Below are 57,671 nucleotides of genomic sequence, written 5' to 3'. Positions count from 1 at the left end.
GGATTGTACTGGTCCTTCAGATCAATATCAGCCATTTTGCCTTTTACATTCCACCAGAAAGCACTCCATCCGCCTCTCAGTTCTTTAATGATCTCGTAGACATTCTTACCGGTTGCTCTGTTCATGAGCTTGGCAAAAACCTGGCCTTCCGTCGTGGTAAGATCTCTCAGTTGCTTTTCATACTGATCAGCAAGCATATTCTGTCTGTCTTTGACAAATTTCCTTTTGGCTTTACTGTCCATATCATTCATATCGGCTTGAATATCTCTGTACTGCTGGAGTGCAGTGACAAACAGCGGATAAACTCTGTTCAGCTTTTTATTCAGGAAATAGTAGTAATTTTTATCCAGTTGGTTATTAAACCTCGGTTTATTCACCAAAACCAGCTCATCCAGCACCACCACCGGCTCGCCGTTAATTTCATAAACCTTCATCTTCTGACGTTCGTCATAATAATATTTATTACCGAACTCATCTACTTTCAATGATTCCGCAGGATATTGATTGAGGGGTTTCGCAACAATAGAATCCTTCTGACCAAAAACACTGACTCCAAAAAAGAAGATAAAAAGACAGACAATCTTACTAAAATTCATTATTTTTACACTTATAATAACAAAAATTAAACGCAAAAATCATTCCTTTTTATGAAATTTGAAAAGAAATCTGTAAAATTTTTAGAAAAATATTTAAACACCTCTTCTCCAACCGGTTACGAACATAAAGGTCAGGAAATCTGGATGGACTACATCAGACCGTATGTAGATACAATAGAAGTGGATCATTATGGAACTTGCTATGGGATAATCAATCCCGAGGCTGAATTTAAAGTAGTGATTGAAGCACATGCTGATGAGATCTCCTGGTACGTGAACTACATTACAGATGACGGATTGATCTATGTTATCCGAAACGGAGGCTCAGATCAGACCATCGCGCCTTCTAAAGTGGTACACATTCATGGTGAAAACGGAATTGTAAAAGGGGTATTCGGATGGCCTGCTATCCATACCCGAACCAATCAGAATGAACCTACTCCTAAAATTGAAAATATCTTTATCGACTGTGGGGCCATTTCCAAGAAAGAAGTGGAGGAAATGGGAATCTATGTAGGATGTATGATCACCTACCCTGACGAATTCTTTGAAATGAATGACCGTTATTTTGTCTGCAGAGCACTGGACAACAGAATCGGAGGTTTCATGATTGCGGAAGTGGCCAGACTATTAAAGGAAAACAAAAAATCGATTCCTTTTGGACTGTATATCACCAATTCAGTACAGGAAGAAGTAGGATTGTATGGCGCTGACATGATCGCAGATACCATTAAGCCCAATATTGCTATCGTAACAGATGTTACCCACGATACCACTACCCCAATGATTGAGAAGAAAAAAGAAGGTGACCAAAAGTGTGGTGACGGACCTGTTGTTTTCTTTGCGCCAAGTATTCATCATACCATCAGGGAGCTCATCATCGATACTGCAAAATCAAAGAAAATCCCCTTCCAGAGAGCGGCCGCCAGCAGAGCTACAGGAACCGATACTGATGCTTTTGCCCATTCGAATGGCGGAGTACCAAGTGCCCTAATTTCTTTACCTTTGCGCTATATGCATACAACGGTAGAAATGGTATCCAAAGAAGATGTCGGCAACGTAATCAAACTGATCTACGAAACCCTTCTGAAGATTAAGCCGGAGATGAAATTGAAGTATCATTAAGAGACGAAAAGACACAAGATACAAGAACCAAGATATAAGATGTGAATGGGCAGCTATTCAAATGTCTCCTACCTTTAAAAAGTCTTGATTCTTGATTCTTGGTTCGTGATTCTAAATATCTAATATAAAAGTAAAAATGAAAACGAAGCTTATTGCTCCTTCCCTTTTATCCGCAGACTTCGGGAATCTGCAAAGAGACATTGAAATGCTGAACAACTCCCAGGCAGACTGGTTCCACATTGATGTGATGGATGGGAGATTCGTTCCCAACATTTCATTTGGTTTTCCTGTGATGAAGACCGTTCAGCAGCATGCTAAAAAATTCGTAGACGTTCATTTGATGATCGTAGAACCGGATCACTATGTGGATGAATTCATCAATCACGGGGCAGACCTTATTTCTGTACATTATGAAGCTTGTACGCACCTTCACAGAACGATCCACCATATCCAGAGCAGAGGAGCAAAAGCTGGCGTAGTTTTGAATCCTTCCACTCCTGTATTGATGCTTGAGGATATCATCGCTGATGTAGATCTTGTACTTTTAATGAGTGTAAATCCAGGATTTGGAGGGCAGAAATTCATTGAAAACACCTACAAAAAGATTGCAGAGACTAAAGATCTTATTCTGAGCAACAATTCAACGGCACTGATCGAAATAGATGGTGGTGTCAATCTTGAAAATGCTTCAAAGCTATTCGAAGCAGGTGCAGATGTTCTTGTTGCCGGAAATGCAGTGTTCTCTGCAGAAAGCCCGGAAAGAACGATTGAATTACTGAAAATATAAAAAGTTAACAATTATTTACAGACTAAAGGCAGCCTATCGGACTGCCTTTAAATTTTTTACAAAAACTACTCTACCTGCTGAAAATTGAAACTCAGATCACCTCCATTGTAGTCCAGCGAAATATTCGTGGGAAAAACCTGCGATGAAGTGCTCAACCAACGGTATTCCAGAAATTTAATATTTCCTGCGGTGATGGGGTATACCGCATTGCTGTTATCAGGTTTGGTCTTTTTATACCAGTCATTCGAATTCATTGTAATCATGTACTTTTTGTCTTTCTCCAGAGGTAATTCTGCAATAGCCTTTGTGAAAAGAGTGTTGGAAGCGGATACATTCATCATTTCTGTCCTCAGCACTGTTTTAGAGGTATAATCCCATATTGTTACTTTTAAATTGGGATTCAGGTCAGGCAACCTGATCGTAATTGCATTGATCTTTCCTTTTACATTCGGTGAAAATACGAGACCAAATTCATAATTTCCTGAATTGATAAAATTAGTGGTCATCGTAAACCCTGCATTTTCATGATATTTAGCTAATGGATTTTCTTCTGCATATACGACAGGCTGAGGAACGGGCTCATCCTCCTCTTTACTGCAGCTTGTGATTAAGAATGCTGAACTCAAGACTACTGCCATACAAAGACTTTTAAGAGATCGGGATCTCACTTTGGAAATAACTTCTAAATGTTTCATTGGTTTTAATTTTAATCATTAATGGCACAAAGATTAAAATAACGGAGAGGTGATGCACCAGGAAAAACACTGTTTTACGATGAGGTATTGCCCTGTTTTTAATGATCCGGCATAATAAAAAAAGAGAAAAAGGCAGCTCCTAAGGGCTGCCTTTCTTCTTGCGGAATTTGAGCTTATGTGGTTATTAGTTTTTTGTTATAAGACTTAATGCTTAAGATTCCTTGTGTTATTACTGACGTAAAATTGCAAATAAAAACACATACGGCGCATCCGTAGAAATACGGAATCTCCATTAAGTATTTCTACTTAATTCCGGAAATCATTACGGCAATTCCTTACGCCAGATACAGGCACAAACCACCAAAACAATACTGATGACCGAGAATACCGTTCTGATCGTATTTAAAAGGTTCCATCTGTTTTCAAAACTTTCACGCATCTGCTTGATAGCTTCTACTGTTGAACTGCTGATATCAAACTTATCCAGCATATCATTTAAAGGAACATTTCCCACAATGGTAACTCCAAATACACCGATCAGATAAGCAGCAGAAGCCAATACAAGAAATATAAAAACAGATGGCTCGCCACGAAGCAGAAAAGTAGTTACAGGAAGCAACACGGCAGTTCCCATAAAGCTCATAAAGAATACGGGATTAAGGATCTCCCGGTTAATGCTCTGCATAGATTTCAGATATTCAGGGTCAGAAAGTTTTCCTAATCCAAGTACAACAGAGCATGAATAGGCATAGAAAAGCCCGGCGATCAAAGCCGTAAGTACGGCAGTAATGAGTAAAAATACCGTTGTCATTTTCATATAGTGTGATTGATTATATAAAGCAAAAAAATCCTAGTAAGGATTCCATTTTTTGATGATTTGCTGTGCGGTTATGATCATTTCTTCATCCCAGTTCTCCGGTTTGAAATACTGAAACCCTTCATCCTTAACTTTTGCGACATCACTTTCATCAAATAACATCTTTGTCAATCTTGTCTGTTCATTATAGAATACCAGATCTTCTAAAGGTTTTGAATCCTCTTCAATCCTTCTTTTCCAGACTTTCTTCCCTTCAGATCGATCTTCAGAATTACTGATCATTTCTTTCACCCGATTAAAATCAGCAAAAAAGGAAAGTTTGTCCGATTCAGCACTTAATGTATGCCCAAGCCTTTCGATAATGACATACTCAAGGTTTTGACATTGGGATAAAACTTCAGGTAACAGATCTAATATTTCATCGGGAATCCGGTCATCATGAGTGTCCCTCCGGATTGGTTTCTTTGCATAAGCACTTTCCTGCCAGCTTCCTCCGGAAAGGTGGATTTCTTTCACTTTCTCCAGTGGATACAATTGTATAATTTCCTGCATCCCAACTTCAAAATTGCATGACTGACAGTAAATATTATGGAGATCTAAAATAAGAAAACCATTGATATCTTCTACGAGTTGATCCAGAAACACCCCCTGCTCTTTCACATCATCCATGGAAAATGAAAAAGCAAGATTTTCTACTCCAACCGGGACCTCCACAGCATCCTGAAGTCTTTTAAGTCTATCTTTCCCAATCTGAAGAGTTTTGGAATGCATCGGGACCGGTAAAGGAACGCCCTGATGAAAATTTTCAGTATTCATAAAACCGAAATGTTCCGTGATATGATTGTATTTTCTTTGACTGCATTCTTTTTTCAATTTTTCAAGCCAGACTTCCTGTCTTGCGGTCCATCTGGCATCAAAAAGGGAATAATAAACGCCATGTCCCAAAAGACGGCTATTTTGTGCATAAAAATCCAGTAATCCGGAGAGCCATTCCGGCTCATTTACATCATAGAAGGTGTCAAAAGACCATTCCAAAACATCCACAGAATTATTCTGCAGAAGAGGAAGTATTGCGGAAACAAAATCGGCTTCCGGCATCATTGCCAATCCCAGAAAAGGTCTTCTCATAACCTATCCCATTCCACAAGCCGGGCAACCACCACCCGATCTGAAAATCGTATCTTTTTTAGGGACAAACTTAGTATCGGCAGTCTTCACAGACTTAGGAGATTCGGCTTTTTTACTTTTACTGATCGGCTTCTTTACTTTTTTAACAGGCTTTGTAGTCTGCGCCGATACACTTACAGCCAATAAACTGGCCATTACTAATGCTGGAATTTTCATATTCTTTTTTTTAATGAACTTACAATAAGTATTCCATTCATAATTATGCTAAAAATACAACAATTTCTGAGAGAAAATTTTAAAATATAAAGTTCTGGTTGATATTTTAATACGAAAGCTTAGAATCACTCTAATTATTCTAAAATATAATATCCTTTATTTATATTTAGCGTCAAATTATAAGAAGCATGAAGAACAGATTAATCAAAGCTATTTTCTTAGGATTGATAGCATCATCATATACCATTAATGCACAGACCGGATCATCAGACAACAGCAAAATGGAATGGTTTAAAAATGCTAAACTTGGTATTTTCATCCACTGGGGCATTTACTCTGTAGACGGAATCTCTGAATCCTGGTCGTTCTTCAACAATTATATTAACCATGAGAATTATATGAAACAGCTGAACGGATTTTCAGCTTCCCGATATGATCCCGATGAATGGACTGACCTGATCAAAAAGTCCGGTGCTCAGTATGCGGTAATAACCACCAAACATCATGACGGCGTTTCACTCTGGAACTCAAAAGCCGAAAAAGCAGTAACGATACCTACTCATTCTTTAGCAAAAAAGGATGTTTTAACTCCTTTTGTGAGCAGTCTTAAAAAATCAGGACTGAAAACAGGACTTTACTTTTCTCTTCCGGACTGGAGCCACCCTTATTATGATATTCATACACGAACAAAAAAACGATATGAAATTAAAAATGATCCGACGCGATGGGAACGGTATATTAATTATTATCAAACCCAGCTCAGCGAGCTTTCTTCGCAATATCATCCGGACCTGTTATGGTTTGACGGGGATTGGGAACATTCTTCCGAGGAATGGAAAGCTCCGCAAACTTTAGATATTTTAAAGAAATATAATCCCGGAATCATTATCAATTCAAGGCTAAACAACCACGGAGATTACGATACTCCGGAACAGGGAATTCCTGTGGTAAGTCCACAAAGCCAATATTGGGAACTCTGCTATACGATGAACGATTCGTGGGGATATCAGCCTGATGATCATCATTATAAAACGCCCAATATGATCGTGAGAACTTTGGCAGATGTGATCAGCATGGGAGGCAACTTACTTCTGGACATAGGGCCAAAACCCGATGGTACCATTCCTGAAAAACAGGTTGAGATTTTAAAAAATCTGGGAAGATGGACCTCAAAAAACAAAGAAGCTATCTATGGAACCACCCGAGGTCTTTCATTTGAAAATTTTAAAGGGAAATCTTCTGTTTCGGGAACAAAAAAATCTATATTTCTGTATCTTGATGAAGCTAAGGATTTCGTGAAGGTATATGGTTTGGCTAATAAACCGGATGCGGTAAAAATTGTCGGTGATCATAATGCTAAGGTTCGTTTCAACTTAGGAAATGACGGCACCGTGACTATTGATTTATCTAAGGTCTCATTTGATCAGGATGTTACCACAGTGGAGCTTGCCTTCAAAAATACCCCTGTTCTACTGGAAAATTTTAAAAAAGACCCAAAAGTTCTCAGAACTATTCTTGAAAACAAAAGTACACGAATGGCAGCCTATGATATAGCAGACCTTCTTCACAGCGGAAATAATGTTCTGAATGGCTCGGGCCTTACCAGCGACGGCCAGGAAATGAAGATTCCCCAAACCGCCAAAACCAATCCTGAAACCCTGCAATGGATCAGCAAACACGCGGAAGCATTATACGAAACCGGAAAAGGATTACCTGAAGGACATTATCCGGGAATGAGTGCACTGTCAAAAGACAGACAAACCGTCTATCTTTTTGTAGAAGGAATTCCTACAGGCCCGGTTGCTTTAAAAGGAATAAAAAATAATATTTCAAGAATCAGAATAGTGGGTGAAGGATCTATTATCAGCCATTCTATTTATAACAAACTGTACTGGAGCGATACGCCTGGAATTATCTATATAGATGTTCCCAAGGAAAGGCTTGACAAAAATATGACCGTAATTGCTGTATTACTTGATCATCCTGTAGAATTATACAGGGAAAAGGTTGGGGCCATAGAAAACAACCTATAAAATATTATTTCAAGACATTTTGGCACAAAAAAACCAGAGAAAATTCTCTGGTTTTATATTTTTAAAGATATTTTCTTAGAAAATCTCTCTTCCTGAAAAATGGAACTGAGCTTCGATAAGAGCGTTCTCGTCAGAATCTGAACCGTGAACCGCATTTTCTCCGATGCTTCTTGCAAACATTTTTCTGATTGTACCTTCCGCTGCTTCTGCAGGATTTGTAGCACCGATCAATGTTCTGAAGTCTTCAACTGCATTGTCTTTTTCTAAAACAGCAGCTACGATAGGACCTGAACTCATGAATTCTACCAATTCTCCATAAAATGGTCTTTCAGCATGTACTTCATAGAATTTTTTAGCATCAGCTACAGTAAGCTGAGTTAATTTTAAAGCTTTGATCTTAAAACCTCCTTCAGCGATCTTACCTAATATAGCACCGATATGTCCGTCTGCTACTGCATCAGGCTTAATCATAGTGAATGTAATGTTAGACATAAATGTATATTTTTTTAATGGCGCAAAATTACAAAAAATATCTTTGATTTTTATTTTAATTTTTTTTTAACATAAAAATAACTTTTATTAACAATGGCGTAAAAATTTTTGGCACAGAAATTGTTAATTCTATTACGATTCTCATGTTTAATTTGAGTTTTCATGGTTATTAGTTTTTACCCAGCTTCGGCTGGGTTTTTTATTTGTAAAAAAACGACCAATAAATTATGAATTTGATAATATTTCAAACCCATTAAAATCATATTAATACGCTATTGCTTCTAATTCAATCAATGAAATAAAATTATTTTTTCAATATTTTTTCAATTTTAATTTTTGAGAATAACGGGTGTGACCAAAAAAATCTTATCTGGCAGAAAATACGAAGACAAAAAGTGGAGTTATTGTAGTGTGAAACTATTTTTGTGATTAAAAATCCGGATTTTTTTTAAAATATTTTTTTTTCAGAAGCAATTTCAGATATTGGATTTTTAGGGAAAGAAATAATAAAATTTTTAATTTGGAGAATACTGCTCATCTTTAAATTTCCTGGCAAAAATTCTTAGAAGAATAGTTTGAATTACATAAGAAAAAATTTTTTTCCAAACTAAGGACAGGAAAACACCTCAGATTAATGATTTTAATCCGGCAACATGAATAAAGTCTGATTTTAAAATTGGAATATTCTTATTGTTTGGCAGCTTCTTCAGCCTCTTCCATCAATTTTATATAGTTTGCATAGCGGGAATACTGAATCTCTCCAGTTTCAAGAGCGTCAAGAACGGCACATTTAGGTTCATTAATATGAAGACAGTTGTGAAATTTACATTCTTCCCTTTTTTTGAAAATCTCAGGGAAATAATGCTGTACCTCTTCTTTTTCAATGTCAATCATGGCAAACTCACGTACCCCTGGGGTATCGATAACATTCCCCCCAAAATCCCAGAAGTGCATCTGCGCAAAAGTTGTCGTATGTTTTCCTTTGAGGTGGGAGTCTGAAATTTCAGAAGTTTTTAAATTTAAGCCGGGCTGTAACGCATTCACCAATGTAGATTTCCCACATCCTGAATGTCCAAAAAACACAGAGGTTTTATCCTTAAGAAGATCCTGAAGCTGGTCAAAGTTCAGTTTGGAATAGGATGAAGTTTCTAAAGTCTCATACCCTATTTCCTGATAAAGGAATTCGATATCCTTAACCAATTCTATTTCTTCTTCGTTCAGAACATCAATTTTATTGAATAAGAGCAAAGGCTTAATATTATACGCTTCACAACAAGCCAGAAATCTGTCCAGGAATCCGAGTGAAGTTTCCGGATGTTTAAGGGTAAAGATGAAGCAAGCCAGATCTATATTAGAGGCAATGATATGGGCTTCTTTTGAAAGGTTAACGGATTTTCTGATCAGGTAATTGGTACGTGGTTCTATTTTGGTGATCCAGGCCACATCATCCTGCTCTAACTGAAATTCCACAAAATCTCCTACAGCAAGCGGATTGGTAAGTCTTGTCTTGATGAGTTTGAATTTGCCGCGGATTCTGGCTTCGAAAATTGTATTGGTTTCGAATTCCATGACCTGATACCAGCTGCCTGTAGATTTAATGATTTTTCCTTTCATATGATAATTGGCTGCAAAGATAAGCAATTAGGGCTTAGGATTTCGGTATCTGAGTAAACTCTTCCCTATTTCCTAAGCCCTATTGCTGATTGGCTATCGGTATTGACTATGATTTATTGTCTGTCAATCATAATACTGTTCTGTACTTCAATAGATTCTTCATGAATGGCTTTGAAAACTTTCTCAATAAATTCATGAGACATTCCGGTTTCCTTCGCTTTTTGGTTAGCGTATTCTGTAATTACTTTCCATCTTTCAGGCTGGAAGATCGCGATATCATTCTCTTTTTTAAGCTTACCGATCTTTTCAGAGATCTTCATTCTTTGGGAAAGAAGTTCGATCAACTGGAAGTCAAGATCGGAGATAAGGGTTCTGTGTCTTCCCATTTCATTATCAAAACCTGCCAGTCCTGAATTTCTTACTTTCAGGTTGCCGATCAGTTCTGCCAATACTTCCGGAGTGATCTGCTGTGAAGCATCGCTCCATGCTTCATCAGGATTGCAGTGGGATTCAATGATGGCTCCCTGGTATCCTACGTTTAATGCTTCCTGAGTAATGTCTGCAAGACCTGTTCTGTTTCCACAGATGTGAGAAGGGTCTATCAGCATTGGAATATTGGGAAACTGGCTTTTGAAATCAAGGGCAATCTGCCAGTTCGGGTTATTTCTGTATTTTGTTTTCTGGTAGGTTGAAAATCCTCTGTGGATTGCTCCCAGGTTTTTAATATCCTGTCCTAAAAGCCTTTCCAGAGCACCGATCCATAAAGCAAGATCCGGGTTTACAGGGTTTTTTACGAATACTGGTTTATCTGTTCCTCTTAAAGCCATCGCAATTTCCTGAACGGTAAACGGGTTTACCGTAGAACGTGCCCCAATCCAAAGAACATCTACATCTGCTTCCAGGGCAGCAAATACGTGGTGCGCATTGGCTACTTCTGTAGCGGTCTTAAATCCGTATTCTTCTTTTACTTTTTTCAGCCAGTTTAAACCGATAACTCCTACTCCTTCGAAACCGTTTGGTTTGGTACGGGGCTTCCAGATTCCTGCACGGAAAACAGAGACGTTAGCATTGGTTTCTCTTATTCTTTTAGCGGTTTCAAGCATCTGAGCTTCACTTTCCGCACTGCATGGTCCTGCGATCATTAATGGCTGAGAAAGCTCATTGATCCACTCGTTTTTTACATCTATTAAATTCATATTTTTAAATTTATTGTTTTTTTTATTTTTCAGATTAACAGCAATAGTCCTTTCATTATAAAATTTACTTTATAATTCTTTTCAAAAAATGCCGTTCAAAAATGGTTTAAAGGAATCAGGAAAATAAAAGGACTTTAATTCTCCTGTATTTTTTGGAAAGAAATTCAGTTAGCAGTACCAATAAAATCGATAATACGTTCTGAAATTTCTATAATAGAAAGCAGAAAAACTAAAATAACCGCTAAAGTAATTAGCGGGTGCAAAATGAGACAGATATGGGAGTAATAATTTTTCCACTTGAGTTCTGAAACTTCTGTTTGTTTAGCTTTTTAAATCTAATTTGTTTTTGTCAAAAAGTTATTTTTCACAAAATTATTTGACAAAGATATAAAAAAACTCAGTCTGACAAAAAAAAATTGTGATAAATACAAAAACTTATGTCAGATCAAACTTCATGAGATCGTCAAGATCCTTTAAAATTGGATTTTTTTCAATAAATTTTTCGAATATTTTTCTTTTGGTAACAACTTCAATCTTGAGGCTATCAAAGTCGCGCTGGTAATCTACTTCAATGGCATGGTTGTGAACCTTTGTCTTGAAATGATTAAAGAATTCTCCGGCGATTTTATCAAATTCCACCTTGGCAGAATCTGAAGGGTACAAAACTTTAATGGTATTTTCTCCAGATTTGATCAGCTTAAATGCTTTTACCGCATTGAAAATAAAACTGCTTCGTTTCTGAAGCTGCTTCAGCATAAGGTTCCATTCCATCTGCAGATCTGTTTCCGTAAAATGGTTTTTGGGAAGGCTTTCTGTTTTTACCGCTACCGTTTCTTCTTTTACTTCTTTTTCTTCCTTGTTCAGGAAAGAATTGATGCTAAAGCCTGAAGAGATCCCCTGCCTTGACAGCGGTTTGGTTGTTTTCACGGTAGTTTCCTGAATGGTTTCAGGCTGAGCAGGCTGTTCTGCCTGTACTGCTTTTTTCTCCGGAGCTTTTTCCGGAACGATCCTCACTTCCTGTTTCTCACTGAGAAACGGGGCCAGTATTAGGAACTTTTTTTTTTAGTATCGCCTAAATTAGCTGTCAGGGAGGACAGCTGCATTAAAGCAATTTCGACTGTAAGTCTTGGATTCTTGGAGTTTTTATAATTGATATCCGCATGGTTGCAGATCTCTACGCCGTCGATGAGCTGCTGGGCATTCCATTTCTGGCTTTGCTCTACAAATTTCACCTTGGTCCTCTCCCCGACTTCAATAAGTTCAATGGTTCTTGCATTCTGGGCCATCATCAGATCTCTGAAATGATTTCCTAATCCTGCAATGAAGATATGGGGATCAAAACCTTTTTTGACAATATCATTAAATGCAAAAAGGACTTCGGGAATTTTATTCTCCTTGGCAAGGTCCACAATATTGAGGTACTGGTCGTAATCCAGAATATTGAGAACTTCGGCAGCTTTGGCCAGTGTGATGTTTTTCTGGGAAAAAGTAGAAAGCCGGTCGAAAATGGAAAGTGCATCTCTTAAAGCACCGTCCGCTTTCTGTGCAATCAGATAAAGCGCATCGTCTTCATACTGGATATTTTCTTTCTGAGCGATGTTTCTTAAATGTCCCTGAATATCTTCTATTGTAATTCTCTTGAAGTCATAAATCTGGCAACGTGAGAGAATGGTAGGAATTATTTTGTGCTTCTCTGTAGTCGCCAAAATAAAAATAGCGTGAGCGGGTGGCTCTTCCAGTGTTTTAAGAAAAGCATTGAAGGCTGCAGAAGACAGCATGTGCACCTCATCGATAATATAGACTTTATATTTACCTACCTGAGGCGCAAAGCGGACTTGATCTATCAGTTCCCTGATATCATCCACGGAATTGTTGGACGCCGCATCCAGTTCATAGATGTTGTAGGCGAAACCGTCTTCTGAAACAGAACCATCCTTTTCATTGATCTTTCTGGCAAGAATTCTTGCACAGGTAGTTTTGCCTACCCCTCGTGGACCACAGAAAAGTAAGGCCTGAGCCAGCTGATTTTCTTCAATAGCGTGTTCCAGCGTATCTGTAATGTGAGATTGCCCTACGACAGTGTCAAACTGTTGGGGGCGATATTTTCTTGCAGATACGATAAAATTTTCCATTGGTCAAAAATAAGAAATATAGTTTTAATCTGAAAATTAAAAGTTTTCAAATTATCAACAAAAAATTTATTTTCGGTAAAATTGGAAAACTTTTAATCATTATTTTTTTTGGTAGGCAAATTCTATCAGATCCACAATGGCCTTTTCTATCTCAGATCTTCCTTCCTCACTCTTCATATCAAGACCACAAAACTCACTTGCGTTATAGGCAGGATAAAGGTTCAGATAATACGCTCCGGAAACGATCAAAGCAATAATTGCTCTGAATCTCTTTGCTCCGTCTCCGAAATAAGGATCGGTAACATTTCCGAATAAATCGGCTCCTACCGCTTCTCTCTGTTCTACTAATTTTCTAAGTATCGGTTTGCTTTCAGAAAGTTCCCAAAGAATAATTTTTTGAAGTTCTTTATTTTTCTTCAGGTTTTCAAATTGCATAAGGATTCCCTGAGTCAGGGCTTCTTTACCTTTAGAAGATTCCTGTTCTTCTTTAATATCCGGACTGAATTTACTCCAATAATCCTGAGATCTTATATATTCGTCAATAAGCTTATCGGTACTTCCAAAGTACTCATAGATCAGCTTTTTATCGAAACCGGCTACTGCAGCGATCTTACTTACTTTAAGACCTGAGTATCCTTTTACTCTCAAGATTTTACCAACTGCTGCAAGCAATTTTTGTTTTGTTTTTTCTTTGTCCCTGATGGGCCCTTGCACTACTTTTCTAGGCATAATTTATTATTTTTTCGCAATATGCATTTTTTTATTTATATCATCAAATACATTGAGTGTTTTGTCAAGATGTTCTTTCTCATGTCTTGCTGTCACACTCATTCTGATGCGCGCGTCTTTTCTTGCTACTGCGGGGTACATAATAGGATTGGTATACACTCCTTTTTCAATTAATATTCTACCGATATCCCACATTTTGCTTTGATCTCCTATTTTTACAGGAATAATGGCTGAGCATGTAATACCAGTATCCAGACCTAAATCGTCCAGACCTTTTTTGAAATAATTGATATTATCCCAGAGTCTTTGTCTCCAGATCGGTTCTTCATCAATCAAATCGATAGCTTTAACTATTCCCGCAGAAGAAGGTGGCGCTGTTGCTGAGAAAATTTGTTGTCTCGACTGGAATTTAAGGAATGATGCTATTTTTTTATTGGTAATAACATATCCCCCCAAGTTACCAAAAGTTTTGCTAAATGTGCCAGTAATGAAATCCACTTTATCCATCAGGCCAGGATTCTCAAGAGTTCCCCTTCCGGTTTCTCCTAAAATTCCTACGCCATGCACATCATCTACCATGAGATAAGCATTATACTTTTTAACCAGATCATATATCTCGCTGATGCGCGAAGTGTCACCATCCTGAGAATATACTCCATCTACTATAACAAGTTTCGTACGGTACGTATTTTCAGATATCTTCAAAATGTGTTCCAAAGCTTCCAAATTATTGTGTGGAAACGTTTTTTTATTTGTAAAAACACATCCCTCGTGTACGCTGGCATGCACTGCCATGTCTAAAATAGCGATATCTTCCTTCTGCATGAGAATTTGTAAAGTGGCACTATTGGCAGTATACCCTGTGGTAAAGATGACAGCTTCGTCTTCATTTCTGCCAAAAAAACCGGCTATTTTTCTTTCTAATGCATAATGATAATCAAAATATCCTCCAATAAGAGGTGTCGCACCGGTTCCTGTCCCATATTTTTCGATCCCATCGATGGCGGCCTGCTTTACTTTGGGATGTTGTGTAAATCCTAAATAATCGCTGGACACAAAACTTACATATTCTTTGCTTTGATTGGCAATATTAATGTTTAATGTCGCATTGGTTCCCGAAGTATTTTTCAATCGGTAATTCATGTGACCTTTAGCGGTCATATGATCCAGAAATTCATAAAAATAATTCGCTCTTTGAGCAATATCATAATCCGAGATATTCTCAAAATCTTTAAAAGTTGCTGTTTCAAAATCGATACTCATCCTTAATGTTGTTAGTGTTAGTTGTTAGTGTTAGTTGTTTGAAGAAACAAATATATGATTATTTAAAGCTTGTAAAATCCATCTGTTATATTAAATATTATACACTATATAATAGATTAACGTTATAATCTGATAATCAAATTATTTGAGTTGATGAAGACATCAATAACAAAGTTTTATGGTTAGTTATTTTTTAAATGAAGTTAAATTTAACAAAAAAAACACAACAATAAATCAATATAAATTAATAAATCATAAAAAAAAGGCCATTACTTTCACAATCGCCTCATTATTAAAATATTATTTTTCACTTTAAATTCAGGATGTTAAAATTTCTTAAAATATTAAAGTCTCAAAACGACCTTCATTTTGATTTTTCACTATTTCTTGTACAGAACTTCGTGGATATTTTTAGTATTTTAGTTGACTATCTTTTCTAAATGCACCCGGTGTGATACCCGTTAGTTTTTTAAAGAATTTGGAGAAATTGGAAGGGTCATAGGTAAACATTCTTGCAATTTCTGCGATGGACTGATCCGATTTTGCAATCATTGCCTTGGCCTCATGAATGATCTTTTCATCATAAAAAAAACATGGATGCTCCCCTTTTTCCTTTTTCACAGTATCCGTCAGGTGTTGATGAGAAACAGCAAGCTCAGCGGCAATTTCATTGAGCTCCATAAATTCAGGAACGATCCCGGAAATCACATCGTTAATATGCTTATCGAGAAAGGCAAAATACTGCAGGGTAATTTCTTCACTTCTTTTCATCGTTTGATTCTAATTGATTTTCAGAAAAATTTCAATCTATAAAATTAAAGATAAGTATAAAAAAAATTAGGGTGAACTTTTCGGACGTTTTCATCGAAAGAGAAGATCTGTTTTATCCGGTTAAAAATCTAAAGGCTGAACATAGACCTCACCGGAACGATAAAACATCCTGAGCTAGTTTCTTATTGCCAGCGCAGGATGTATTCATGAATTTTCGCTGCAACTATCTGTTATTAATGGGCTGAAAACTGATAGAAGTTTAAAGTATTGACAGCTCATCGGGGCAAAATTTCAAAATATAAAATATAAAAAATGATATAACAGATGTGACGTTTTCTGAGATCAGCGGTTGTTTCCTTCCGGATTCAAGCTTTCTGCCATCATTAAAAAAACTGATCCTGAGCCCTGTTAATAAAAACTATCTTTAAATGCCTGCACGGAATTCTTCACGTTCAGTTTTTCAAGGATGTTCTGGCGATGTCTGCTTACCGTGTTGATACTTATCGAAAGGAACTCGGCGATCTGTTTACTGGCATAGCCTTCACCTACATATTTTAATACTTCAAGCTCTCTTCTGGACAGAATGTTTTGATAATCCAGCTTATCTTTGACGACCACCTCCCCTCGTGTCGTGTTAATAATCATAAAATTGGAAACCATAGGAAGTGCCTGATCGAGAGCCAACTGATAAAGGCAGAAGGCGAATCTCAGTTTTCCGTTATCAGGAGAGTAAATATAGAACATCCGGTGTTTCACCAATTGATATTGATTGTCTTTATTTTTCATCCTGATTTTGGAGAGAACACCATATTCTGCTCTGACTTCTGCATCCAGAGACTCCATCATTTCATAGAAACGCATTTCGTGAATGTATTTTTTGAGCCGGTCATCGGGATGTATTTTTTTAATGATTTCCTCTTCCCAGATAGAATTGATCTCTGCGGGATTCTCTTCCATGCTTAAACCCAATTCAAATGCCGTCTTTGATTTGTACACATAGCTTTTATCAGCCTGCATATCGCTTAATACAGACACAGTGCCTTCCATCTGCGCATAGGTCAACGCTCTTTGTTTATATACTTCTACATCCAGCTGGCATTGTCCGGCTGTTGTATGCAGAAGCCGGCTGTTCAGTTTTTCTATGATTTCCATAAATGGTTATTTATCAGTATTGGGAGAATAGGGGTTTAGTAATACTTTTGCTAAAGTAACAATTTACACGCAGCTAAAGAGAAATGAAGAAATTGGTTTTAAGTTTTTGTGCTATTTTCCTGGTCCAGAAGACCTTTGCACAGACATTGGAAAAAATGAACTGGTTCAATGAACCTGAGAAATGGGAGATTAAAAACAACAGTTTATCGATGTCAGTTACTCCCCAGAGTGATTACTGGAGAATTTCCCATTATGGATTCACCGTAGATGATGCGCCTTTTTACTATACGACGTATGGTGGAGAATTTGAGGCAAAAGTAAAAATCAGCGGAAATTACAAAGCAAGATTTGACCAGATGGGCCTTATGCTGAGAACAGATGAGAAGAATTACATCAAGGCAGGTATTGAATTTGTAGACGGAAAATACAACCTGAGTACGGTGGTTACCCACGGAACCAGCGACTGGAGCGTGATTGCACTGGAAAAAGCGCCTTCTGCCGTATGGATAAAAGCTATACGAAGACTTGATGCTGTGGAAGTATTTTATTCTTTTGATGATAAAAACTACGTCATGATGCGCAATGCCTATCTTCAGGACAACACTCCGGTGATGGTAGGCCTTATGGCTGCATGTCCGGACGGAAATGGTTTTACAGCGGTCTTTGAAGGTTTTAAAGTGAAACATCTTCCGGATCAGCGCAGGCTAAAATGGCTTGAAAACAACAAATAGCGATTGAGTTTTAATTCAATATACAGTCAATTTTTATTCACCTCCCTTTTTTGGGGAGGTTTTTTTTTGCTTACCTACTCTGAGAAGGTACCTGTAATTACGAGCTTCCATTGATCAGCTATTGATTCCGTGCTGGAGAGGATTATGTTATTTTGTTTACGTAAAATCAAAAACAGAATATAGTACTGGATCATTCTACCTTCAGAACATTCACGATTATCGGTTTGTTCACATTTCCGCTACAGAAACAAAATTTCTTCAAACACTAAGGAAATAAACTCCATAGATTGAAATTTTATCGAATATAGAATTTAATCTACAAAAAATTCCGTCAAATATTCTTTTTTTAACGGATAAAATTCATATCAAATATCAATAATTATAATAATTCATGTGCATAAAATCACTATTTTTACAGCGTATTACCCGCCTGTTTAATGACAAGACACAAAACACATACATAATAATGAAAAAGAAATATATTCAGTTATTCCCACTCTTTAGAAGAACTTCGGCTTGTACAATGACTATTATTAATAAATTTCCGGACTAATCAAACGGAAAGCATAGATCATTTATGCCTATATGAAAACCTGGACATTGTTTTTTGTCATTCTGTTTTTAGATACTTACGGACAGCGTCATACTTTTACGTGGACCACTATTGATAACGGATTGCTGCACAACAGCACAAAACCCCTTGTCAGAGGGCGTCATTGCTATGTGTCCGAAAAAGTTTCCTACAGCACCTGTTCTCTACAAAAGAGGTCTTATGGAATGTTCAAAATTCATCTCATCAAAAAAAAACAAAAACTAACCCCAATAACCACCAGTACGGGAACGGAAATTCTTTCTGAACAGCTCAATAGTTACACCAGCCTGTTGAACAATCCAAATCTTGAAAATCCTGATTTTAAAGGGAAAAATTTGAATTCGGCCTATGTGTACCCTTCTGCCAAAAACGAATTTTACGTCCAGCCATTCTCATGGAAGTATTGTTGAAATAACTCTTATTAAAGACCATTTTATATGAATGAAAGAATCTTAATTGCAGACGATCACTATGTAGTAAGAGCAGGAACTGCCTTAGTCTTAGATTCCGCCTATCCACAACTTAAAATAGATTTTGCAGAAAATTATGATCAGATAAAAAACCATCTGTCTGCCCACCCATGTGATCTTCTTCTTTTGGACATAGATATGCAGGGGACCAAATATAAAAAAATGATCCCTGAACTTAAAAGCATACAGGAAAGTTTAAAAATCCTTGTATTTTCCAGATACGACAAGGATGTTGCCATCCAGTATATCAGAGAAGGAGCCGAAGGCTATCTGAATAAGCAAAGCAGTGAGGAAGAAATTAAAGAAGCCGTAAGATCGGTCATAGAGAAAGGCTACTATTATCCAGCTGAACTCATCGGGCTTATTATCCAGAATAAAAAAAGCAATCCTGCAGAGAAATTGTCTTCCCGTGAATATGAAATTTTCACACTTCTGGCCAGCGGCACCGGAAATCTTGAAATCGGGAATAAACTGGAGATCCAGATGTCTACCGTAAGTACCTATAAAAAGAGAATCTTTAAAAAACTCAATGTTTCCAATATCGCAGAACTTATCAAGGTGCATGAAATGATGCACTAAGAAATCCTTCTGATAACAGCTTTTTATTGTTCAGCAATTGGGATCGTATATTGTACTTTCAAGATACGGTCCCGGTACAAAGCTGCACTTATTTACCTGATCACCTTCGCCTATTTTCCCTGTAATCTTTTTTCATCGGAATGAAGTTTATTTTTATGCCTGAAGATATCACACACCAGTATCACCCCTCCATATTTCAGATTTTCAGCAATTTACAAAGTAATTTCAGATGGTATCTATTTCACGTAAGAGCCTGCCGAAACTCCTGTAAAAAGATGTTTGGAGATCATTTACTTTATTCATTTTTAATTATATTTGTCCTTGTGTTTATACAGAAAAAAATGGTCGGGACATTATTTTATAACAGGACAAATCATTTGCTATTGATTTTTTTAACGAATCCGGTGCAAGGTTTTCTGCACGTTGTCAATAACAAATGAAAAGCAAGAGATCATACCAATTTTTAAATAACCATAATCCAGTCCAGTCAATTTTTGATACCTGACTGCTCATATAGGTATTAAAATAAAATTTAATTATCCTTAGAACATAAATGACCGCCACAAAAGAATTAAAAGCTGAGAAAATCGAACGATACAAAAGAGAACTGATCCACTATTACATTATTTTAATGGCAATCATTCTTTTTCTGTTTGCTTTGAAGTTCACTTTTATTACTCCTTACAAAGCTATTTCCTGGTATTTGTATGGTGGACTGTTTTTCATGACGTATACCTACATTATTGTCCGCAAAAACTATTCGGTCAATACATTGGTACATATGTATATGATCTCGGCTTCTGTGTATAATTTTTATATTATGCTGGCTTTCTGGAATTATTCTGTAGCAGGTTTTGTATGGCTGATTCCTATTCCGCTGGCAGCGTATGTTTTTTTCACAAGAAAGTATGTCATCATTTATAGCCTTTATGTGCTTTTCCATATTATGATGGGCTACCTGATCAACAAAAGCTTCGTATTTAATTTCCCAAAACAGAGTCCTGAAGATATCAGAATAAGTGATACTTTTCTGGTGATATGCAATGTGGCTGTGATAGCACTGCTGCTCTATTTTAAAGATAAGATCAAACGGGTGGAAATTTATAATGAAATAGAAGAAAAATTACAAACAGAAGAAAAACCCGTATCTTCTTTGATGGAACACGATACTTTTTCAGAGGAGCTGTTTGAAAAAATTGAAATTTTAATGAAGGAAAAACATTTGTATAAGGATGTAAACTTCAATATTTCTAAATTATCTGCAGAAATGAACATCAACAGCAGCTATATTTCAAAAGCCATCCGATACAGGGGGTATCCGAATTTCAGCAATTATCTCAATCTGTATCGAATCAACTGTGTAAAAAAGCTCCTTGATGAAAATGATCTGGAAAGGGTCACTTTGATGTATGTCTACACTGAAGCCGGATTTTCTAATCAGTCTACATTCAACAGGGTTTTTAAACAGATTGAAGGAACTACTCCTTCGGAATACATCAGTAAAATAAATTAATGATGGGGATCACCAATACCCATTATCGACCAAAGCATTTTCGGAATTGAAAAAATATCATGAACTTTACAAGACTTTAATTTCTACAAAAACCTCAGGGGGTTTAATCGTAAAAAATCATGGATTTATCTGAAAAAGCTAAAAAAGGAAGCGCGCGTTTCCGATCTATAAAACTTTGTATTTTCTTTTCGGGGCTTTCCGTTTTCGCACAGCTTTATCTTTTTCAGCCGATGCTGCCTACCGTGGCTGACTATTTCAAAACCACCGCAGGAAACAGTTCTTTGCTCGTATCTTCATCAACCATTGGAATGGCTGCCGGACTGTTGTTTTTTGCTTTTAAGGCAGACAGCTATTCCAGAAAAAATCTAATGACTTTTTCACTGATTTCTTCTGCCTTGCTCACCATTGCCTCAGCATTGATGCCGAGCCTCAGTCTGCTTATTGCAACGGGAGTTTTAAAAGGGTTCGTGGTATCCGGAGTTTCGGCGGTTGCTCTTGCTTATCTCACGGAGGAGGTTCATACTTCTGTGGTTGCACTTGCTATCAGCATGTACCTCAGTGGGAATACCATCGGCGGAATGAGCGGAAGAATAATGGCAACGGTATTAGCCGGGGAATTCGGGTGGCGAAATGCGGTGCTGATCATTGGAATAGAAAGTCTTATATTGGGTATTATTTTCTGGAAACTGTTTCCTACATCTCAATTCTTCCATCCTCAGAAAACAGATTATTCTCTCAAGGTAAAACAAATGGGGCGTTTTTTTACAGATCCTTACATGCTTCGTCTATATTTTATTGCAGCATTGCTGATGGGTACTTTCGTAAGTGTATACAATTACCTGACTTTCAGATTGGAAGATCAGCCTTTTTCATTGAGCCATTTTGTGATCGCTTTTATATTTCTAATGTATATTTTCGGAGTATTCGGTACGATGATTACGAGTAGATTATCAACAAAATTCAGTCGCAATTTTATCCTGAAAGGTTCTGTACTTTTTATGATGTCCGGGACCGTGTTGTTGCTTTCAGAGAATATTTACATTGTTATTTTCGGGCTGGGTTTGTTTACCCTGGCTTTTTTTGCGGCTCATACGATGGCCAGCCAGATGACAGCGTTGCATGCGAGGCAGGGAAAATCTTCCGCCACCTCTATCTACTGGCTCTTTTATTACTTTGGATCCAGCATTCTTGGAACGGGTACCGGATATATTCTTCACGCTTTTTCCTGGACTATTTTTATAACGGTTCTGTTATTTTCTGTAAGCGTATCATTTGTATTGGCTGCCAGAAATCAGGATTTAAAAGATATTAAAGTTCTTTAACATTATAGTAAATACCACACAGATACCACACTTATTTTCTATTATCTCTTAATTTTAAGAAAAAACCCCAATATTTTAACATATAATTCATTATTGATGGAAAAAATTAACAAAATATTCAAAAGCGGAATGTTTTTACTATAATGCTGGGCATAATATTTGCAAGTACCTAGGTAACCACACCTTTTTAACTCACAATATTATGAACGCAGCAGATCTTAAAATTAAAAACTTAGTTGATTACAAAAATCAGACTTACACCATTACTGAAATATTTCATGGGGCAAACCATGATTATTTTGTAAAAATTGAAAATGATTTTCATAGTATTTCAGTTCCGGCAGACTCTATTAAACCGATCCAGATTACAGAGGAATGGCTTGAAAAGTTTGGATTTTTACGAACGTATATTTCAGAACAGAGAATTCGTTATGAAAGACCCGAAACGTTTATTAAATATGACTTTGACCTGAGTTCAAAAAAAATAATGGAAGGTTTGAAAATATACGGCAACTCCATCCGATGCAAATACATTCATGAGTTCCAGAATATCTTTTCATGCCTCTTCGGAAAAGAACCCGCCACGTCCAGTTTCGGACTGTTAAAGACAGAATCTTAGTTTATTATTATGTTTATTATAGGGAAACCGCTGCTCAAAAAGCAGCGGTTTCTGTTTTTATATACAACGAAATGGTTTGCTTTGAAATGACATGAAAACAGGCTACAATAATGCTCTGCTGATTGTGCCAAACCTTAGATTATTTGGCGTCCATCAAAGAAAGTTGTTCCATCTGTTTCTGAAGTCGTTTTGCCTTAGCTTTTTCACGTTGTTCCTTTCGGAAATCCCAGGGTGAAACCGCTTTTTTATCCTGCCATAGCCCCCGTTTTTTGGTTTTGGCCTTTTCCTGCATTTTTCCAAGATCTGCATTTTTGGAGTAACTATAATACCACCATCCGTATCCTGCTTTTATGATTTCAGCTGAAAGGTACTTCCCGTTATCGTAATATACTTTCGCTATGGATCGTCCATATCGATCCTTATTTGTTTCTGTAAATCTGATGTTTTTAGCAAAAACCTGATCTGATGTGAACTGCTTGGCATTTTTTCCAAACGGCTGTAGCTTTTCGGGACAGTCTACCTCTGCGAGCCGAAGTTTCTTCTGTACATTATCATCCAATAAAACCGTGATGGTGTCTCCGTCTGAAATCCCAACTACCTTTGCCACCGTCTGTGAGAAAAATGAAAGGGGGAAGCATACCCATGCATAAAGAAATATTCTCATGGTGCGAAATTATGTAATTATTTTCAAAACCCTTTAGCAGACGGAGTTTTTTCACTTATTTTATTATTCTCAGGCCTTTCAGCAACAAGGAAAGGTGGAGATTATTTTCCTGTGTAAATTTTCACAATCCGTTCTTTAGTACTTTCAGCAATTCCGTTTGCTGAATGACGTCATTTTTACTGCTGATCAGGTTATAATTAGCCTGAAGCCAATTATTTCTCACAATAAAGAAGGTATATGCATCCATGAGTCCTTCTTTGTATTTTTCTTCTGATTTCTGAAAAGAGAGTTTCTGGTTTTCAAAATTGGATTCTAAAAGCGTATACTTTTCCCGAGCATTTAAAAATTGGGTTTTTATGGAATTAATGGTCTGGGTGAGGTTGTTGACAATCAATTCTTTATCATAATTGGAATTGATGACATTCAATCGGGCAATTTCTACATTGTTTTTAACCTGAAGCTTATTAAAAACCGGAATATTAAGTCCAAAAAACACCGACTGGTTTTTATTTTGGGTGAACTGGTCTGAAAAACTGACGGTAGAAGCATTACTATTTAAAGATTTATTATAAAAAGTAGACCAGCTGTAGCTTCCGTTAAGGGTTGGTAAATACGCTGAGGCTGCTAGATTTACCGCTTTTTCCTGAGCTTTGATTTCAGCCAGAACAGTCTGATAGGCAGGATTATTTTCCAACAGTTTCCTGGTAAAATCAGTATGATCAAAGTTTTCTTCTGCCAAAACCTCCTCATTACTCATCACAAAATCTACAGAGTCCTGAGTGACGGCTAAAGCGTTAAGAAGATTGATTTTAGCCAGATCACGTTGATTTCTTGCGGTAACCCACTGTTCCTGTAATGTTCCTAAATTGGCTTTTATATCGTAAATATCACTTTTTGAACGGCTTCCTATTTCCACTTCTTTTTCTGTTCTCTTAATTTGTTCTTGCATCCCTGAAATCTGAGTTTCCAGCACATCAACCCAGCTTTTACTGTTTTGATAAAGAAAGAAATTTTGAACAATGTTCAGCTTCACATCATTCTGAGCCTTTTTAAGTCTGTAAGAACTGGTTTCTTTGTTCAGCTTTGAAAGAGAAATATTCACATAATTACGCCAGTTGAAAAGCTCAATATTGGCTTGAGCCTTCAGCTGATCGTATTGTGTATTGAGTACTTCTCTCTGATTACTGGACTGATTAATTGAAGATCCAAAACTATAACTGTGATCTACTCCAGCTTCCACAGAAGGCAATAACATTCCTTTTGAGGCTGCGATCTGATGATCATTTTTTTGAATGTTTACCGTTGCCTGTTTTACCAGCGGATGATGGGCTGCAGCATAATCCAGGCACTGCTGAAGATTCCAGGATTGCTGAGCAGGAAACAGCCCGAAAAAAAATATGAAAATAAAATTTTTCATGTAAAAGATGAATTTAAATTGAATCCAGATTAAAAAAATTATGATTCAGGGCCTTAGGCTTTAAGGTGCAGGCAGAAAGCTAGAGAATCCGCTCCCAGCTTTCCGGCACTGCCAAAAACAAAATATCTTATCCCAAACTCAGGTTATTTTAAAGAAAAACAAGTAGTCAGAATGGCGATCATTCATATTTAAGATACTTTACAAGACTTACTTTTGTCGCTTTATAAGCTTTAATGCTTACGACCGCAAAGGTTAAGAAAAGCAGAGTAACAAGACTTATAATGAATGGTGAAGCCGGCATATCAATACGGTAAGCAAAATCGTTCAGCCATTCGTTCATCAGATAATAACTGATCGGAATGCTTATAAGAACAGCAGTAAGCGTGATCCATAGGAATTGTTTTGTGAGTCCCATAATTAAAATTCCATCTGAAGCTCCCAACGTCTTTTTTATCGCTACATCTTTCAGCTTCTGTTCGATCATCAATGAAGACAATGCGAATAATCCTAATAAGGCCACCATGAGTACCATTGCATTCAAAATGGTGAAAAGAGTCTGCTGTTTTTTATATTTCTCAAAGGTTTTGGCAAATTTCTGATCAACAAAGAAGTAGTCGAAAGGGTATCCTGGTTCTACTGAACCAGACCAGTATTTTTTAATTCTTTTCAGGGTACCGTCCATATCATCAGGTTTTATTTTAAGCTGAATATTATAGACATTTAACCTTTTCCATTCTGTTTCCTTGTAATGAAAAAATATAACAGGTTCTACGGCTGTTCTCAAACTTCTGATATTGAAGTCTTTTACAATGCCTACAATATTATATTTTTTGTTATCAAATCCCGGACGGATTTCATTTTTAAAAACCTCATCATCATTCCATCCGAATTTTTTTACAAAAGCTTCATTGACTAAAACATTGTTAACGGTATCAGATGAAAGATTCTGGTCCAGCCAACGGCCTTTTTTAAGTTTCACATTCAGAAACTGAAGGTAATTGTAATCCATGGATCCATGCTGAGCCTGAATACTTTTATCCATAAAATCAACATTTGAACTGCTGGATCTATTGCTTCCCGGAACTACTTCTCCATAAGAAATTTCAGCCACGCCAGGAATTTTGCTCATCTCTGTTTTAAGTCTTTCATACTTCAGCCATGGTTTTGAATTCGGCTCACTGAAGTTGATCATCAAAATCTGTTTTCCGTTGTATCCCAGGTCTTTGTCCATCATATGTTTCACCTGTTGATTCACAATCAGTCCGCCAATAATGAAGAATGAGGAAATTACCAGCTGTAGCGTCAGAATTCCGTTTCTGAGCCAGATTCCGTGTTTGCTTCTCGCGAAATTTCCTTTGAGGGTTTCTATCGCTTTGAAGTTGGACAGATACAATGCGGGAATCAATCCTGAGATCAAGGTTACCAAAATGACCATAACAAAAGAATCCCAATAGATATGCCAGTCATCCATTTTCATTTCTTTATCAAAAAACTTGTTGAAACTTGGCAAAAGAAGCTCCGTTAAAGCCAGTGAAAGTAAATAAGAGGCAATACAAATCACAAAGGTTTCCATCAAAAACTGAACAATCAGATTGGATCTTGTGCTGCCTATGGCTTTTCTTACTCCGATTTCCTTGGCACGCTGAGAGGCTTGGGCGGTCTTCAGGTTGATAAAGTTGATGGCTGATAAAACAACAATTAAAACAGAAAGCGTAAACAATATCATGATCGTTTTGAAATCCGGACTTCCAAACCAGGATGCTTTTGCATGAAGCCTTACTTCATCAAGGGGAGTAAACACACTGCCGGTAGGACCATACAGATCCAGATACTGCTGAAGCGTCATTCCGGAGGAGTCTTTGTCCAGCTTTGCTCTGTACTCGAAAATCTCTTTTAAAAATTTCTGTTGTACATCGGGAATACTGGTTCCTTTTTTAAGCATAAAGAAGCAGCCATAATTGAAATTCCCCCAATTCTTTTCATCATTTTTAATCTGATCTACCGGGTTGATAATAAACTCCGGTTTAATCTGGCTGTTGTCCTTCGGCAATTCATAAACAGCGGTTACCACATAGTTTTTGCCATCAAATTTGACGCTTTCTCCTGCGGCATTGGTGGTGCCAAAAAGATTTTTAGCCGCAGTAGTGGATAATGCAATAACCCCCTCTCCTTTTAAAGCGTTTTTATAAGTTCCGTGCACCAATTTAAAAGGAAAGAATTTAAAAAAACTTTCTGTAGCAGTCATTCCTTCCTGCTGGAAGACGGTTTTTTGTTTGGTGGTCATTTTAAGGCCTATTCCCGAACCATTGAACAAAACATAATCCTCTACTCCCGGAATTACTTCTTTGGCCCGTCTTGCCATAGGAACAGAGATATTATTACCGTAAGAATTATCTGTCTTGTAGTAACTCTGGAAATAATAAATTTGATCTTTTTTAGGATTCCATTTTTCGAATGATTCTTCATCATTCCAATGCAGCAGAATCAGCATAAAGCCGGTAAGCCCCACTGTAAGTCCGAATAAATTGATTGCAGTAGACAACCAGTTTTTTTTATAATTGATGAAAGCTATTTTAAGCCAGTTATTTAGCATGATCGTATAATTTTGTAGGTGATGAAGGTGTATTTCCAACCGTATTCAGGTCGAAAATACACCTGACATCAAGGAAGGTGAGCTTCCACGGTTACTAGTTTTGACAATATAATGAGTTAAAAAATGAAACAATTACTGGAGCTCCTGAGCATCCGCTTTTTCAAAAACATCTCTTCTTTGGGAAGCATGTTCTTCGTTAAATATTTCGCCGTCTTTCATATTGACAATTCGGGAAGCAAAACCAGCATCATAAGAAGAGTGCGTTACCATTACAATGGTGGAGCCTTCCCTGTGAAGCTCTGCGAGAAGGTTCATCACTTCATTTCCGTTGGAACTGTCAAGATTTCCGGTAGGTTCATCGGCAAGAATCAGTTGTGGTTTTGTAACCAGAGCTCTTGCCACGGCCGCTCTTTGCTGCTGACCTCCTGAAAGCTGCTGCGGATAATGCTTTGCACGATGACCTATATTGATTTGCTCCATAATCTCCTCTACCCTTCTTTTTCTTTCAGAAGAGGAAACTCCGTTATAAATTAATGGCAATTCTATATTTTCATAGACACTCAGCTCATCGATCAGGTTAAAATTCTGAAAAATGAAACCTATATTTTTCTTCCGGATAGCGGATTTCTTTTTTTCTCCTGCTTTTACAGTTTCTACATCTGCAAATTTGTAAGAGCCTGTAGAGGCATCATCCAGCAGGCCAAGAATATTTAGGAATGTAGACTTTCCACAGCCTGAAGGGCCCATGATGGCTACAAATTCCCCTTCTTTGATATGAAGACTGATGTTATTCAAAGCATTGGTCTGTACATCTTCAGTTTTGTAGATTTTAGAAAGATTCTGAACATTGATCATTTTGATTCTTATTTAAAGGTGAAGGTTAATTATTTTTTATTTTTAATCTCAAGGATTTCGTATTTTTTGATATCTGAATAGTCAGATGTAATCACTGTTTCACTGCTTTTCAATCCTGAAACTACTTCGTAAAATAAAGGATTTTCGCGGCCCAAAACAATGTTTCTTTTTTCTGCTTTATTTCCTTTGACAACAAAGATCCATTTTCCGTTGGTCTCTTTATAAAAATTGCCTTTAGGAACCATTATACTCTGGGTATCTGCGGAAAGTTTAAGTTTAACGCCAAAAGTCATCCCTATTTTCAGATTTTGCGGTTTCACATCTGTAAAGTTAAGTTCTACGGAAAACTGCCCATCTTTTACTTCCGGTAAAATTTTAGTGATGACCACATTATACTGCTTACCGTCATTATCCAGACTCCCCTTGATGCCGTTTTGGAGCTTATTGATGTAGTATTCATCTACTTTTGCTACTAATTTATAGCCATCCATCAAATCTATTTTACCAATACTCTGTCCGGTGGTCAGATTTTCACCTATTGACACATTAAATGATGACAATCTTCCCGAAGCCGGAGCCATGATCAGAAAATTGTTTTTATTGGAATGCAGGATCTGAAGACTTTTTTCCATTTGACTGATAGAGGAATTAACGGCAGATATTTGTGAGCTTCTGGATCTTTTTTCATTAAAGGCTCCGCTTTCTACAATTGATTTTCGTTGTTTCTGGTAATTCAGATTCTGCAAGCTGATGTCATAATCTGTTTTTTTTCCGATTTGAGCCTCATACAGCCGCTTTTGCAAATTAAATGATTGTAAAGCCGTATTGTAATCATTCTGAGACTGTAGCAATTCCTTATCCTGAACGAATTCCTGATTTTTAAGTTCAAGAAGTGTACTTCTCATCTGGCTGATCTGCTGCATGATTCCTGTTTCCTGATTCAGATAATTAAATTCTGTATTGGGGTTGTACACTTGTGCAATAGGCTGTCCCTTGGTGAGAATCTGTCCATCTTCGGCAAATATTTCTTTGATGGCCCCTCCTTCCAAAACATTGACTAGAGAGGAATTTAAAGATTGGGTCTGCGCGGTGAGCATCAGCATATCTTCAAACTTTCCCCGGGTGACTTCCTCCATCTGAATGTCTTCTGCGGAAATATTATACGTTTTTTTCTGCTTGAGAAAATACAGACTGAACAGTGATCCTGCCACTATAATTGTCAATCCGACTAAAACAATTTTCAATTTAGATTTCTTTTTTACTATTTTCGTATCCATATTAAGATAACTCGTTTGCTTACAATTAATTACACAATCCAGATGCCAGTAAATTATAATTTCGTAAGTCTTTGACAATCTGAAATAAAGCAGTAAAGCCATTGGTCAAAACTGTTCATTATCGGACACTTTTTGTGCGAAAATGAACACTTACGCTTTAATTTTGGGTGATGAGTTCCCTATTCAATTAATTTTATTTAAGTGATATGCGTAAAAAAGAAGCCCATATATTGATTGTAGATGATAATGAAGATATTTTATTTTCTGCCAGGATTTGGCTCAAGAAATTTTTCTCGGAGGTCAGCTGTCTCAGCCATCCCACAAAAATTCTGAAATTCATTGTTGAACATCAGATCGATGCTGTGGTTTTGGATATGAATTTCCGGAAAGGATTTGAGAATGGCCAGGATGGCCTGTATTGGATGAATGAGATAAAAACCCTTGAACCACAGCTCCCTGTGATTCTGATGACCGCTTATGGCGAAGTGGAATTAGCGATTGAAGGGTTAAAAAAAGGAGCGTCTGATTTTATCCTCAAACCATGGAATAACGAAAAACTGTATGCTTCTGTCAATCTGGCGGTAGATCTTTCACGGAAAAATAAGAAATTAAGTCAGTGGGAAAATATCAATCAAAAAAGCAATCAGTATCAGCTGGAGAGTCATTCTCTTAAAATGCAGGAAATTCTTGATCAAATAAAAAAAGTCTCTCCTACAGATGCCAATATTCTTCTTTTGGGGGAAAACGGAACTGGCAAATATGTTTTGGCAGAGTCTATTCATGAGCAGTCTGACAGAAAAAATGAGCCTTTTGTGCATATAGATCTGGGAAGTATTTCTGAAAATCTTTTTGAGGCTGAGCTGTTTGGGTATAAAAAGGGAGCCTTTACAGATGCTCATCAGGATTATGCCGGAAAAATAGAAAATACGCAGAACGGAACTGTTTTTCTTGATGAAATTGGCAATCTTCCTCTTCAGCTTCAGACCAAATTGCTGAGTCTGATCCAAAACAGAAAACTCTCCAGAATTGGTGAGACAAAGGAAAGAATGCTGGACGTACGTTTTATTTTTGCAACGAATGAGAATCTGAAAAAAGCGGTGGCGGAGAATCGTTTTCGTCAGGATTTGTATTACAGAATCAATACCGTGGAAATACATATTCCTGCTTTGAGGGAAAGACAGGAAGACATCAATATTCTGGCTGTCTATTTCTTGGAACGCTACAAACAGAAATACCACAAGCCGAATTTAGAGTTGTCCGAAAACCTGTTATCTCAGCTAAAAAATTATCCATGGCCGGGAAATATCCGTGAACTGGATCATTGCATAGAACGGAGTGTGATTTTATCCAATGACAAAAGCCTTCAGCTGTTGATGCCCCAGCTGGAGGAGCAGGAAAGCACGATCACAAATCTGAATATTGAAGAAATGGAAGAAATGCTTATTAAAAAAGCACTGAAAAAGCATCAGGGTAACATCTCTGCTGCCGCTGAGGACCTGGGACTCTCAAGAGCTGCTTTATACCGAAGAATGGAAAAGTTCGGATTATAATTGAATCTATATTTACATGTCAATGAGCAAAAATAATTACATCTGGTTGATTTATATTTCCCTGGCTATCGTCTGCGGAATCTCAAGCTATCATTTCTTCCTTCTGGAAAAATGGATTAATGTGCTTCTTTTTTCGACCCTGACTTTGATTTTAATCCTTTTGACGAATTCTGCATTTTTATCTCAAACTTCAAAAACGGAGAAAATTATTCAATCCATCATCAAAAAAGATTTTTCCTTATTTCCCAGAGAAGAAAATTCCGAATTAATGAGCAGCAGTGTGCGGCTGTATTACCAGAGTAAGAATGAACATCTTTCTTTGTCTTCCTATAAACTTCTGTATGAAAGCATTTTGGATCAAATAGATACAGGCCTGATGATTTTATCTGATACGGGTAAGGAGTGGAAAGTATTTTATGTAAATCCTATCTTCCTCAATATACTTGAAATTCCAAAATATCATTCATGGAAACTTTATGCCACTAAAATTCCTGAATTTTACAAGATAATTGAAGAGACGAATTATGAAAGCTCGCAGGAGTTTCTTGATATTTCTATCCGCCAAAATGCAAAACAGTCTTTTTCTCTGAGAACAAAACAAGTGAAAAATGTTCAGCACAGTTTTTACATCATCACCTTAGAATCTGTTCAGAAAATCATTGAGCAGAAAGAAAAACTGGCCTGGAACAACCTGATGAAAGTTATTTCTCATGAGCTTTTAAATACCCTCACTCCGGTGAACAGTCTTATCCAGAATCTTGAATATATCAGTAACCAGGAAACGGTGAGTAAGGAAGATCAGGAAGAAATGAAAGAAAGTCTGATGATCATCACTTCAAAATCAAAAGAGCTCCTCAATTTCGTTGATAATTACCGGCAGGTGGCTGAACTTCCAAAGCCGATCTTTAAAAATGTATCGCTGAAAAAAATTACAGAATCTGCTGTTGATTTTTTAAAACACGAATTTGAAAAGAATCATATTAAAATTGTTTTAGATTTGGAAGAGCATTTCGTTTTTGCAGATGTTAAAATGATTGAACGAAGCCTGATCAATCTTTATCTCAATGCTATATCTGCGCTCTCTGAAAGGGAAGACAAGATGATCACAACATCTATAAAGTCTCAAAACAACAGGGTTATTTTAACTTTAACAGACAATGGTTCAGGTATAACCAATGAGATTAAAAATAAAATATTTCTTCCTTTTTTCACCACAAGAAACGGAGGCTCCGGAATTGGTCTAACGCTTTCTAAAAGCATTATGGAAGCTCACCGGGGCTACCTTATCTATCATGCACAGGAAGAAGGCAGTTCGTTTGAGATGTGGTTTTTACCCTAAAAGAAATTCTGGAATTGGGATTTGAAAATTTGTGGAAGTAAAACCTCCGTTTCTACCCTGTCAATATTAAAAATAAAGCGTTAATTTGAAACCATATCATAGCCACCATGAATCATCAAATAAGTATAAAAAATCTGATTTCAGGAATAATTTTAATGATTTCCAATTTTTCCTTTGTTTCAACCTACGCACAACACAATGCTAAAACCTCGCCACTCACTGAATCTATCGTTGTAAGACGTGATTTTAAAAAATATTTTAATGAATGTCATACCGATGGTTCCATCGCGGTTTATGATAATCACCAACATCAGTGGATCGTATCAGATACTCTTGATGTAAGAAAACAGACGCTTCCAGCGTCCACCTTTAAGGTCATCAACATGCTGATTGCTCTGGAAACCCAAACGATTGCGAGTGAAACTGATATCGTAAAATGGCCTGGAAAAACTGATACGATAAGGTATGGGTATCGACCGGATATTTATCACGATATGCCTGTGAAAGAAGCTTTTGAACTGTCAGCAGGTTGGGTTTTCGTAGAGCTGGCGAAAAAAATAGGAAAAAAAAATTATATAAAGTTTTTATCTAAAAGCAGATATGGCAACCTTGATCTGTCGCAGACTGATGCTGATTTTTGGAATTTCGGGCATTTTGCCATTTCTCCCCTTCAACAGGTGGAATTTTTAAGGAATTTTTATATGAACCGATTACCGTTTTCTAAAAAGCATATCGATATAGTCAAAAAAGTAATGTTGACAGAGCAAAATGCAGAATATACCATTCACTCAAAGACAGGCTGGACCAGAGATGGGGGAATGAATACCGGATGGTGGATCGGTTATGTAGAGAACGCTAACGGCACTTACTTTTTTGCGACCCGACTTCTCCAGGACAGAAAGCTGAATCAAGCCAATTTTGGAAATTGCAGAAAAGAAATTACAAAATCCATTTTCAGAGACCTGGAAATCATCAAATAGCATTTTCAATATCCGGATTATTTCATGTATCGTTTAAACTTTTCCTAAAATTTTCAAATCCTTTTAAAAAACAAAAAGAAGCTGCCCTTCTTGGACAACCCCTTTTTTTCTGTATTGAATAACCTATGAATCCATTGAACTTCTCTATCGTAATTTTGTGTTTTTTTAAGAGTGGCTTCGAGAAGCCCGGCCAAGGTTACACATACACTTATATTTATTTCATCACTTCGTTTTTTAAGCAGCTATACTGTGTTACTTTATAGCTACTCTCTTTTTTCAGTTGCTATCAATTAAAAAAAACTAAAAGCATTTTCAAATTGATTTGCGGTATTCATTTGGTTTTTATTTCTGGTACAAAGTAACAACTTTACATCATTAAATGCCGCACCAATAGCATCGATATATATCGATAAGAGCCTAGATATTTATTGAAAAAAGATGGAATGAAATGCTAAGAAACTCTTATCACAAAAAAGAGGTTCCCCCTTTTGGACAACCCCTTTTTTTCTGTATTGAATAACCTAAAACCTATAACTTCTCTATTGTAATTTTGTGTTTTTTTAAGAGCGGCTTTCGAGAAGTCCGGCTCAGATTACGCATACACTTATATTTATTTCATCACTTCGTTTTTTAAGCAGCTGTACTGTGTTACTTTACCGCTACCTCATCTTCTGTTGGCAATAAACTTAAAAAAACTAAAAAGCATTTTCAAATTCGCAGACAACACTCATTTGGTTTTTATTTCTGATGCAAAGTAACAACATTGCAGAATACAATGCCCCACAATAAACGTAGATATATATCGATAAAAAGCCAGATCTTTATCGACATTATAAGGTATAAGGTAAAAAAGGAAGGGGTGAATTTTAGAAAATCTATATCTTATGATGGGTTTTGACCAGGTCAATCAATTCCACAAGGTTTTCTATTTTCAACTTATCAAAGATGTTCTTCTTGATGGTACTAACGGTATTCTGCTTGATATCCAGGTGATTGGCAATTTCAAGATTCCCAAAACCGTCTGCGTACATTTCCGCAATCTGCAGCTCTCTGTTCGTCAGACGACTAAGAGGATTGATTAAATCAGGATTATGAACAAATTTTACCATCAGGTCACGCGAAACGGCAGAAAAGTACTCTCCTTTGTAGACGATGTCTGAGATGGCCTGTCTGATCTGCTCCTCTTCACTTAATTTGCTGACGTATCCATTAGCCCCCGCTTTTATAAATTTAAGCACATGCAGATCTTCTTCAAGTCCTGTAAAAACTAAAATTTTAATATTGGGATTTGCTTTTTTCATTTCCGGCAGAATATGCAGGCTGTTACCGTCCGGAAAATGAGCATCAATGATGGCTATTTCAATTTCCTTTGACCCCACGAGTTCCACAATTTGCAGTAATGAAGAGGTATGATATACTTTAGAATGGGGAATAATTTCATCAATCAGAATCTCCATTCCCTGACGTACAATACTGTGATCATCCGCTAAAAGGAACACAATCTCTTTATTTTCAATTGGAATTCCCATTATTATTATTGATATTTAAATTAATACTGAATGTTACTTTTGTTCCTTTATGCAATTTACTGGAAACTGCTATTTCACCGTTGAACAGGTCTATAATTTCCTTACATAAACTTAATCCCAGACCTGCTCCAAAATTATCAATTTCTTCGGATATCATGCCCTGATAATAAGGTTCAAAGATTTTTGCCAGATCAGAATCAGATATGCCAACGCCTGTATCGGCTACTGTCGCCGTCAGTGTCATGGTATGGTCATTGATCTTTTCTGTCAACAGGCTAAGATCAATCTGTCCGTTTTCTGTAAACTTGTTGGCATTTCCCAGAATATTCATAAAGATCTGGTTGATTTTTATAGGATCCGAATTGACGATCAGGTTTTCAGGGATTCTGTCTGTCACCATAAATTTATTATTTCTGGTTTCTATGTATGGGGTGACAGCTTTTACAATAGCATTAATTTCATCTTTAAGATTAAATACGGTAGCTATCAATTTGTTTTCAGTCTCCTGATTTTTTGTGTATTCCAGGATCTGTTTAGACTGTATCAGCAAAGTGCTGTTGGTAAACTTGATGGACTTCAGATAGTCTTTTGTCGTTTCATCTGTAGTTGTTCTGTTAATCTTATCGATAAAAATATTAATGATTTTCAGCGGCGACATGAGTTCATGGCTCAGCATTCCCAGAATTCTGTTTTTAAAAGTAAGGCTCTTTTTAATCTCCCCGTTGGCTGCATTTAATTTCAATTCATAAATAAATGCCATTCTGGTAAAATACATGATCAAAATGGATACAATAAACATTAAGACCATTAATCCCAGAACCAGATATTTTCTTATCTTGTTATTGTCTGAACTTTGCTTGTTGTATTCTTTTTCCAGTTCAGCCTTAAAGTCACTAATGGCATCTTCATAGACCTTGATCAGCCCGTTACTGTACACCAATAGCTTGCTGAAATTACTGTAAAAATGAGCATTATCCCTTTGATTTTTGACCGCATCAGAGCGCACTTTTTTCACCTCATCCGAATAATGTTTATCCATAGATTTTATGGCATTATCCATTTCAGATTTTACGTCGGAAAGATCTACTGTTTTATTATTGGTGAGTGTGATGACCGTGCTTTCTTTCTGAACTTCCACTTTTCCGGAGATCGCATCTTTCAGACGTCCCATAAAACCTTTCTTTTTTATGGTATCTGCATAGGTACGGGTTTCTATATTCAGATTATCAAAATTATTTTTATATTTTTTCAGTTCATAGGGTCTGTCTTCAATTTTCGCCGGTGGGTTCAGAGAAGACTGATAAGCAGAATCTATTAATGTTTTTAGTCTTTTAACTTGTAATGTATCTTTTTGCTGTACGACCACATTGCTTTTCAATCTTGGCTTTATGCTTTCGTACTCTCCTATTTTGTCAAAGTTATTTTTAAGTTTTCGTAGGGACTGAAAGTATAATTTCAGGTCTTTTTCATCCTGGCTGACGATATACTTCTGAAGATAGTTCTGGGCGTCCATAAAATCTTTTCTTGAATCGTCCGTCAATCCTCCTAAAGCTCTGCTCTCTTCCAGTCTTTCCTTGATGAAATGTAGCTTCTTTTCATTCACAAATTCGTTATAAAAGAAGATGGCTATAATAACCTGTATCAATAGAATACAAGCGATCAATGAGTAATGAACAATTTTCCTCAATTTAAAATTTAAGAATTTATTTTTCATATCTATTTATCAGCTAAATTAATTTTCTGATTACTTAAGTCTGTTGGTTATTAGTTCTACATGATCGTAAAAAAGGCCCAAAAGTTGAGCAATAAGTCAATATCATTTAATTAGCAAAGTTAAAGTAATTTTTGTCTTATTATAATAGTCAATACCTGATAAAACCCATAGAATTCTTCTAAATTTACACAAAAATAATGCATAGAACCTGAGGATTTGTACGATTAAAGGGATTTTTAATAAAAATTCTGAAATTTGTATTTTTATTTTATGCTATTTCCAAGCACCATTTTTTTTTATCTCCCTGAAAATTGGTTCAGGGAATGCCAACATAAAGTATATTTGTATTATAGTATTATAATATGAACGCCAAAGAAATTCTGAGAACCCATATAAATAAAGTCGTCGATCTTACGGATGAACAGTTTGATTATTTCTTTTCTTTATTTAAACCTCAATTTTTTAAGAAAGGAGAAGTCCTGATCAGTGACGGAGATGAGGTAGATCAGGAATATTTTGTTCTGGACGGTTGTTTAAAAACCTATTATACCAACGACAGCCTGAAAATGCATATTCTTCAGTTTGCAACCAGCAAGTGGTGGGCTTCGGATTATAATGCTTTGTATAATGATGAAAAAGCATGTTTCAGTGTAGATTGTGTTGCAGACGCCCATACCTTATGTCTTTATAGTGAAGACCGGGAAAAGGTTTGCAGGGAAATCCACGAAATAGAGCATTTTCTGCGCTGGCGGTCCAACAGAGGTTATGTAGGATTGCAAAAACGGATCCTTTCTCTTTTGAATAATAATGCACGCAGCCGCTACGAAGAATTGATGACACAACATCCTGAATTGTACAATCTTGTTCCCAAGCAGTTAATTGCAGCATATCTGGGAGTTTCCAGGGAAACATTAAGCCGCCTGTACCAATCCTAACCAAGTGATCCAGATCACAAAAAACCAGATTTTCCGGTAAAGTGATGTAGATCACACCATACTTTTCTCTTTTTACCTCAAATTCGTATTGTTATTTAAAGACAGTCAAAATGGAGGTATCTGAAATCAATACCATCTGTTTAAAGAGATTCTCTTTCTTCAGGTGATTATCGTATGGCTTCTTCCAATGATGAGTCCGATATTAAAATGTAGAACAATATATCAATCTTAAAATCCAAAATAATGAATACAGCAGTTTTTAAAGTACTTATTGTACTTACCTCACATGATCAATTGGGGGATACGGGACTTAAAACCGGTTTCTGGTCAGAAGAATTTGCAGCCCCTTATTATGCCCTTATTGAAGGAGGTGCAGAAGTTACACTGGCATCACCACTAGGCGGCAGACCTCCTCTTGATCCTAAAAGTGAACTTCCAGAATTTCAAACAGAAGCAACCCGTCGTTTTGATGCAGACGAAGCTTTACAGGAAAAGCTTTCCCACACATTGAAACTTAGTGACGTAAAAGAAGAAGATTATGATGCCGTTTTTTATCCCGGCGGTCACGGTCCGCTTTGGGATCTTACCAATGATACAAATTCGATTGCATTGATCGAGGCTTTTTACAGAAAAGATAAACCGGTTGCTGCAGTGTGCCATGCTCCCGGAGTATTAAGATTCGTAAAAAATGAGGACGGATCTCCATTAGTGAAAGGTAAGCAGGTGACTGGATTTTCCAACACAGAAGAAGAGGCTGTTCAGCTGACTCAAATAGTTCCTTACCTGGTAGAAGATGAGTTGAAAAAATTAGGTGGAATTTACAGCAAAACCGAGGATTGGCACAGCTATGTTTTACAGGATGGGCATTTAATTACCGGACAAAACCCGGGATCATCCATTGCAGTTGCAGAAAAGCTTATTGAGCTACTGAATACTAAAAAATAAGATAAACTCAGTGGAAAAGATCAAGATATAAGCCATTCAAAGTCTGCGCGCAACGTGTGGACTTTGAATTTTACAGCATTCGAAAACATATGAAAGAACTTTTCTTATCAGGGACATCCCTGGAGATCTTAATATAGTATTGTATCCCCCGAACCTTATATTTGTATCCTGGTAATCATCAGTTTTCCCTTAATTGATATTCATTGTAAACAACATCGATAAGATTTTCGGTATCAATATGTCTGGAAAATATAGGCTGGTGAAATTGGTCTAATTTGTCTAAAATGCGAATCAGTTCCATTTTTTCAGAGTAGTTGAGATCACCCGCGACTATACGGGTAGCCTTTCGTATTTTATCCATCTGATTTTCAAGCGCAAGCAATCCCTTTTTCGTAATTTTAATTACCTTGGCTCTTTTATCGGTACCGGATCCGCACTGCTCAACCCAATCCTGTTTGATCAGCCGGTTGATGATGAGATTCCCTATCGGTTTATCATGGATATTCCTTTTGATAAGCTCGGTTTTTGTCATGGTGCCCAATGCCTTCAGGTTGATAAGATAAATAAAGTCTTCCTGTGTTCTAAAACAGGAACCGGAAATAGCAGATTTTGAATACGTTTTTGCATACCTGTTAAGGTGAACCAATAAAGTAGAAATTGCACTTTCAGGAGTTCTTCCATTCTCCTTACCTTCCCAATCCGGTTCTTCTACTTTCGAAGTAATTTTGTTTTTAAATTCTTTATTGGCCCATTCTAAAAAACCATTGATATCATGATCATAAAAACCTGATTTATTTTGGTTTTCGAAAATTTCGGATAACTCAATCAAATTTTTTACTAATAAATAATTAATCATATGTGTATTTTAATGTAAAAATATAACAATAATTCACTAAATCAATACAAAAAATTTAGTATATTTATTAATTAAAAATAATATTAATATACTTTTCTTTTTTTGAACAAATTATAATAATTTTACTTTTAAACTTAAAGCAATGCCTCAAAAGATTGTTTTTTTAGCTCTATTTCTATTGTATTTCGGTGTAACACAAGCTACTGAAAAGAAAATTGATAGTCTTTATAAAGTTAAAAATAATGAATACAGATTAAAAGGTGAATTATTAAAAGCCATACACTACAATGAAATCTTAATTAAGGCATCACTAAAAATTAATTATAAACAAGGTATTTTTAAAGGGTACTTGCTGAATGCAGAACTGTATTGTAATCTGGACCAATATGACCTGAGTTTTAAAGAGCTAAAAATTTCAGAGACCTATTTGGAGTCCATAGATGATCCTTATCTTTTATCAGGTTATTATACCGAATATGGTGAAGTTCTGAAATACTACTGTCTGTATTCAAAGTCTATGCATTACCTCAATACAGGAAACCACTTTGCAGAAAAAATTAAAGATAAGAAAGCAAGGTCAAAAAAGATCAGTCTGATCAATACCTATAAGATTGATATTTTTGAAACACGAAAAGAATATGATTCCATGATGTATTATCTGCAAATGAATCATGTCCTGTACAAAACCCCTCAGAATTCTGCCAGGATTGGAACGTTTTATTTGGAAAATATGAAAAATATAGATTCGGCAGATCATTATATCCGGGAATCGGAGAACCTCCTCCATATCGATCCGAGTCCTTCCAGCAAAGCTTATCTCTACCTTCAAAAAGCAAAGCTTTTATTCTGCAAAAAAAACTATGATTCCAGTATTGTCTACTGCAATGATGCCTTACGATTATGGGAAAAGTTAAAAAGAAAGGAATCCATCAGAGAAACCTATGCATTGCTGAAACAAAATTACCGGAATACCAATGACTGGCAGCATTATAACCTGTACTCCAATAAGTATTTGATCATTAATGATTCTATTCATACCAATTTTAAAAATACGGTTGATGACGTACTTGAAACCATAGTAAATGATGAAGACAGAAAGATGTCTGAAAATTCATATGTAGTAATGGCCTTATTTTTATTGGCATGTCTAGTTCTTTTCTATATTTTGTATCATAATAAAACAGCGAAAAATAAGATCGAAAAGATCAATGAAAAACTGATAGAAAATCAGAACATCCTGACTCATCGAAAACTGGAAATTAATCAATCTTTGGTAGAGATGATAAAGACCAACAACCCTCTTTATTTTAAGACATTTCAGGATCATTATCCAGACTTCATTTCTAATTTACTACAGGAATACCCCAACTTAACCAAGTCGGATCTCTATTTAACAACCTACATTTTTCTGGATATGAGCAGTAAGGATATTTCAAAATACATTTTTCTGGAAACCAAAACGATTTATATGAAGAAGTATCGTTTAAGGAAAAAAATGTTCTTGACAGCTGAACAGGATCTGTACATTTTCATCCAAAAATTTTATTAAATAGTTCTTAAAAATGAAATTGTAGTGATTTTGTAGTATCCAATTCCCAAGTTCTTTTTGTCTAAGTATATAAATTCGCGAAAATTTTGACACAGTATGAAAGAACATCATCTAATATTATTTTTATTCACCACTATTTCAACAACATACCTCTCACACTATCTCATTATTGTACTTTTTAAATCAACTCTATCGAACAGAAAATATAAAAGAATGGCATTGAACAGCAAATTAATCAATGATATTTTAATTTCACAGTACACAACAGGTAGACAGAATAACTACATGTCTAAAGAGAACTACAAAAGCATTACAAGTATAGAGATCGTAGAATTACTAAAAAGTGAAGGAAGATTCATCCATGAGTTTGATAAACGTTATCCCGGATTTACGAAAAAAATCATTGAAATCAATCCTTCCATATCAAAATCTGAAATTACATTAGCCGCCATGATCCGCCTGGGATTTTCTAATAAGGAGATTGCCAAATATACCTATGTAGAAGAAAAAACAGTGCATACCAAGAAATACAGACTGAAAAAGAAACTCAATATTCAGAGCAATCTAGACATCAGTCAATTTATACAAAGCATCAACATTTAGCAAACAGAAGTACAGCAAAAATCGACATAAAACAACACATTGTAGTAACTCTGTAGTAATTTTGTAGTAGTTTAAAAAAGTCATTTCAACAGAAATATACTATAAATTTGTTCACATAATATCACAAGTGTCGTACCCTCAAACCTTAAAAATTCCATCCTTATTATCTGAGATTTTCTACATCGCTATACAATCACATTACTGCCATTATGAAAACTCTGTATACACAAAAACCAGATAACAAGGAGAATTGATTACAAAAAAATTATGGATTTTAAAAACATACATATTGGTGATTTGATCAAAAACCGTATGGAATCACTACATTTAAAAACATCTGATATCTCTTTCGATATAGGTTGTACAGATGATGAAATAGACATATTATTACAAAAAAAGACAGTAGATTCCAATCTTTTGCTGCAGCTCTGTAAAATATTGGAATATGATTTTTTCAGGATTTATACCCAACATTTGATACTGTATGCCCCCCAACTCCTCCCCATAAAGTGGTCAATACAACCCAACTCAATATAAGGAAGAACATCTACACTCCTGAAATTATAGAATTCATACTGGAATTATTACGCACAGAAAAAAAGACGAAGGAGCAGATCATCAACGAATACAGGATCCCTAAATCTACATTGCACAGATGGATAAAAAAGTACGAAAAATAACGATCCCTGATTATAAAAAAATTTTTCAGGATGTTATTATTTATAAACATCCGGAAAAGAAAAACGAGTGTCTTACCTTCCTGAAGAAGAAAAGTCTCTCTACGCTTGACGTTATTCAGCTCAATGCTATTATTTTTAAAAACCATAGTGAAATGGATAAAGTTACCAACCAAAAACACCGTTCCTATGACCAATCTACCATACTCCAGATCCTAGACTACCAGAAATCTAACCATTTAAATAATATTCAGACAGCCCTCTATTTTAAGATCAGCAGAAATACAGTTACTAAATGGAAAAAACATTTTTTAGTGTAAAAAGAATGATTTTTTTTATGCTTTTTTAATAAGGAATAAAAGTTTCCGCTCTGTATCAGATGATCATACCTGTACAAAATTTGAACACAACACTATATATACAAAATGTTCAGTCTATTCCTAAAGAGCATTGAGCATACTGTTATCCCCTCCTCTTTCCAAACCCTATATTGATTAGGATTGATAAATTACAAATGATGAAATTCAGGAAAGAGGAGGTTTATACCATCTTACATCCACACAATAAGGGTATAAAAAATTGTTGACGAGTTATTTTGAAGCTCAAAAAAAAAGACGCAATGTATCATCTGATAACAGGGAATGACTTTATTCTTTATATTTGGATGATGGTAAAAAAAATAATTTCTTTCATGGTCCTGCTGAACCTTTTTTACAGTTGTCAGTCTCAGGATTCCAAAGTAGTCCTTCTGGATCAGTTGGACAAATCTTTTGATGTTTCCGGTTTTTATAAGGTAAGACTGCAAAAAACGGATGAGCTTTTATCAGCAGATGTAAAGAAAATGAAGAAAGAGGAGGCGAAAAAAGCATTACAAAACGCTTTATTTGCAAAGGACACGCTTGCTTTTTATCAATCTAACGGAAGATTACCCAGCGAATTTTATTTGGAATCCACGAATGACTGGATGACAAGAAAAGAGAAGCCTGTCAAATATTTCGGCTACCGATATAAAACAGTTGCTTATGATGAAGCAAAGGATACTTTAGCCATTTTGAATAAGGTGCCATTCCCCGCTCTGACTATGACGGAGGACAATAAAGGGAAACTGGTCTCCCTAAATGCGACCAAAACCTCAAAAAACAAAAAAGACCTTTCAAATATTCTTAGTTTTTTCCAAAAAACCTGTACCCGTTTGAAGACTGAAGATCGTCCGGCAGAAGGAACAAGCTATTGGGAAAATAAAGATTTTTACTATCATCTTTCCGGAAAAAACGGAAAAGAAGAGGAAATCCTGTCGTATGATGTTTCCGGAAATAAGAAATCGAAAATCGTGGATATTACAGAGATCCGGTTAGAAATATATTCCAAAGACTTTATTCGGACCTTGAGAGATGAGCATGCTTATATCCCTGATTTCATTCCTGCCAACTCAAAAAAAAATAAGTTCTGAATTTCCTAAGGTGCAAAATCTATTTTGTTTTTAAATACCTTAATAAAAGACCGAGGATGTGGTAAGCTGCACAGCAGGTCATCTCTTTGAAAGAAATCATTATCATTAAAGTATTTATTCAGAATGATCATTGCTGGAAAATAAGTGGTGAAATATATCCAAAAGTCTAAGAAATGAATTTTAAGATCTAAAGCTCCAGGATTTTATTCGTAAGAATCAATACCTTATAATAATATAGAAAACCAAAAAACAATTATATTTTCTGGTTTTCCAATTTTAATAAAGATAAATAAAGGAGACTGGCAGCACCTAAGCTTTTACCAGAAGGCTCCTATACAGTGTAGAGAATTCAACTGTTGATGAAATCAATAGCTGTTATACATGGCAAACGCCTGAAATGAAGTCCCTGACAAACTTCCTCCCTGAAGACATTGAGAAGCGGTAGCAAAGTCAAAACAGGTTCCTAAAATCTCAATAGTATGGGTTCCAGCACTCAATAAAGTTATATAGCTCCCTGCATTATAAAAAATACCTGTTAAATTAGTTCCTGTAGTGGTACTGTTTGTATAGGTATTGGAAGATCGGACCACGTTGGTTCCGTCAACATTCAGATGAGTTCTCAGGAGCTTCATTCTTCCATCTGTAGCAGCGGCAGATAAAGTGATGGGAACAGAATAACTAATCATCACAAATGCAGGATTTGTCAAAGTGATAGACTGATTGCTAATACTTACCGGTGTTACTGTACCACTTCCTCCTGCACTTACAGAAGGTAATGTGTTCAAATTAAATAATTGAACCATTTGCTGATTAAGAACATTTTTTTTGACATAATCAACATTTCCATTGTCATCGGCAATTAAAACATTACTGTATCCTGTGTTTGCCGATTGATCGGTTTGTGTTCTGACTCTTAAATTACCATTAAGATCTAAGGTTCTGGAAGGGGCAGAAGTATTGATACCTACCTGTGCGTTCATCAATGAACCCGCTATAAAAATAAAATAAATTGCTTTCATTCTGTATTTTTTTATTATAAATAAATTTATAAAATTTCTTTGAATACTGGAACAATATTATAAAAAAACAAACTATTCATTGAATAATTTATTTAAATTCCTTTATTCAGTTGGTATTTTAAAAATCAAAACCATTCCTTAGTATTCTATTTTCTGTACCATCAGACATGAAATACTTATCAAATAGAAGATGAAAACATTGTATTCAACCTAGTGCTTTCTTTATATCACCTGTTTTACAATACCTTAAAAAAAAATTCAGATTAAATATTTGTTTGTAAATTGTGCGGAAAACGAACCCCCTGAATAATGAGTATCCCAACACTACCGGAAACATCCTTGCATGCGCAAAATTTACCTGCTGAAAAAAGACCTCCATTTATTAATTGTCATACCCATACCTTTACCGGAGAACATATTCCACCATTTTTAGGTAAAAAGCTTTTGCCACTGGGACTGGGATTTATACTGACTATAAAACTGATTGTCGGATACTTCAGATGGTACTATAAAGTTCCGGCGAAATGGAGGTATCAACGTCCCTATAAAAAATGGCAATCTTTTCGCTTCCGCATAATCTGGTTTCTTCAGAAAGTTCCTTATATCACCTTTCCTATTGGGGTGATTTTGACTTTAGATACTCTTCTTATTCTCTTTTTTGGAACTTTATCCGATAAATTTCATGGTCAGCCGTGGTTGGGATATGTGGAAGGATTCAATACTTTTATGCAGCGTATTTTTCTTTTACCTCCCCCTGAACAGGTAATAATAAGGTTTCTGATTGTCCTTCTGCTCTTTATAATTAATAAATCGGGACGAAATCTGGTGATCTTTGTGGCCAAAAGCCTGTTTCAATTTCTGCGGTTATTACCAGGATCTGAAACTTCAGCTTATCTGAAACGCTACATCAGTATCGGCAGATTTGCCTTTCATCAAAAACAAATGACGATCTTCCGTATGCTGGAAAAGCAATACCCGTCTGATGGCCGTTTCGTGGTTCTTCCTATGGATATGGATTATATGGAAGCCGGTACACCTCCATCCAACTATATGAATCAGCTATATGAACTAAAAGCTCTTAAACGCATCAAATCCAAAACCTGCCTTCCTTTTGTATTTGCTGATCCGCGGAGGATCAAAGAGGATCGCACCTATTTTGACGAGATTAAAAACTGTATCATCAAGGAGGATTTCAGAGGCATTAAAACCTATCCTGCGCTGGGGTATTATCCTTTTGATAAAGATCTGCTTCCGCTGATGCTGTGGGCCTGTGAAAACGAAATCCCTGTACTGAATCATTGTATCAAAGGGACCATCTATTATCGCGGAAATAAAAAACAGGAATGGAACAGCCACCCTGTATTTTCACAGTCAACCGGAGAAAAAGGAAAGCGGGAACCTTTAAGACTCTATGAACTTAGCAATAGTGATTTCTCTACCAACTTTACCCATCCCCTGAATTATCTGTGCCTGCTGGACGAATATTACCTGAAACTGCTTCTTGAACATTATAATGATGAGGCATTGTATTCACTATTCGGGTATACGAAACGTGATGAGCCCCTTAAGAAGAATCTCAGCAAGCTAAAAATTTGTTTCGGCCATTTCGGTGGCGAAGATGAATGGGCTAAATATATGGAGCGTGACCGTTATCTTTCTGAGAACGGCTTTACAACTCCGCAGGGTAAAGGAATCAACTTCATTCCTACGGCTTTGGAAAATTCGTGGCGCCATAACACATGGTTTGCCATTATCTACAGTATGATGCTACAATACCCTAATGTTTATGCAGATATCAGCTATATTCTTCATGATGACCGCATCTTTCCAATGCTAAAATCCCTTTTGAAAAAAGACAGTGGCATCAGTGACAGAATTCTTTATGGCAGTGATTTTTATGTAGTCCGCAGTCAGAAGAGTGATAAACAAATGTGGGCAGATACTGCGGGAAGACTGACCGATCATGAGCTGGAACTGATTACAAGGACTAATCCAAGGAATTTTCTTTATAATAAAATCCATGCCTATGTTGAATAGTCTTTAATGATCTCCAATACGAAAAGTCCGCAGTGGCTGGTGCTGATTAAAGTTTTCATCAAAGCTATAGGTCATTTCGTATCGCTGTCATTAGTATTTTCTATTTTTCTGAGAGGGTCCTGATGTGATATTTCGCTAACTTGTATGCTTAAATAAAGTAAATCAGGTTAACTGATAACAGCAGCAGCATCTTATGAAGAATAAAGATTTTAATATTCAAAAAGGATTTACGTTCAGTAAACACATTCCGGAAGATATTTCTCATTTTGACCGGGTCTTTGATGTTTTCAAAGATTTGCTTACCCATACTTCCGGTGATATAGAGGAAGCCTTCGAATGGCTTGATATGCTCGATAAAGAATATGATATTTTCAGCGATGAATATTCCCTTCAGGATTTTGAGGAAGATCTGAAAAAACGGGGATATATCAAAGAAGAAGACGATCCTAAAGATGGTAATTCAGGAACGGGTAAAGGCAAAAATGTATTGACCGCTAAGCTGGAGGCAGCTTTACGTGAATACGCCCTGGATCAGATTTTTGGAAAACTGAAAAAAAGCGGCGTGGGAAATCATCGGACAACAAAAACAGGAGTTGGTGATGAGCGTGACGGTGAAAACCGTTCTTTTCAATATGGAGATGATCTGTCCACCGTGAATATGACAGAAAGCTTGAAGAATGCACAGATCAACAATGGAATTTCTGATTTGCGACTCACGGAGGATGACCTTATCGTAGAGGAAACCAAACATAAGGCGCAAATGAGCACCGTCCTGATGATTGACATCAGCCACTCTATGGTTTTATATGGTGAAGACCGGATCACTCCTGCCAAAAAAGTAGCCATGGCGCTGGTAGAATTAATTAACAGGAAATATCCCAAAGATTCCATCGATATTATTGTCTTTGGAAATGAAGCCTGGCCTATCAAAATTAAAGATCTCCCCTATTTAAAAGTCGGACCTTATCATACCAATACGGTGGCCGGGTTAGAACTGGCGATGGATATTCTCCGCAGAAAAAGAAATACCAATAAACAGATCTTTATGATTACGGATGGAAAACCAAGCTGTATTCAACTTCCTACCGGAGAGTTCTATATGAACAGTAACGGTCTGGATGAAATGATTGTTTCCCAATGTCTCAACAGAGCAGCACAAGCCCGAAAACTTAAAATTCCCATCACAACCTTTATGATTGCCCAGGATCCTTATCTGCGTAAATTTGTGGAAGCTTTTACAGCTCAGAATAAGGGAAAAGCGTTCTTGACAGGACTTTCTGGCTTAGGGCAGATGATTTTTGAAGATTACGAGAAAAACAGAATAAAGAGGATATAGATGTCAGATAGCAGATAACAGATGTCAGATTTGAGATTTGAGATTTATTAATAGTCCATTAAATAATTATTAGTACTTAAAAAGAAAATGAAAAACGATATTACATTCAAAGAATTAAAGAAATCCGGATATACAGACAAAACCATTAACCAGGAAATCCAGGCGAACCTTATTGCCCGGATTAAGGCTAAAGAACCTGTATTTGAAGGGCTCTGGGGATATGAAGACACGGTCATCCCTCAATTAAAAAAAGCAATTCTTGCCGGTCATCATATTAACCTTTTAGGATTACGCGGCCAGGCCAAAACCAGAATTGCGAGAAGTATGGTGAACCTTCTAGATGAATATATGCCTATTGTAAAAGGATCTGAAATCAATGACAGCCCATTTCAGCCTATCTCAAAATATGCGAGAGATCTTATTGCGGAACTTGGTGATGAAACTCCGATTTCGTGGGTACACCGCTCAAACCGTTTCTTTGAAAAACTGGCTACACCGGATGTGAATGTTGCTGATTTAATTGGTGATATCGATCCTATCAAAGCAGCCACCTTAAAACTGCCTTATTCTGACGAGCGTGTGTTACATTACGGGATGATTCCCCGTGCCAACCGTTCTATCTTCGTACTGAATGAGCTGCCTGATTTACAGGCCAGAATTCAGGTTTCTTTATTCAATATTCTGCAGGAAGGGGATATTCAGATTCGCGGATTTCAATTGAGAATGCCTCTGGATATTCAGTTTGTCTTTACAGCCAATCCGGAAGATTATACCAACAGAGGAAGTATTGTCACTCCATTGAAAGACAGAATCGGATCACAAATTTTCACACACTATCCACAAACCATTGCTCTGGCAAGACAGATTACAGAACAGGAAGCGATGATCTTATCTGAAGATCTGTCACAGATACAAATTACCGGTTTGGCAAAGGATCTTTTAGAAGAAGTGGCTTTTGCAGCCCGTGACAGTGAATATGTAGATGCAAAAAGTGGCGTCAGTGCACGTCTTACCATCAGCGCTATGGAAAATCTGGTGGCAGCAGCGAAATTGCGTTTGTTAGAGTCAGATGCTGAAAAAACAACGGTTCGTCTGCTTGATTTTATGTCTATTATCCCATCCATTACAGGGAAAATTGAATTGGTGTATGAAGGTGAGCAGGAAGGCGCAGATTACGTAGCGAAAATATTAATTGACCAGGCGGTTATGATCCAGTTTGAAAGTATATTTCCACGAATATCTAAACTGGAAAAAGAAGGCATCAAAACACCGTATACGGACTTGATCAAATGGTTTAACAAAAATCATCTGGAACTGAACTATTCCGATACAGACGAGAACTTCTATGCTAAACTCAACAGCATTACCCCTTTGGTAACCGTCGTTGAGGAAAATGCTTCAGAATTAAGTGTGGAAGACCAGAATTTCTGTAAAGAATTGGTTTTATGGGCACTGACGATCAGTAAAAAACTGGATAAATCTGAAAATCAATCTGCTTTTACTTTTGATTCTGCGGATATTGGTCAGTTTTTGCGCAACTAAAATATATTCTCAGACAATCATTATAATCAATAAAAGAGGGCCAAAATAGCCCTCTTTGTTATATAAATACCTCATGTATTTTCAAATCAGTACTGAATCTTTACGTAATTTTATACAAGAATAAATCGTTGATATGCCTTTTGACAAAAAAAATTATCTGACCGAAATGAAATCTATGATGGATAAAGCGATAGAAAGACTGAAAACGGAAAAACCTGAATTTGTAATTTATACGGTCAGCATCTGGACAGATCCCAATGCTGCTGCAAGTGCGATCAGTTTTGACAGCCAAAGGAATTCAGCACTACAGGTACAAGAATCCAATGAATTTGATCAACAACAATATGAAGAGTTCATTGCGGAAGGGGATTTGGAAAGTGCCGAATCATTTAAACCGGAAACCTGGATCAAGCGAAACTCCAATCCTGCTAATTTTGAACTCAGAGATTTTGAGGAAACCCACCATCCTGATATCCCCATCAACTGGGAATATGAAAAGGGTGGCAGATGCTGGCCTCAATTAAAACCTGCGCTCACAGAAATTGGAAATTATGCATTCAAAAAAATACAAGTAATGCCTATTGAAGCCGATTTTGAACTGGCCATCAATGGTAAAACAGACTGGTATGATAAAATTTGGAACATCAATAATGGAAATATTTAATTGGTTATCTGATGCTATACTACACAAAAAACAGATCCGGCAATCATGGTTTTTGAATGTTTTCCTATTCTTTTTCAGGCATCAATTGTACCTGTCTCCTATTGCATACTTAATCTGTTAAAACACTTTCCTGAATCCCATTATCACCTTTCATGATGACATCAACCCAATCCTTTAAGATAAATTTATTAAGAATTATTTCCTTTGGATGAGAAAAATTTATTAATTTCGAACAGAACCAAACCTATTCATATGAAAAATTTAAAGAAAGTCGAAAGACAGGAAATGAAAGCAATTAAAGGAGGCATCAATTGTCCGGGTGGGCAGCTGTGCCTGATCAGCGGAAAATGGCAATGCATGCCATACGACGGATGTGGCGGCGGAAACCAGCCTTAAATACAATTTTAACCTAATTACTTTATTATGAAAAATTATAAGAAAATTTCAAGAGATCAGTTGAAGAGTATCAATGGTGGAGCTTTGAGCTGCTCTGAAGCATGCTGCCCACCTCCGGGAATAAAAAGATGTCCATGGGTGATTTGTATTGTCGCATGTGATGTATTAAGCTAAAAAATACCAATACATTCTATTTGAAAATAAAAGAACCTTAGACAATTTATTCTAAGGTTTTTGTTTATAATAATGTGATTATTTTACTATATTTTCCTTCAGTTTGTTAATAATTAGCCTGGCTGGATTGATGATATCTTTTTCAAGCTGCTGATATTTTTCAAATTTGTAGGTCCCTAAACTTTTGCCATCAGAATTTAATGGATTGCCATCTTTCCCTAATTTATCTACTACACCCAATAGTTTTCCTTCATAATACACGTTCCCCCAACTGGCTTCCATCTCACCATCCATCCCGTATTGGCTTTTATGGTCATAGACAAATGCGGAATCAATTTTCTGAATAGCTAATCGATGCATATCCTGAATATATTTATCTGCATCATTGATTTCAACTTCGATCAGCTGCTGATATTTAGCGTTGAATTTCTTTTTTTCCTCAAATATAGCGATCTGTATAACCTTTTGAATGCAAAAAATACCTATAGCCGGCATCTGTAAAGACATTGCTTTCTGATTGATTTCAAATGAATCTTCTTCCATATCGTCCAGTAAATTTTGCTCTTCCACAAGCAGATATGCTCTATACTGCGTTTCCAATGATCTGGAACGGTTAATGAGTTCCTGCATATTGTCTTTGAAGAATGCGGTATCTACGATCTCCCGCATTTTTACTGAAAGTCTCTCTACAATCTGGTCTGCAAATTTCTGAAACATATCCCCCATATTCTCTTTTTTGGCAAAAAGACCATCCAATAGCATTCCCATCGCGAAACCAGCCCCTCCGGAGATCAGTCCGTTGGCTATTTGCTGTCCAATATTTTCCCAGGTAAAAGCCCCTGTAAAACCTTTGATCAATTGATTATCTGACATCATATAAATTTTTATGGTTAATAATTTTTAATGTTTGCACCTGATCGAAATGGGACATGAAATTTCATCGGTCTACATCCCCATTCTGATCAATACTGGTCTAACTGTAATTTATACAACAGACTGTTGTACTTAAATTTAAAAGAAATGATATTTTCCAAGTTTTACCATCAAAAACCATTGTCCTTCTTTTATATATCAAATGTAATCAGTCTTATTTCAATGATCAATACCCCTTTTGTGTAAGATATGATATAAAAAATGAAGGGAAGTAGCAGAGGTGAGAAAAATATGATGAAAGCATTTAGAAAATTTTAATCATTTTTGATCAAAAAAAGAAAAACCTTCAGATTACATCCGGAGGTTTTACTATTTCTAAAGCGGAAAGAGGTTCGAACTCCTGCCCCATTACAGTCAATAGCTTTCAAGATTATAGAAATCTCATCCAACCATTATCAGGCGTCATTTTATTCCTTATTTTATTTCTTTAATTGCATTTGAATCGTGTCCTTGTATAAAATCATTTTCCATTCCATTGATTGGTTTCTAAAATTGCTAATCTGAACAGGAATCGTATCAGGTTTACTGGGATTCTTTTCGTAAGATATAACTTTAAAATTCTGCCCTTTATCATCGTGATGATATTTCATAAATAGTGAAGTACTATCCACATACATATACGGATTGGGACAATAATACATTTTTCCTCTTTCTTCAATATAAATGGTTTTCCAGGCCAGGGTATCTTGCTGCCATTGATTTTCTTTAACCAATTGTCCATTACGCGTCATCGATGTGACTTTCCATTTTCCAAAAAACTTTTTTGAAAGGTGAACGTCATAATTATAGTACATAACAAACAATAAAGGAATCAGGATGCATAACACACGAGCGATTGAGCGGAAAGAATTATTACCAATGGATGGCAGTTTGCTTTTGTGTTGATTAAAGAAGCTTATGATATTAACTTTTTGCTGTAAAAACAAATTAACTAAGCCTAATATGATCAGGATCGATGTCAATAATGTAATAGGTCCGATATGATAAAAAACATTAATCAAAACAATGTTCAGCATTACGGGTAAAAGTATAACAATGCCTGGTAAAGTTGTACGTTTGAATAACAAAAGAATGCTCCCGATGATTTGGAAAAAGGCCAAAATCACAGCAAGTCCGTAAGAAAACCCATAATATTTCCAGGTTAATTCCGGACCCGTTAATGCGCTTGTTAAAGAATCATTGATATGATATGAATAATTAAAATTAACTTCAAATATTTTTTGAAAGCCAAAATCCAATAGTAAAAATGCAATCCAGTACCGTAACAGTGTTGAAAGCCAAGCAATACATTGTATAGAATTAAAAGTTCCGTTCTTTTCTTTTTTTTGCCAATAAAAAGAAAAACCAATGGAGAATAGTATTGCCAATCCTAAGGTGGAAAATCCTATGGGAAATATAAACTGTGAAATTTTATAAGGTAAAAGAGGTAAGATTATAAAAAGAGCCGTATTTATAGTCCCTACAATGGCTAAAAAAGATAATGAAAATTTAGAAAACCATTTTGTTTTATTGATTACTTCGGGTGAATTCATGGATTTTTTTTAATTATTTTTTTGGTGGGTGCTTGTACAAAATGATGCCTGACATTCTTTTTCACGAAAAAAAGACATAAGAATTTTGTGAAAAAACATTTACATCCATATTTTGTGAAATCAGTCGCTAATATAATTATTTATAAATCATATCCTTATTTTTTTAAAAAAAATTCATGAATGTTAAATTATTAATGGAAAATATAAAAATACACGAATTGACAGGCAATCAAAACTCTAATAAAATTGTTTTAGCTAGAATGGGAAATGGCTTAGCTTCCTACCTTTTTCTCCTAAGATAAGATTCTTATAATTATTTACATAGCACTCTAATTCCAATGGCAAAAAAATTATAGTTCCTTAACTATTCTTTTACAAAATCTTGAGCTGACTTTACAACGGATATTTTACCACCGATGGAGCACTGGCACGTAGAGTTATCTAATAGTTCTTTTTTACCCTCAATTTCAAAATCAGAGGTATTGTCCCATTTAATTGGTGAAGGAGTACAGGAAGATCTTAAAACACGACACATCCCAAAAGGCTTAATGTTAATATCAGGCTGTTTGTCCTCTTCTGTGGCCTGTGGTTTTCCATCAATGCTCATAAAAGACTGACTGGTTACTGTGAGCGGAGTTGGTGATGTTCCTTTATTACATTTTAGCTGGGTGGTATCTGTGATATGCTTGGACATTATTTCTCAATATTTAAAATTCCTTTTTCCAGAGAAGTTGACATTTTAGCTTTATAAATCAATTTTTCTCTATTATAGATTGTAATATTCTTAGTCATTGTTGAAAGTGTAATATCTTGTATTTTAGCACCATTAATAAAATATTCAATTTTTTTATTAAAATGTGACAATAAAGCTCTCTCAGGTAAATAGCTTTTTTTTGATTTTAAAAGTGTATTAAGGAAAACTATTTGTTTTTCTGTCAATTTTTTACTATTCAGTAGTTGAATAGAGTTACTTTCATTAGTATCATTGACTGTAGATGTTTCCTTATCATAGTAGGAATAATTCCTTATTAGTATACTATCTACTTTTCCAGTATAAATATGTTTTATTTGCCCATTTATTAAAATGTTTAATAATATAACAAAAACTAAGATTATTTTTTTCATTTTCTTAACTATTAGATTGCTTCTAAACTTTGAACCGTTGACTCATCATAGACACCGTAATTTCCATCTTCAATTTTAATATCTAAATGCTTTTTATAGAATGTTACATTTGCCATTGTACTTGGTGCAATATGAAATGTTGGGTCTATATTGGCATAAGTTGCTGGTAATGCAGATATAACTTTAATACCAATCTTTTTTGCAATTACTCCTGCATACACACTAAGATAGTTATATGCTAGTATTTTCTTTATTTCTAAAAATGTTAGTTTTATTGAGTCATTTACTTTATAGGTTGTCCCTAATATACCATTGATTTGAGGAGTTAAATCGACAGGTAACGAACCACTAGGATGATAATAAAATGTATTAGGTACAAAACTAAAAATAGTAGAATCAGGTATTGTTTTAGTAGTACTATACTGTTTGTTATTCCTAAACTTTGAAAAAAGAGCATTTGTTGCAACAGGAAAGCTACATCCCCAAATTTTCATAAAGCCAGAACTTGTAAATGCATTTTTAAAATTTGTAGCATTAATCGTCCCTGAAGTAAAGTCAGCTTTTCTCATATCACAATCTCCACCACCACTATCTGTATTTACTAAAATTGGACCATTCCAATACGCATGAGAAAAGACATGAACTTCCTGTAATGTATTAGGATTATTTGTTCCTATATCTTCAATCAGTTTATAAACATCAGTTTTTGAAATTATCTTTTTACTATTATTCTCAAATCGAATACTATTATTAGCTCTCACATAGTCACTATTGATTACTTTATCAAATGTTATTGTGCTTTTCTTAGGCGATGAGTTTGCAAAGTATTCAGTTTTAGTAATGGTTCCTGCTAAAATATTTACATCATAAATAATAAAATCATTTCCTTTTTGGCTCTGAATGATTTTCTTCACATAGCTTTGAACATATTTATCAAAAGAGCCTGAAAGTTGATTATTGTTATGGTCATCAGGATAAAATAGTCCAGAAACCAATATATACTGTTTGAATGGAGCGATATTTACTTTCAAATGTTGGAAATTCGTATTTCCATTTACTTTTATGACTGTTAAAGTTCCTGCCATTACTTATATAATCTGCATTATTGTTTTAAAGCATTTCTATTTTATACAATCACCTATTTGCTTTTGAACTTTAAAGCGATTTTTTTCAATATAATCCAGTAGTTCATCAGGATACTCACAAGCTTCGTTCACTACATCAAATTGCGTTTTTAAACAAGTGAATAAGTATATCTTCTTATTTTCATATAAATAGATGAATGCAATATCTCCTTTTTTTAGAGTAGCAGTCTTTTTGGAACATAATTTTATCTTTAAATCTTCATTATTGGATATGTTATTAACTAAGATTTCTATTTTTTTCTTATCCTTTAAAATCTCATTATAAGTAGAATCTTTAATTATTTTATTTTTTACAACATTCCATTTTAATTGTACTCCTTTATCAAAAATAATGGCAATGACATCCTGAACCACATCATTCTTCTCCGATTCAATTGATTCGTTTACAATGCTTTTTTTAATAAACATTCTGCTTTCTTTTTTAAAACACCCAAATAACAGAAAAGGCATTAAAACTAATCCAAAACTAAAATTTTTAAACTTACTCATGATTAATCTATTTTTGAAAATGGGTTGGAATTTGATTTGCTGAAGCCTTAGTTAATAAAAAACCTGTACCATGAGATGAAGCATTTCTATAAAAATTATGATATCCTCTTGCTCTCCAATACAAATTACTCATCCTTATAGCATCTTCATGTCTATAAGTTGAAGATCCAATAATTCTTCCATAGCCATGCCCTAACAACTCATGAGCCAATAATTCAGCAGGAGTAGAATGCCTCGGATATTGAACACCGTTTGGGGCATATGTAAAATCTCCAATATCTGCCTTAGAATCCATTACAACAACGGTTAATGTCCCTCCTAAATAACTTGTATTTACTCCACCACCAGCTTGTTTATCGATTTCTAATCCTTTTGAATTCGGAGATAAGTGAAAACTTGGTAATGCTGTAATCGAACGATTATTTAAAGTTTCATAGGTAAATGTCATATCTACATAGTGAGATGTGCTTGAATTGATTGCTAAATAATAAGCATAAGCTAATGACCTTATATCTGTATTATGGTTTCTGATTGCATTTTCTAAAGTCGCCTGAGGTATTGCCTTCATTTTTAATCTATTATCTTCTAACTGAAAAATAGCTTTTACATCATTATGATTGTAAAAAGAATTTTGAATCTCGTTTAAAATTCGTTCTCCTGATATTTTACTTACACCAATTATTCCTCCTGTTATAACTTGAATGCTAGGTTGGAATTTTGTCTTTCCATTCACATTTTTTACTGTTAAAGTTCCTGACATGTCCATTGTTTTAAGTTATATATTTTTTTCCGAAGAATCTTCTTCTTTTTGTTTCTCGATTTCTACTTTTTCTTTTAACTCGGCAAAACCTTCCTTATTTACTACTCCCGAATAAGTTATTTCTTTTTTCTCATTATTATAATCATGTTCAACATCAACGTCAATAGTTTCTCCCTCATCATAATTTCGAGTATATACCAAAATACTTATCTTTTCCCCAATAAAAGCCGTGTCAATAATATCTTTCATATCACCATCCATCCATTGAATACTCACAATTTGTTTTTCTTTCGTATACTCAAATTCCCCATTTTGAGGTAGTTTGTTCATCTGAGGGGCTTTATACTCAATCTTATCTATAGCTGTTAATAATGAGTTTGAACCATAGACATGCATTCTATCCTTTGCTCCAAACTCTGTCTGTCCATCGGTATAACCTATGAATTTTTCTTTACCATAAAGGTCCAGGTGGGCTTTTGCTGATATTTCAGTATTGGTTCCAGCAGAAATAATAGTTCTCTTCCCACTGTCTTGGCTGATTTCTTGTCTTGCAATAATCTTGATATTCTGCCCGACATTGGTATCCATATCCTTACCTGCCTTGGTTTCAATATTTTCTTCAATATCAAATTTCAGGTTCTTGGATTTTATGGTAATGGTTTCAGGAGCAGTGATGTTGATGTTGCTTCCTTCAGTATCAAACTTCAGCGCATTACCACTTTTATCGGTCAATAAGATACTTTCATCTTCTGTAAATACCAATCTATGTCCACTTCTGGTCTGTAAGGATTTTACACGGTTATCCACTCCACCTCCCAAGCCTACACCACCGTGAAACATTCCCCCCATAGCAAAAGGAAAATCGGGATTATGGTATTCAAAGTTCACCATTACCTGGTCTCCAATTTCTGGAACAGCCACAAAGCCTCTATTCTGGCTTACTGCATCTGTGCCACCAGCATCAGGGCTCATCATTCGGATAAAATGAGTAGTGTCATTTAACTGCCAGTCAAA

55 protein-coding genes (1 of these 55 running past the window's edge) are annotated in these 57,671 nt (G+C 35.8%); 24 read left to right on the top strand and 31 right to left on the bottom strand.

From position 1 onward, the window contains the following. On the bottom strand, positions 1-596 hold the 5' portion of the coding sequence (locus BW964_RS20110) for a DUF4294 domain-containing protein (RefSeq protein ID WP_076510019.1). It extends 109 nt beyond the left edge of the window; 596 of the gene's 705 nt are visible here — the first part of the coding sequence; it begins with the start codon at positions 594-596; its stop codon lies beyond the left edge, outside the window. Between the two features lie 51 nt (positions 597-647). Here BW964_RS20110 and chrP point away from each other — a divergent pair, with 51 nt between their 5' ends. Then, positions 648-1,721, top strand: coding sequence for a chryseobasin maturation metalloprotease ChrP (chrP, locus tag BW964_RS20105; protein ID WP_076510017.1), 1,074 nt, complete (start codon positions 648-650; stop codon positions 1,719-1,721). A 136-nt stretch (positions 1,722-1,857) separates the two neighbouring features. Continuing rightward, positions 1,858-2,508: a ribulose-phosphate 3-epimerase gene (rpe, locus tag BW964_RS20100; protein ID WP_076510016.1), complete on the top strand. Its 651-nt coding sequence runs from the start codon at positions 1,858-1,860 to the stop codon at positions 2,506-2,508. 65 nt (positions 2,509-2,573) lie between these two features. Here rpe and BW964_RS20095 read toward each other — a convergent pair whose 3' ends face one another. From BW964_RS20095 to chrA, 4 genes are all read right to left on the bottom strand, one after another. Next, the gene (locus BW964_RS20095) at positions 2,574-3,203 is read right to left on the bottom strand and encodes a DUF4082 domain-containing protein (protein WP_123911975.1); all 630 of its coding nucleotides are present in this window, start codon (positions 3,201-3,203) and stop codon (positions 2,574-2,576) included. Positions 3,204-3,525: 322 nt separating this feature from the next. Next, positions 3,526-4,020, bottom strand: a complete 495-nt coding sequence (gene chrI, locus BW964_RS20090; RefSeq protein WP_076510012.1) for a chryseobasin maturation helper ChrI — start codon at positions 4,018-4,020, stop codon at positions 3,526-3,528. Between the two features lie 33 nt (positions 4,021-4,053). Next, positions 4,054-5,148 (bottom strand): MNIO family chryseobactin maturase, encoded by a 1,095-nt coding sequence (chrH, locus tag BW964_RS20085; RefSeq protein WP_076510010.1) that lies wholly within the window; start codon positions 5,146-5,148, stop codon positions 4,054-4,056. Between the two features lie 3 nt (positions 5,149-5,151). Further along, positions 5,152-5,364 carry an MNIO class RiPP chryseobasin precursor ChrA gene (gene chrA / locus BW964_RS20080; protein ID WP_076510008.1) on the bottom strand — a complete coding sequence of 71 codons (213 nt, stop codon included), beginning with the start codon at positions 5,362-5,364 and terminating at the stop codon, positions 5,152-5,154. Between the two features lie 188 nt (positions 5,365-5,552). Here chrA and BW964_RS20075 point away from each other — a divergent pair, with 188 nt between their 5' ends. Continuing rightward, complete coding sequence (locus BW964_RS20075; RefSeq protein ID WP_076510006.1) at positions 5,553-7,397, top strand: alpha-L-fucosidase; 1,845 nt, start codon at positions 5,553-5,555, stop codon at positions 7,395-7,397. Between the two features lie 75 nt (positions 7,398-7,472). On the opposite strand, the gene BW964_RS20070 is transcribed toward BW964_RS20075, so the two are convergent. From BW964_RS20070 to BW964_RS20030, 9 genes are all read right to left on the bottom strand, one after another. Further along, complete coding sequence (locus tag BW964_RS20070; protein ID WP_034687444.1) at positions 7,473-7,889, bottom strand: nucleoside-diphosphate kinase; 417 nt, start codon at positions 7,887-7,889, stop codon at positions 7,473-7,475. Between the two features lie 687 nt (positions 7,890-8,576). Continuing rightward, positions 8,577-9,503 carry a ribosome small subunit-dependent GTPase A gene (gene rsgA / locus BW964_RS20065; RefSeq protein ID WP_076510004.1) on the bottom strand — a complete coding sequence of 309 codons (927 nt, stop codon included), beginning with the start codon at positions 9,501-9,503 and terminating at the stop codon, positions 8,577-8,579. A 113-nt stretch (positions 9,504-9,616) separates the two neighbouring features. Beyond that, on the bottom strand, positions 9,617-10,699 hold the full coding sequence (locus BW964_RS20060; RefSeq protein ID WP_076510002.1) for a chorismate mutase: 1,083 nt from the start codon (positions 10,697-10,699) through the stop codon (positions 9,617-9,619). 435 nt (positions 10,700-11,134) lie between these two features. Further along, the gene (locus BW964_RS22765; protein WP_228432183.1) at positions 11,135-11,713 is read right to left on the bottom strand and encodes a hypothetical protein; all 579 of its coding nucleotides are present in this window, start codon (positions 11,711-11,713) and stop codon (positions 11,135-11,137) included. Positions 11,714-11,745: 32 nt separating this feature from the next. Then, positions 11,746-12,831, bottom strand: a complete 1,086-nt coding sequence (gene dnaX / locus BW964_RS20050) for a DNA polymerase III subunit gamma/tau (RefSeq protein ID WP_076510000.1) — start codon at positions 12,829-12,831, stop codon at positions 11,746-11,748. A 99-nt stretch (positions 12,832-12,930) separates the two neighbouring features. Then, positions 12,931-13,560 carry a TetR/AcrR family transcriptional regulator gene (locus BW964_RS20045; protein WP_076509998.1) on the bottom strand — a complete coding sequence of 210 codons (630 nt, stop codon included), beginning with the start codon at positions 13,558-13,560 and terminating at the stop codon, positions 12,931-12,933. 6 nt (positions 13,561-13,566) lie between these two features. Next, complete coding sequence (locus tag BW964_RS20040; protein WP_076509996.1) at positions 13,567-14,823, bottom strand: aminotransferase class I/II-fold pyridoxal phosphate-dependent enzyme; 1,257 nt, start codon at positions 14,821-14,823, stop codon at positions 13,567-13,569. Positions 14,824-15,234: 411 nt separating this feature from the next. Then, positions 15,235-15,594 carry a helix-turn-helix domain-containing protein gene (locus BW964_RS20035; protein WP_076509994.1) on the bottom strand — a complete coding sequence of 120 codons (360 nt, stop codon included), beginning with the start codon at positions 15,592-15,594 and terminating at the stop codon, positions 15,235-15,237. A 408-nt stretch (positions 15,595-16,002) separates the two neighbouring features. Continuing rightward, positions 16,003-16,746 carry a response regulator transcription factor gene (locus BW964_RS20030; RefSeq protein ID WP_076509992.1) on the bottom strand — a complete coding sequence of 248 codons (744 nt, stop codon included), beginning with the start codon at positions 16,744-16,746 and terminating at the stop codon, positions 16,003-16,005. A gap of 83 nt (positions 16,747-16,829) precedes the next feature. Here BW964_RS20030 and BW964_RS20025 point away from each other — a divergent pair, with 83 nt between their 5' ends. From BW964_RS20025 to BW964_RS19995, 6 genes are all read left to right on the top strand, one after another. Further along, a complete protein-coding gene (locus BW964_RS20025; protein ID WP_076509990.1) occupies positions 16,830-17,477 on the top strand; it encodes a DUF1349 domain-containing protein in 648 nt (215 codons plus the stop codon). Positions 17,478-18,062: 585 nt separating this feature from the next. Beyond that, positions 18,063-18,479 (top strand): hypothetical protein, encoded by a 417-nt coding sequence (locus BW964_RS20020; RefSeq protein ID WP_076509988.1) that lies wholly within the window; start codon positions 18,063-18,065, stop codon positions 18,477-18,479. Between the two features lie 27 nt (positions 18,480-18,506). After that, a complete protein-coding gene (locus BW964_RS20015; protein ID WP_076509986.1) occupies positions 18,507-19,118 on the top strand; it encodes a response regulator transcription factor in 612 nt (203 codons plus the stop codon). A gap of 553 nt (positions 19,119-19,671) precedes the next feature. Then, positions 19,672-20,631 carry a helix-turn-helix domain-containing protein gene (locus BW964_RS20005; RefSeq protein ID WP_076509982.1) on the top strand — a complete coding sequence of 320 codons (960 nt, stop codon included), beginning with the start codon at positions 19,672-19,674 and terminating at the stop codon, positions 20,629-20,631. A gap of 119 nt (positions 20,632-20,750) precedes the next feature. Further along, positions 20,751-21,953: an MFS transporter gene (locus tag BW964_RS20000; RefSeq protein WP_076509980.1), complete on the top strand. Its 1,203-nt coding sequence runs from the start codon at positions 20,751-20,753 to the stop codon at positions 21,951-21,953. Between the two features lie 202 nt (positions 21,954-22,155). Further along, positions 22,156-22,572, top strand: a complete 417-nt coding sequence (locus BW964_RS19995; RefSeq protein WP_076509977.1) for a hypothetical protein — start codon at positions 22,156-22,158, stop codon at positions 22,570-22,572. Between the two features lie 139 nt (positions 22,573-22,711). Here the strand turns inward: BW964_RS19995 and BW964_RS19990 are convergent, their stop codons facing one another. From BW964_RS19990 to BW964_RS19970, 5 genes are all read right to left on the bottom strand, one after another. Continuing rightward, entirely contained in the window at positions 22,712-23,236 is a 525-nt protein-coding gene (locus BW964_RS19990) for a thermonuclease family protein (RefSeq protein WP_076509975.1), read from the bottom strand. A 121-nt stretch (positions 23,237-23,357) separates the two neighbouring features. Next, positions 23,358-24,653, bottom strand: a complete 1,296-nt coding sequence (locus BW964_RS19985) for a TolC family protein (RefSeq protein WP_076509973.1) — start codon at positions 24,651-24,653, stop codon at positions 23,358-23,360. Positions 24,654-24,831: 178 nt separating this feature from the next. Beyond that, positions 24,832-27,246: an ABC transporter permease gene (locus BW964_RS19980; RefSeq protein ID WP_076509971.1), complete on the bottom strand. Its 2,415-nt coding sequence runs from the start codon at positions 27,244-27,246 to the stop codon at positions 24,832-24,834. Positions 27,247-27,378: 132 nt separating this feature from the next. After that, positions 27,379-28,101 carry an ABC transporter ATP-binding protein gene (locus tag BW964_RS19975; protein WP_076509969.1) on the bottom strand — a complete coding sequence of 241 codons (723 nt, stop codon included), beginning with the start codon at positions 28,099-28,101 and terminating at the stop codon, positions 27,379-27,381. 29 nt (positions 28,102-28,130) lie between these two features. Further along, positions 28,131-29,378: an efflux RND transporter periplasmic adaptor subunit gene (locus BW964_RS19970; protein WP_076509967.1), complete on the bottom strand. Its 1,248-nt coding sequence runs from the start codon at positions 29,376-29,378 to the stop codon at positions 28,131-28,133. 206 nt (positions 29,379-29,584) lie between these two features. Here BW964_RS19970 and BW964_RS19965 point away from each other — a divergent pair, with 206 nt between their 5' ends. From BW964_RS19965 to BW964_RS19955, 3 genes are all read left to right on the top strand, one after another. Then, positions 29,585-30,928, top strand: coding sequence for a sigma-54-dependent transcriptional regulator (locus BW964_RS19965; RefSeq protein ID WP_076509965.1), 1,344 nt, complete (start codon positions 29,585-29,587; stop codon positions 30,926-30,928). A gap of 22 nt (positions 30,929-30,950) precedes the next feature. Then, positions 30,951-32,267, top strand: coding sequence for a sensor histidine kinase (locus tag BW964_RS19960; protein WP_076509963.1), 1,317 nt, complete (start codon positions 30,951-30,953; stop codon positions 32,265-32,267). A gap of 119 nt (positions 32,268-32,386) precedes the next feature. Next, entirely contained in the window at positions 32,387-33,247 is an 861-nt protein-coding gene (locus tag BW964_RS19955) for a penicillin-binding transpeptidase domain-containing protein (RefSeq protein WP_449384818.1), read from the top strand. An 875-nt stretch (positions 33,248-34,122) separates the two neighbouring features. Here the strand turns inward: BW964_RS19955 and BW964_RS19950 are convergent. Beyond that, the gene (locus BW964_RS19950) at positions 34,123-34,776 is read right to left on the bottom strand and encodes a response regulator (RefSeq protein ID WP_076509959.1); all 654 of its coding nucleotides are present in this window, start codon (positions 34,774-34,776) and stop codon (positions 34,123-34,125) included. Beyond that, positions 34,760-36,490: a sensor histidine kinase gene (locus BW964_RS19945; protein ID WP_076509957.1), complete on the bottom strand. Its 1,731-nt coding sequence runs from the start codon at positions 36,488-36,490 to the stop codon at positions 34,760-34,762. The genes BW964_RS19950 and BW964_RS19945 overlap by 17 nt, the downstream gene beginning before the upstream one ends. 362 nt (positions 36,491-36,852) lie before the next feature. Between BW964_RS19945 and BW964_RS19940 the strand changes: the two genes are divergently transcribed. Next, positions 36,853-37,425 carry a Crp/Fnr family transcriptional regulator gene (locus BW964_RS19940; protein ID WP_076509956.1) on the top strand — a complete coding sequence of 191 codons (573 nt, stop codon included), beginning with the start codon at positions 36,853-36,855 and terminating at the stop codon, positions 37,423-37,425. 243 nt (positions 37,426-37,668) lie between these two features. Further along, positions 37,669-38,370 (top strand): type 1 glutamine amidotransferase domain-containing protein, encoded by a 702-nt coding sequence (locus tag BW964_RS19935; RefSeq protein WP_076509954.1) that lies wholly within the window; start codon positions 37,669-37,671, stop codon positions 38,368-38,370. Between the two features lie 178 nt (positions 38,371-38,548). Here the strand turns inward: BW964_RS19935 and BW964_RS19930 are convergent, their stop codons facing one another. Continuing rightward, positions 38,549-39,226: a MarR family winged helix-turn-helix transcriptional regulator gene (locus BW964_RS19930; RefSeq protein WP_228432180.1), complete on the bottom strand. Its 678-nt coding sequence runs from the start codon at positions 39,224-39,226 to the stop codon at positions 38,549-38,551. A 142-nt stretch (positions 39,227-39,368) separates the two neighbouring features. Between BW964_RS19930 and BW964_RS19925 the strand changes: the two genes are divergently transcribed. The 4 genes from BW964_RS19925 (at position 39,369) to BW964_RS19905 (ending at position 43,505) form a co-directional block, all read left to right on the top strand. Next, the gene (locus BW964_RS19925; protein ID WP_076509952.1) at positions 39,369-40,775 is read left to right on the top strand and encodes a hypothetical protein; all 1,407 of its coding nucleotides are present in this window, start codon (positions 39,369-39,371) and stop codon (positions 40,773-40,775) included. A gap of 213 nt (positions 40,776-40,988) precedes the next feature. Then, positions 40,989-41,378: a helix-turn-helix transcriptional regulator gene (locus BW964_RS19920; protein WP_076509950.1), complete on the top strand. Its 390-nt coding sequence runs from the start codon at positions 40,989-40,991 to the stop codon at positions 41,376-41,378. A gap of 655 nt (positions 41,379-42,033) precedes the next feature. Further along, entirely contained in the window at positions 42,034-42,375 is a 342-nt protein-coding gene (locus BW964_RS19910) for a transposase (RefSeq protein WP_076509948.1), read from the top strand. Between the two features lie 299 nt (positions 42,376-42,674). Next, positions 42,675-43,505: a hypothetical protein gene (locus BW964_RS19905; RefSeq protein WP_076509946.1), complete on the top strand. Its 831-nt coding sequence runs from the start codon at positions 42,675-42,677 to the stop codon at positions 43,503-43,505. A 365-nt stretch (positions 43,506-43,870) separates the two neighbouring features. Here the strand turns inward: BW964_RS19905 and BW964_RS19900 are convergent, their stop codons facing one another. Further along, positions 43,871-44,524, bottom strand: coding sequence for a hypothetical protein (locus BW964_RS19900; protein ID WP_076509944.1), 654 nt, complete (start codon positions 44,522-44,524; stop codon positions 43,871-43,873). A gap of 309 nt (positions 44,525-44,833) precedes the next feature. Between BW964_RS19900 and BW964_RS19895 the strand changes: the two genes are divergently transcribed. The 6 genes from BW964_RS19895 to BW964_RS22615 all read left to right on the top strand — a co-directional run bounded on the left by BW964_RS19895 (position 44,834) and on the right by BW964_RS22615 (position 50,673). After that, complete coding sequence (locus BW964_RS19895) at positions 44,834-46,561, top strand: amidohydrolase family protein (RefSeq protein WP_076509942.1); 1,728 nt, start codon at positions 44,834-44,836, stop codon at positions 46,559-46,561. A 193-nt stretch (positions 46,562-46,754) separates the two neighbouring features. After that, positions 46,755-47,897 carry a vWA domain-containing protein gene (locus tag BW964_RS19890; protein ID WP_076509940.1) on the top strand — a complete coding sequence of 381 codons (1,143 nt, stop codon included), beginning with the start codon at positions 46,755-46,757 and terminating at the stop codon, positions 47,895-47,897. Between the two features lie 87 nt (positions 47,898-47,984). Continuing rightward, the gene (locus BW964_RS19885; protein ID WP_076509938.1) at positions 47,985-49,439 is read left to right on the top strand and encodes a sigma 54-interacting transcriptional regulator; all 1,455 of its coding nucleotides are present in this window, start codon (positions 47,985-47,987) and stop codon (positions 49,437-49,439) included. A gap of 133 nt (positions 49,440-49,572) precedes the next feature. Continuing rightward, positions 49,573-50,103 (top strand): hypothetical protein, encoded by a 531-nt coding sequence (locus BW964_RS19880; RefSeq protein WP_076509936.1) that lies wholly within the window; start codon positions 49,573-49,575, stop codon positions 50,101-50,103. A 252-nt stretch (positions 50,104-50,355) separates the two neighbouring features. Next, entirely contained in the window at positions 50,356-50,499 is a 144-nt protein-coding gene (locus BW964_RS22620) for a bacteriocin-like protein (protein WP_164466250.1), read from the top strand. A 27-nt stretch (positions 50,500-50,526) separates the two neighbouring features. Further along, positions 50,527-50,673 (top strand): bacteriocin-like protein, encoded by a 147-nt coding sequence (locus BW964_RS22615; RefSeq protein ID WP_165789226.1) that lies wholly within the window; start codon positions 50,527-50,529, stop codon positions 50,671-50,673. 78 nt (positions 50,674-50,751) lie between these two features. Here the strand turns inward: BW964_RS22615 and BW964_RS19870 are convergent, their stop codons facing one another. The 8 genes from BW964_RS19870 to BW964_RS22760 all read right to left on the bottom strand — a co-directional run. After that, the gene (locus tag BW964_RS19870; RefSeq protein ID WP_076509933.1) at positions 50,752-51,546 is read right to left on the bottom strand and encodes a hypothetical protein; all 795 of its coding nucleotides are present in this window, start codon (positions 51,544-51,546) and stop codon (positions 50,752-50,754) included. Between the two features lie 479 nt (positions 51,547-52,025). Further along, a complete protein-coding gene (locus tag BW964_RS19865) occupies positions 52,026-53,138 on the bottom strand; it encodes a hypothetical protein (protein ID WP_076509931.1) in 1,113 nt (370 codons plus the stop codon). A gap of 364 nt (positions 53,139-53,502) precedes the next feature. After that, entirely contained in the window at positions 53,503-53,832 is a 330-nt protein-coding gene (locus BW964_RS19860) for a DUF4280 domain-containing protein (RefSeq protein WP_076509929.1), read from the bottom strand. Beyond that, a complete protein-coding gene (locus tag BW964_RS19855) occupies positions 53,832-54,263 on the bottom strand; it encodes a hypothetical protein (RefSeq protein ID WP_076509927.1) in 432 nt (143 codons plus the stop codon). The genes BW964_RS19860 and BW964_RS19855 overlap by 1 nt, the downstream gene beginning before the upstream one ends. A gap of 11 nt (positions 54,264-54,274) precedes the next feature. After that, positions 54,275-55,348, bottom strand: coding sequence for a hypothetical protein (locus BW964_RS19850; protein WP_076509925.1), 1,074 nt, complete (start codon positions 55,346-55,348; stop codon positions 54,275-54,277). A gap of 36 nt (positions 55,349-55,384) precedes the next feature. Beyond that, positions 55,385-55,897 (bottom strand): hypothetical protein, encoded by a 513-nt coding sequence (locus tag BW964_RS19845; protein ID WP_076509923.1) that lies wholly within the window; start codon positions 55,895-55,897, stop codon positions 55,385-55,387. A 7-nt stretch (positions 55,898-55,904) separates the two neighbouring features. Next, entirely contained in the window at positions 55,905-56,657 is a 753-nt protein-coding gene (locus tag BW964_RS19840) for a hypothetical protein (RefSeq protein ID WP_123912040.1), read from the bottom strand. A gap of 15 nt (positions 56,658-56,672) precedes the next feature. After that, positions 56,673-57,671, bottom strand: a 999-nt coding sequence (locus tag BW964_RS22760; RefSeq protein WP_228437941.1) for a phage baseplate assembly protein V, incomplete at its 5' end; no start/stop codon positions are given.

The sequence above is a fragment of the Chryseobacterium shigense genome (genome assembly GCF_900156575.1).
Taxonomy (GTDB): Bacteria; Bacteroidota; Bacteroidia; order Flavobacteriales; family Weeksellaceae; genus Chryseobacterium; species Chryseobacterium shigense.
This window is presented reverse-complemented; position numbering and strand designations above follow the sequence as displayed.

Excerpts from the sequence above, each read along its gene's own strand:
- chrP (WP_076510017.1), top strand. The coding sequence starts at position 648 with ATGAAATTTGAAAAGAAATCTGTAAAATTTTTAGAAAAATATTTAAAC.
- rpe (WP_076510016.1), top strand. The coding sequence starts at position 1,858 with ATGAAAACGAAGCTTATTGCTCCTTCCCTTTTATCCGCAGACTTCGGG.
- BW964_RS20095 (WP_123911975.1), bottom strand. The coding sequence starts at position 3,203 with ATGAAACATTTAGAAGTTATTTCCAAAGTGAGATCCCGATCTCTTAAA.
- chrI (WP_076510012.1), bottom strand. The coding sequence starts at position 4,020 with ATGAAAATGACAACGGTATTTTTACTCATTACTGCCGTACTTACGGCT.
- chrH (WP_076510010.1), bottom strand. The coding sequence starts at position 5,148 with ATGAGAAGACCTTTTCTGGGATTGGCAATGATGCCGGAAGCCGATTTT.
- chrA (WP_076510008.1), bottom strand. The coding sequence starts at position 5,364 with ATGAAAATTCCAGCATTAGTAATGGCCAGTTTATTGGCTGTAAGTGTA.
- BW964_RS20075 (WP_076510006.1), top strand. The coding sequence starts at position 5,553 with ATGAAGAACAGATTAATCAAAGCTATTTTCTTAGGATTGATAGCATCA.
- BW964_RS20070 (WP_034687444.1), bottom strand. The coding sequence starts at position 7,889 with ATGTCTAACATTACATTCACTATGATTAAGCCTGATGCAGTAGCAGAC.
- rsgA (WP_076510004.1), bottom strand. The coding sequence starts at position 9,503 with ATGAAAGGAAAAATCATTAAATCTACAGGCAGCTGGTATCAGGTCATG.
- BW964_RS20060 (WP_076510002.1), bottom strand. The coding sequence starts at position 10,699 with ATGAATTTAATAGATGTAAAAAACGAGTGGATCAATGAGCTTTCTCAG.
- dnaX (WP_076510000.1), bottom strand. The coding sequence starts at position 12,831 with ATGGAAAATTTTATCGTATCTGCAAGAAAATATCGCCCCCAACAGTTT.
- BW964_RS20045 (WP_076509998.1), bottom strand. The coding sequence starts at position 13,560 with ATGCCTAGAAAAGTAGTGCAAGGGCCCATCAGGGACAAAGAAAAAACA.
- BW964_RS20040 (WP_076509996.1), bottom strand. The coding sequence starts at position 14,823 with ATGAGTATCGATTTTGAAACAGCAACTTTTAAAGATTTTGAGAATATC.
- BW964_RS20035 (WP_076509994.1), bottom strand. The coding sequence starts at position 15,594 with ATGAAAAGAAGTGAAGAAATTACCCTGCAGTATTTTGCCTTTCTCGAT.
- BW964_RS20030 (WP_076509992.1), bottom strand. The coding sequence starts at position 16,746 with ATGGAAATCATAGAAAAACTGAACAGCCGGCTTCTGCATACAACAGCC.
- BW964_RS20025 (WP_076509990.1), top strand. The coding sequence starts at position 16,830 with ATGAAGAAATTGGTTTTAAGTTTTTGTGCTATTTTCCTGGTCCAGAAG.
- BW964_RS20020 (WP_076509988.1), top strand. The coding sequence starts at position 18,063 with ATGAAAACCTGGACATTGTTTTTTGTCATTCTGTTTTTAGATACTTAC.
- BW964_RS20015 (WP_076509986.1), top strand. The coding sequence starts at position 18,507 with ATGAATGAAAGAATCTTAATTGCAGACGATCACTATGTAGTAAGAGCA.
- BW964_RS20005 (WP_076509982.1), top strand. The coding sequence starts at position 19,672 with ATGACCGCCACAAAAGAATTAAAAGCTGAGAAAATCGAACGATACAAA.
- BW964_RS20000 (WP_076509980.1), top strand. The coding sequence starts at position 20,751 with ATGGATTTATCTGAAAAAGCTAAAAAAGGAAGCGCGCGTTTCCGATCT.
- BW964_RS19995 (WP_076509977.1), top strand. The coding sequence starts at position 22,156 with ATGAACGCAGCAGATCTTAAAATTAAAAACTTAGTTGATTACAAAAAT.
- BW964_RS19990 (WP_076509975.1), bottom strand. The coding sequence starts at position 23,236 with ATGAGAATATTTCTTTATGCATGGGTATGCTTCCCCCTTTCATTTTTC.
- BW964_RS19985 (WP_076509973.1), bottom strand. The coding sequence starts at position 24,653 with ATGAAAAATTTTATTTTCATATTTTTTTTCGGGCTGTTTCCTGCTCAG.
- BW964_RS19980 (WP_076509971.1), bottom strand. The coding sequence starts at position 27,246 with ATGCTAAATAACTGGCTTAAAATAGCTTTCATCAATTATAAAAAAAAC.
- BW964_RS19975 (WP_076509969.1), bottom strand. The coding sequence starts at position 28,101 with ATGATCAATGTTCAGAATCTTTCTAAAATCTACAAAACTGAAGATGTA.
- BW964_RS19970 (WP_076509967.1), bottom strand. The coding sequence starts at position 29,378 with ATGGATACGAAAATAGTAAAAAAGAAATCTAAATTGAAAATTGTTTTA.
- BW964_RS19965 (WP_076509965.1), top strand. The coding sequence starts at position 29,585 with ATGCGTAAAAAAGAAGCCCATATATTGATTGTAGATGATAATGAAGAT.
- BW964_RS19960 (WP_076509963.1), top strand. The coding sequence starts at position 30,951 with ATGAGCAAAAATAATTACATCTGGTTGATTTATATTTCCCTGGCTATC.
- BW964_RS19950 (WP_076509959.1), bottom strand. The coding sequence starts at position 34,776 with ATGGGAATTCCAATTGAAAATAAAGAGATTGTGTTCCTTTTAGCGGAT.
- BW964_RS19945 (WP_076509957.1), bottom strand. The coding sequence starts at position 36,490 with ATGAAAAATAAATTCTTAAATTTTAAATTGAGGAAAATTGTTCATTAC.
- BW964_RS19940 (WP_076509956.1), top strand. The coding sequence starts at position 36,853 with ATGAACGCCAAAGAAATTCTGAGAACCCATATAAATAAAGTCGTCGAT.
- BW964_RS19935 (WP_076509954.1), top strand. The coding sequence starts at position 37,669 with ATGAATACAGCAGTTTTTAAAGTACTTATTGTACTTACCTCACATGAT.
- BW964_RS19930 (WP_228432180.1), bottom strand. The coding sequence starts at position 39,226 with ATGATTAATTATTTATTAGTAAAAAATTTGATTGAGTTATCCGAAATT.
- BW964_RS19925 (WP_076509952.1), top strand. The coding sequence starts at position 39,369 with ATGCCTCAAAAGATTGTTTTTTTAGCTCTATTTCTATTGTATTTCGGT.
- BW964_RS19920 (WP_076509950.1), top strand. The coding sequence starts at position 40,989 with ATGGCATTGAACAGCAAATTAATCAATGATATTTTAATTTCACAGTAC.
- BW964_RS19910 (WP_076509948.1), top strand. The coding sequence starts at position 42,034 with ATGGATAAAAAAGTACGAAAAATAACGATCCCTGATTATAAAAAAATT.
- BW964_RS19905 (WP_076509946.1), top strand. The coding sequence starts at position 42,675 with ATGTATCATCTGATAACAGGGAATGACTTTATTCTTTATATTTGGATG.
- BW964_RS19900 (WP_076509944.1), bottom strand. The coding sequence starts at position 44,524 with ATGAAAGCAATTTATTTTATTTTTATAGCGGGTTCATTGATGAACGCA.
- BW964_RS19895 (WP_076509942.1), top strand. The coding sequence starts at position 44,834 with ATGAGTATCCCAACACTACCGGAAACATCCTTGCATGCGCAAAATTTA.
- BW964_RS19890 (WP_076509940.1), top strand. The coding sequence starts at position 46,755 with ATGAAGAATAAAGATTTTAATATTCAAAAAGGATTTACGTTCAGTAAA.
- BW964_RS19885 (WP_076509938.1), top strand. The coding sequence starts at position 47,985 with ATGAAAAACGATATTACATTCAAAGAATTAAAGAAATCCGGATATACA.
- BW964_RS19880 (WP_076509936.1), top strand. The coding sequence starts at position 49,573 with ATGCCTTTTGACAAAAAAAATTATCTGACCGAAATGAAATCTATGATG.
- BW964_RS22620 (WP_164466250.1), top strand. The coding sequence starts at position 50,356 with ATGAAAAATTTAAAGAAAGTCGAAAGACAGGAAATGAAAGCAATTAAA.
- BW964_RS22615 (WP_165789226.1), top strand. The coding sequence starts at position 50,527 with ATGAAAAATTATAAGAAAATTTCAAGAGATCAGTTGAAGAGTATCAAT.
- BW964_RS19870 (WP_076509933.1), bottom strand. The coding sequence starts at position 51,546 with ATGTCAGATAATCAATTGATCAAAGGTTTTACAGGGGCTTTTACCTGG.
- BW964_RS19865 (WP_076509931.1), bottom strand. The coding sequence starts at position 53,138 with ATGAATTCACCCGAAGTAATCAATAAAACAAAATGGTTTTCTAAATTT.
- BW964_RS19860 (WP_076509929.1), bottom strand. The coding sequence starts at position 53,832 with ATGTCCAAGCATATCACAGATACCACCCAGCTAAAATGTAATAAAGGA.
- BW964_RS19855 (WP_076509927.1), bottom strand. The coding sequence starts at position 54,263 with ATGAAAAAAATAATCTTAGTTTTTGTTATATTATTAAACATTTTAATA.
- BW964_RS19850 (WP_076509925.1), bottom strand. The coding sequence starts at position 55,348 with ATGGCAGGAACTTTAACAGTCATAAAAGTAAATGGAAATACGAATTTC.
- BW964_RS19845 (WP_076509923.1), bottom strand. The coding sequence starts at position 55,897 with ATGAGTAAGTTTAAAAATTTTAGTTTTGGATTAGTTTTAATGCCTTTT.
- BW964_RS19840 (WP_123912040.1), bottom strand. The coding sequence starts at position 56,657 with ATGTCAGGAACTTTAACAGTAAAAAATGTGAATGGAAAGACAAAATTC.